Consider the following 57,671-nt stretch of genomic DNA (forward strand, 5'->3'; position numbering starts at 1 on the left):
CTTTGTAGACCGGGTCGTGCTCAGGCACAACGCGACCGACAATGGCGTGACCGGCTTCGTGATAAGCAGTGTTCTGCTTCTCTTTTTCCGACATGACCATGGATTTGCGCTCGGCACCCATCATGATCTTGTCTTTCGCCAGTTCGAACTCTTTCATTTCAACGATGCGCTTGCCGGTACGGGCAGCGAACAGCGAAGCCTCGTTGACCAGGTTAGCCAAGTCAGCACCGGAGAAACCTGGAGTACCACGGGCAATCACGGCCGGAGCCACATCATCACCCATTGGCACTTTGCGCATGTGTACTTTCAGGATCTGTTCGCGGCCACGGATATCCGGCAAGCCGACCACGACTTGACGGTCGAAACGACCAGGACGCAGCAGCGCAGGGTCCAGCACGTCAGGCCGGTTGGTTGCAGCGATGACGATGATGCCGTCATTCATTTCAAAGCCGTCCATCTCAACCAGCAACTGGTTGAGGGTCTGCTCACGCTCATCATGACCACCGCCCATGCCGGCACCACGATGGCGACCAACGGCGTCGATTTCATCGATGAAGATGATGCAAGGCGCGTGCTTCTTGGCTTGTTCGAACATGTCGCGAACACGGCTTGCACCGACACCAACAAACATCTCTACGAAGTCAGAACCGGAAATAGTGAAGAACGGCACCTTGGCTTCGCCGGCAATCGCCTTGGCCAGCAAGGTTTTACCAGTACCCGGAGGACCGACCATCAGCACGCCGCGAGGAATACGACCACCCAGGCGTTGGAACTTGCCCGGATCGCGCAGGAACTCGACCAGTTCACCCACTTCTTCCTTGGCCTCGTCGCAACCGGCAACGTCAGCCAGGGTGGTTTTCACCTGGTCTTCGGAGAGCAGGCGCGCCTTGCTCTTGCCGAAGCTCATCGGCCCGCCCTTGCCTCCCGCACCGCCTTGCATCTGGCGCATGAAGAACATGAACACAGCGATGATCACCAGAATCGGGAAGCTCGCCACCAGAAGTTGGGTCCAGATGCTTTGCTGCTCAGGCTGCTTGCCCTCAACAACGACCTTGTTATCCACCAGATCGCCGATCAGACCGTTGTCCTGAATGGCCGGACGAATGGTCTTGAAGCTGTCGCCATCGACGCGCTTACCGGTAATCACGTAGCCATCAACCGCTACGCGCTCGACCTTGCCATCCTTAACTTGCTGGATGAAGTCGGAATAGTTGAGGGTCTGCGGCTCGTTAGGGCTGGAGAAGTTGTTCATCACCGTCACAAGGACAGCCGCGATGATCAACCACAGGATCAGATTCTTTGCCATATCGTTCAATTAACTACCCTCTGAAGCAAGCTCCGCTACTGGCGCGCGCTTCGCATGATATTCACCGGCCTAACTTACTACATTACCTACAACTCTTGCAGGCGCCGTCTGTAACCCTTTGTGAAACTTTGACTACACAATATTCGTAAAGCTTCGTGACGAAAGCGATATAAAAAAACCTATCGCCCTCCTCGAATTTCTCAAAAACGCTCTTCACTCGCAGCACCTTCAACACCGCGGAAGCCGCGGCACAGCAAATACTGCTCCCTCGACCTGTCGCGGGAAGAGTCAGGCTTACGCGTTTGCACCTTGTCGAACAACTTGCGGATGTTCTTGTGGTACTCGTCAAAACCTTCGCCCTGGAAGACCTTCACCAGAAAATCACCACCAGGCCGCAGAACCCGACCCGCCAAATCCAGCGCGAGCTCACAAAGGAACATCGCGCGCGGCATATCAACGGCCGGTAATCCACTCATATTGGGGGCCATGTCGGAAATCACAAGGTCTACCTGCGAATTTCCCACAGCCTCAAGGATCTGTGCGAGCACGGCGTCCTGGGTGAAGTCCCCATGAACAAAGGTCACATCCGGGATACTGTCCATTTCCAGGATATCGGAAGCGATCAAGCGACCCTGCCCACCAATCAGACGACTGGTCACCTGGGACCACCCGCCAGGGGCTGCACCCAGATCAATAACGCTCATGCCGGGACGTATCAACTTATCCTTGTCCTGGATCTCCAACAGCTTGTAGCTGGCCCGGGAACGGTAGCCGTCCTTTTGCGCCTTTTTGACGTAAGGATCGTTGAAATGTTCTTGTAGCCACTTAAGACTGGTTTTGGAACGGGCCACGGGCCACCTCGAAAATAAAACGGGTCGTGATTAACTGGGCGGTCCCGGACTCGCTCGGGTAAACTGGCCGCCGCTTTTTACAAGATCAGACGCAGGGGTCAGATTATGCCGCTCACTCAAGAGCAGAAGAAACAGTACAAATCCATTGGCCACCATCTGAAACCAGTTTTGATTGTGGCAGATAACGGTTTGACTGAGGGTGTGTTAGCCGAATTCGAACGCGCACTGAACGATCACGAACTGATCAAGATCAAGGTCAACATCCTTGATCGCGAAGCGCGCCTGGCCGCCATTGCAGAACTGTGCAAGGTGGGCAAAGCGGACCTGGTCCAGGTCATCGGCAAGATGGCGCTGCTGTATCGCAAGAACTTCAGCGCCAACAAGCAACTGTCGAACGTTCATCGCTTCAAGTAAACAACAAGGGTCACGGGCGTGCTTCGCGCGCCCCGCCACTCCATCCTGGTGCAGGCTGTATAACCAGCACCAGGCCGGAGAACCCTAGCACGAGATAGCTGAACAGCTGCCAGCGCAACGCTTCCGGCAGCCAGACATGCACAATGCAATACATTGCACACGCATACAGCGCCATCAACAGCAGTTGCCCGCGAATATCCCGCCACAAACTCCCCAAGCCTTCGGCCTTGACCAGCACCAACGCCTGGAGCGTCACGCACGCCGCCGCGAAACCCACCAGCAACGCACTGAGCAATCCATCGATTTCATCGATCAGCAACGGTGCCAGGCCAATCAGGCCCAGCGCCGGTAACACACCGATGTGCAACAACCACAGGCCGCCTACCCAAAGCATCTGGGAGAGCTGCCAAAGCATGGCGCCCGCATAGAGCGGGCGCCGTCTTTCAGACGTGACGAACTTCAACAATCTCGTACTCGATCACGCCGCTTGGCGTTTTCACAGCCACCACATCACCCTCTTCCTTGGCAATCAAGGCGCGGGCGAGCGGAGAACCAACGGAGATCTTGCCGAGTTTGAAGTCAGCTTCGTCTTCACCCACGATGTGGTAGACAACGCGCTCATCCGTCTCGACATTGGCGATTTCCACGGTGGTGCCGAAAATCACCTTGCCGGTATGTGGAATGGTCGTCACGTCGATGATTACCGCATTCTGCATACGGCCTTCGATGTCACGGATCCGTGCCTCGACCATACCTTGCTGCTCGCGAGCAGCGTGGTATTCGGCATTTTCCTTCAAGTCACCCAGCTCGCGAGCGGTGCCGATATCCTGGCTCAGCTTCGGGCGGACGACTTTGGTCAGATGGGCGTGTTCCTCTTCCAGGGCCTTGGCGCCCTGGACGGTCATTGGGTATTTGGTCATGCCTTCAATCCTGCGTGTAGATCTTGCAAGCGACGCACGGTCTTTTCCGGACCGAACTTGAGCGCTTCACAGATGGCTTCGCCAGCAGCAATGGTGGTGGTGCAGTAGATCTTGTGCTGCAAAGCGTTACGACGAATGGAATAGGAGTCCGCGATCGACTGGCGACCTTCGGTGGTGTTGATGATCAGGGTGACTTCGTCATTCTTGATCATGTCGACCACGTGCGGACGGCCTTCCGTCACCTTGTTCACGCGACGCACTTTCAGGCCGGCAGCTTCGATCAGCTTGGCGGTCCCGGCGGTGGCCACGACTTCGAAGCCCAAGTTGATCAAATCACGGGCCACGCCCGCAACCAGCGGCTTATCGTCATCGCGCACGCTGATGAACGCAGTACCGCCGGTCGGCAGCACTTCGCTGGCACCCATTTGGGCTTTAGCAAACGCCTCGCCGAAGGTATCGCCCACGCCCATCACTTCACCGGTGGACTTCATCTCTGGGCCCAGGATCGGGTCCACACCAGGGAATTTAGCGAATGGGAACACCGCCTCTTTCACGCTGTAGAAGTTCGGAATGATTTCCTTGGTGAAGCCGATTTCCTTCAGGGTCTTACCGGCCATCACGCGGGCAGCGATCATAGCCAGGGACACACCGATGCACTTGGAAACAAACGGTACGGTACGCGAAGCGCGCGGGTTGACTTCGATGACGTAGATGTCTTCGCCTTGCAGCGCCAACTGTACGTTCATCAGGCCGACCACGCCCAGTTCCAGGGCCATTTTCTTGACCTGTTCGCGCATCTCGTCCTGGATGTGCGCAGGCAGCGAGTACGGAGGCAGCGAGCAAGCGGAGTCACCGGAGTGAACGCCAGCCTGTTCGATGTGCTGCATGATCGCGCCGATCACTACGTCAGTGCCGTCGCAGACTGCGTCCACGTCCATTTCGATGGCGCAGTTGAGGAAGTGGTCGAGCAGCACCGGGCTGTCATTGGACACTTTCACCGCATCACGCAGGTAGCGCTTGAGCTCTTCTTCTTCGTAGACAATTTCCATCGCACGACCGCCCAACACGTAGGACGGACGCACCACCAGCGGGTAGCCGATCTTGCTGGCTGCGCGAATGGCTTCGTCTTCGCTGCGCACGGTGGCGTTTGGCGGCTGACGCAGGTTCAGGCGCTCAACCATTTGCTGGAAGCGCTCGCGGTCTTCGGCACGGTCGATGGCGTCCGGGCTGGTGCCGATGATTGGCACGCCGGCTTCTTCCAGGGCACGCGCCAGTTTCAGCGGGGTCTGGCCGCCGTACTGGACGATTACACCCTTAGGCTTCTCAACCCGGCAGATTTCCAGCACGTCTTCCAAGGTCACTGGTTCGAAGTACAAGCGATCGGAAGTGTCGTAGTCGGTGGAAACAGTTTCCGGGTTGCAGTTGACCATGATGGTCTCGTAACCGTCTTCGCGCAGGGCCAGTGCCGCGTGTACGCAGCAGTAGTCGAACTCGATGCCCTGACCGATACGGTTTGGACCGCCACCCAGAATCATGATCTTGTCGCGGCCCGAAGGCGCGGCTTCGCACTCTTCCTCGTAAGTCGAGTACATGTAGGCGGTGTCGGTGGCGAACTCGGCTGCGCAGGTATCAACGCGCTTATAGACCGGGAAGATCTCCAACTTGTGACGGTGACGACGCAGCGCTTTCTCGGTTACGCCCAGCAGCTTGGCCAGACGCATGTCGGAGAAGCCTTTGCGCTTGAGCTTGAACATCAAGTCGCGGTCGATGCTGGCCAGACCCAGGGTCTTGACCTTCTCTTCCTCCTTGATCAGATCTTCGATCTGCACCAGGAACCACGGGTCGATCATGTTCATGCCGAAGATGTCTTCGACCGACAGACCGGCGCGGAAGGCGTCAGCCACATACCAGATGCGCTCGGCGCCCGGCACGGTCAGTTCGCGCTTGAGGATGCTCATGCTTTCCGGATTGCTCAGGTCGAGCTTCTCGTCCAGGCCGCAAACGCCCACTTCCAGGCCGCGCAGAGCTTTCTGCAGGGATTCCTGGAAAGTCCGGCCGATGGCCATGACTTCACCCACCGACTTCATTTGAGTGGTCAGGCGCGCGTCGGCTTTCGGGAACTTCTCGAAGGCGAAGCGTGGCAGCTTGGTCACGACGTAGTCGATCGACGGCTCGAAGGAAGCCGGGGTAGCGCCACCGGTGATTTCGTTCTGCAGCTCGTCCAGGGTGTAGCCGATCGCCAGCTTGGCGGCGATACGCGCGATCGGGAAACCGGTGGCTTTCGAGGCCAGCGCCGAGGAACGGGATACCCGCGGGTTCATCTCGATGACGACCATGCGACCCGTGTCCGGGCAGATGCCGAACTGGACGTTGGAGCCACCGGTTTCCACGCCGATCTCGCGCAATACCGCCAAGGAGGCGTTACGCATGATCTGGTATTCCTTGTCCGTCAGGGTCTGTGCCGGCGCAACAGTGATCGAGTCACCGGTGTGCACGCCCATCGGGTCAAAGTTTTCAATGGAGCAGACGATGATGCAGTTGTCCTTCTTATCGCGGACAACCTCCATCTCGTACTCTTTCCAACCGATCAGGGATTCGTCGATCAGCAGCTCTTTGGTCGGCGACAGGTCCAGGCCACGGGCGCAGATTTCTTCGAATTCTTCGCGGTTGTAAGCGATACCGCCACCAGTGCCGCCCATGGTGAAGGACGGACGGATGATGCACGGAAAGCCCAGCTTCTCGAGCACTGCGTTAGCTTCTTCCATGCTGTGGGCGATGCCCGAGCGCGGGCAGTCCAAGCCGATGGATTTCATTGCCTTGTCAAAGCGCGAACGGTCTTCTGCTTTGTCGATGGTGTCGGCATTCGCGCCGATCATCTCTACGCCGAACTTTTCCAGGACGCCTTCGCGCTCCAGGTCCAGTGCGCAGTTCAGAGCAGTCTGGCCGCCCATGGTCGGCAGCAGCGCGTCCGGACGCTCCTTCTCGATGATCTTGGCAACGGTCTGCCACTTGATCGGCTCGATGTAGGTGGCGTCGGCCATGTCCGGGTCGGTCATGATGGTGGCCGGGTTGGAGTTCACCAGGATGACGCGGTAGCCCTCCTCGCGCAGGGCTTTACAGGCCTGGGCGCCGGAGTAGTCGAATTCGCAGGCCTGGCCGATCACGATCGGGCCAGCGCCGAGAATCAGGATGCTTTTTATGTCTGTACGTTTTGGCATGGGTTTGTCACTCAAATCCGCAGGTCAGTCGGCAAGCCGTCTTGAACAATCTTTAGAGAGGCTGCGGGGGCCGCCGGAGTTAGGGGCCGCCCGCAGACCGCTCAGTCAGCGTCGCTTGGCCATCTCATTGATGAAACGGTCGAACAGCGGCGCTACGTCGTTCGGGCCCGGGCTGGCTTCAGGGTGGCCCTGGAAGCTGAACGCGCTCTTGTCGGTGCGCTCGATGCCTTGCAGGGAACCGTCGAACAGCGACTTGTGAATGGCGCGGACATTAGCCGGCAAGGTCGCTTCATCCACCGCAAAGCCGTGGTTCTGGCTGGTGATCATCACGACCCCAGTGTCCAGGTCTTGAACGGGGTGGTTGGCACCGTGGTGGCCGTGGCCCATTTTCAGGGTCTTGGCGCCGGAGGCCAGTGCCAGCAGCTGGTGGCCGAGGCAGATGCCGAACACCGGAATTTCGGTCTCCAGCACTTCCTTGATGGCCTGGATGGCGTAGTCGCATGGCTCAGGGTCACCCGGGCCGTTGGACAAGAACACGCCGTCTGGCTGCAGAGCCAATACGTCGCTGGCCGGAGTTTGCGCCGGCACCACTGTCACGCGGCAACCACGCTCGACCAACATGCGCAGGATGTTGTACTTGACGCCGTAATCATAGGCGACAACGTGATATGGCAGCTCAGCGGCATCGATAGTCGCGTGACTGTCGGTCTTCAAGTCCCAGACAGTAGAGCGCCACTCGTACTTCTCTTTAACGCTGACGACTTTCGCCAGGTCCATGCCTTTCAGGCCAGGGAAACCTTGCGCTGCGGCAATCGCCGCCTCTTCGGAGATATTGTCACCGACCATGATGCAGCCGTTCTGCGAGCCTTTTTCACGCAGGATGCGTGTCAGGCGACGCGTATCGATACCAGCGATCGCCACAACGTTGTTGGCTTTCAGGTAGTCGGACAGCGACATCGTGTTACGCCAGTTGCTCGCAACCAGTGGCAGGTCACGAATCACCAGACCGGCCGACCAGACACGATCAGACTCGACATCTTCCGGTGTAGTACCGGTGTTGCCGACGTGCGGATAGGTCAGGGTAACGATCTGTTGGGCGTAGGAAGGATCGGTAAGGATTTCCTGATAGCCGGTCATGGCAGTGTTAAACACCACCTCTCCAACGGTCTGACCGTCGGCTCCAATGGCTTCGCCGCGAAAAATGCTGCCATCAGCAAGGGCGAGTATGGCTGGCTTAGTCAAGAAGACCTCCCGTAAATAAAGCCTGAAAGGGCGATCGCAGGTGTAAAAAAGCGGAGTGACGTATGGACACGTCACCCCGCTCATTCACTGAATTATTCTGCGCGCTTTTAGTGAACACACTAAAGCTGTAGCTTACAGAAAAAGGCTTTTTTGGTCCACCGCTAATGAGCCTTAAAGGCAGGGGAATGCGACAGCACGTCGCCTAGCGGGTAAAAACGGGGCCCAAGCATAAGCTTGAGGCCCTATTTTAGCGACTATTAGTGCAGATCCAGCACATCGCGCATGTCGTAGAGACCTGGCTCGCGCCCTTCCAACCACAGCGCAGCACGTACCGCGCCCTTGGCAAAGGTCATCCGACTGGATGCCTTGTGCGTGATTTCCAGGCGCTCGCCTTCAGTGGCGAACAACACAGTGTGATCACCGACCACGTCGCCCCCGCGCACAGTCGCAAAGCCGATGGTGTCACGCGCACGCGCACCGGTGTGGCCTTCACGCCCGTACACCGCCACTTTCGACAAGTCTCGGCCCAGCGCATCGGCGATCGCTTCACCCATGCGCAATGCAGTACCCGAAGGCGCGTCGATCTTGTGGCGGTGATGGGTCTCGATGATCTCGATATCCGCTTCATCACCCAGCACGCGCGCCGCCAGGTCCAGCAACTTGAGCGACAGATTCACACCGACACTGAAGTTCGCCGCGAAGACGACCGGAATATCCTTCCCCGCCTCCACCAGTAACTGCTTCTGCTCAGCCGTCAAACCGGTGGTGCCAATCACCATGGCCTTGCCCGCCTTGCGGCAGAACGCCAGGTTTTTCAGCATCACGTCCGGCAGCGTAAAGTCGATCAGTACGTCGAACTCATCAGCCACCTGCTCCAAATGGCCGGACAGCGAAACACCGATACGCCCCAGAGAAGCCAACTCACCGGCATCCGCACCGATCAACGTGCTGCCCGGGCGCACAATCGCCGCGGTCAGCCCGGAGGCCGGCGAGCGCTGTTGCACCGCTTCAACCAGCGTCTTGCCCATGCGCCCGGCAGCGCCCATTACGGCTATACGTCGCATATTCAATTCCTTACAGGTCGCCGAAGAAGCGCTTCACGCCATCGAAAAAGCCCGTGGTTTTCGGCGAGTGTGAGTCATCGCCTTCCAGCGAGCTGCGGAACTCTTCAAGCAATTCGCGCTGACGACGCCCCAGATTGACCGGCGTTTCAACCGCCACACGACACATCAGGTCGCCCGCTCCACCACCGCGCACCGGCGCAACGCCTTTGCCACGAATACGGAACTGCTTGCCGGTCTGCGTGCCCTCAGGAATCTTGAGCTTGACCCGACCGTCCAGCGTCGGGATTTCCAGCTCGCCACCCAAGGCTGCGTCGACAAAGCTGATCGGCACTTCACAGAACAGGTGCTTGCCGTCGCGCTGGAAAATCGAGTGCTCGCGCACGTTGATTACCACGTACAGGTCGCCCGTAGGTCCGCCTTGAGCACCCGCCTCGCCTTCGCCCGACAGGCGAATGCGGTCACCGGTATCCACGCCAGCCGGCACCTTTACCGACAGTGTCTTGTACTCTTCGACACGCCCTTCGCCGTGGCAGGAATCGCACGGATCAGAAATGATCTTGCCCTGGCCATGGCAGCGCGGGCAGGTCTGCTGCACCGAAAAGAAGCCCTGCTGCATACGAACCTGGCCGATACCACCACACGTCGGGCAGGTGATCGGCGAGGAGCCCTTCTTGGCACCCGAACCATCGCACGGCTTGCAGTTGACCAGCGTCGGCACGCGAATATTGACGCTGGTGCCGCGCACGGCTTCTTCCAGGTTCAATTCCAGCGTGTAGCGCAAATCGCTGCCACGCTGGGCGCCGCCACGCTGACCACCCCGACCACCGCCGAAGAAGTCGCTGAATACATCGCCGAAAATGTCGGAGAAGTTCTGACCGCCAAAACCAGCACCGCCGCCACCCATGCTCGGGTCGACACCGGCATGGCCATACTGATCGTAGGCCGCACGCTTGTTGGGGTCAGACAGGCATTCGTAGGCCTCATTGGCCTCTTTGAACATCTCTTCGGATTCTTTGCTATCCGGATTACGGTCCGGGTGATGCTTCATCGCCAGGCGACGGTAGGCCTTCTTCAGGTCCGCCTCGCTGGAGCCGCGCTCCACACCCAACACTTCGTAATAGTCACGCTTTGCCATAAGTCTTTGCACTCTTAAGGACGTTCGGCCAGACCCTCCTGAGCCCCGCCAAACTCGTTGAGCCCCAATACAGGCCCGGACCCAACTCACGTCAATTCAACGATCCTGGTCATTACTACTTTTAGCCAGGGACCCGGCCAAAAATGCGGTAGTTATTGCTCGGAAAGCAGGAGCATTCCCGATCACACCGCCAGCATCCGAACGCTGTCGCATGCTGTAAAAATTCGCCTACCCCAGACACGCCAACGCGGGAGCAAGCTCCCGCGCGGCGACATCCTACCAGTCACCGCTTAAAAGCGGTCAACCGGGCGACCAAGTTACTTCTGGTCTTTAACTTCTTCAAACTCGGCATCGACAACATCGTCGTGCTTGGCTTCAGGCTCTGCCTGTTGCGCTGCACCGTCAGCTGGCTGACCTTGTTCGGCATACATTTTCTGAGCCACTGGCGCGGAGACTTTGGACAGCTCTTCGATCTTGGCTTCGATAGCAGCCTTGTCGTCGCCTTTAACGGCGGCTTCCAGGGCAACTACGGCAGCTTCGATTGCGGCCTTCTCTTCAGCCGTCACTTTATCGCCAGCATCAGCGACCATTTTGCGTGTCGAGTGAACCAGTGCATCACCTTGGTTGCGTGCACCAGCCAGTTCAGCAAACTTGGCATCCGCATCAGCGTTGGCTTCAGCATCACGAATCATCTGTTGAATTTCTTCATCAGACAGACCGGAGTTGGCCTTGATGGTGATCTTCTGCTCTTTGCCGGTCGCCTTGTCTTTCGCGCCAACGTGCAGGATACCGTTGGCATCGATGTCGAAGGTCACTTCGATCTGTGGCACGCCACGGGGTGCTGGTGGAATCTCAGCCAGGTCGAACTTGCCCAGGGACTTGTTCTGAGCCGCTTGCTTACGCTCACCTTGCAGCACGTGAATGGTCACAGCACCTTGATTGTCGTCGGCAGTCGAGAACACTTGGGATTTCTTGGTAGGAATCGTGGTGTTTTTCTCGATCAGCGCGGTCATCACGCCGCCCATGGTTTCGATACCCAGGGTCAGCGGGCTGACGTCCAGCAGCAGCACGTCTTTCACGTCACCGGCCAATACCGCGCCTTGGATAGCAGCACCCATGGCAACTGCTTCGTCCGGGTTCACGTCTTTACGTGCTTCTTTACCGAAGAACTCAGTAACTTTCTGCTGCACCAACGGCATACGGGTCTGGCCACCGACCAGGATCACGTCGTTGATGGAGCCAACGTCGATACCAGCATCTTTCAAGGCGATGCGGCAAGGTTCGATGGTGCGCTGAACCAGGTCTTCAACCAGTGCTTCCAACTTGGCGCGAGAGATCTTCACGTTCAAGTGCTTAGGACCGGTGGCATCTGCAGTGATGTACGGCAGGTTCACGTCAGTCGACATGCTCGAGGACAGCTCGATCTTGGCCTTCTCAGCAGCTTCTTTCAGGCGCTGCATGGCCAGCGGGTCACCCTTGAGGTTCATGCCGCTTTCTTTCTTGAATTCGTCAACGAGGTAGTCGATCAGACGAATATCGAAGTCTTCACCGCCCAGGAAAGTGTCACCATTGGTGGCCAACACTTCAAACTGGTGCTCGCCGTCAACTTCAGCGATCTCGATGACCGAAACGTCAAAAGTACCGCCACCCAGGTCATAAACGATCACGGTGTGATCGCCTTTGGCCTTGTCCATACCGTAAGCGAGAGCCGCTGCGGTAGGTTCGTTGATGATGCGTTTTACGTCCAGGCCCGCGATGCGGCCGGCGTCTTTGGTCGCCTGACGCTGGCTGTCGTTGAAGTAGGCCGGAACGGTGATCACCGCCTCAGTCACTGCTTCACCGAGGTAATCTTCGGCAGTCTTTTTCATCTTTTTCAAGACTTCAGCCGAGATCTGCGGTGCAGACATCTTGTTGCCATTTACTTCAACCCAGGCGTCACCGTTGTCAGCCTTGGCGATTTTGTAAGGCACCATCTTGATGTCTTTCTGTACGACTTCTTCGTCGAACTTACGACCGATCAGACGCTTCACCGCGTACAGCGTGTTGTGCGGGTTGGTCACAGCCTGGCGCTTGGCCGACTGACCAACCAGGATCTCGCCATCATTTGCATAAGCAATGATCGACGGCGTAGTACGCGCGCCTTCGGCGTTTTCGATAACTTTAGCTTTGCCGTTTTCCATGACGGAGACACAGGAGTTGGTGGTCCCCAGGTCGATACCGATAATTTTGCCCATGATTTACTCTCCCGAAACTTGAATTTGGTTGCCGCAGCAGTGGTGGCTAACTGCGGTAGCACTTAAACGCTTGACTTATAGATGGGGGCCTTACGGCGTATTTCAAGCCTGCTCATCAATAGAAGGCGAAACCGGTGCAGGCGCCTTGCTCACCACAACCATCGCCGGGCGCAGCAAGCGACCGTTGAGCTGATATCCCTTCTGGAACACTTTCAACACGCTATTAGGCTCCAGGTCATGGCTTTCCTGCATGGCCATGGCTTGGTGATGTTCAGCGTTGAACGGTTCACCGCCCATTGGATCGATGGCTTCCAACTGATAACGCTTCAGGGTGTCCTGGAACATTTTCAGGGTCAGCTCGATCCCTTCGCGCATCGGGCGGATGTTTTCGTCGTCCGGGTTGGACAACTCAAGGCCACGCTCCAGGCTGTCAATGATCGGCAGCAAATCACTGGCGAACTTCTCCAGTGCGAATTTGTGAGCCTTTTCTACATCCTGCTCGGCACGGCGGCGGACGTTCTGCAGATCGGCGGCAACACGCAAAGACTGGTCCTGCGCAGCAGCCAATTGCTCTTCGAGCACTTGCACGCGAGTTGCCAGCTCATCGCCGACAGCCGAATTGGCGTCTGGAGTTTGCGTATCCTGCGTCTGTTCGTCAGCCATAGTTTTCTCCTTTCAAAATCATGCGCGAACTCAACTCGCGCTTCTGTTCCGGTATATGGGGTCACAATTTCCAGGTTCAAGGGCGAAGGCGTTACCAAAAGTCTTTCGACTGACCTTCATCAATTCCTGCTCACTAATTCCTGGCAGCGCTTAAAAAGACGCTGACTCAAGCAAATCGAGCTAAGCGTCAGGATTGTCAGCGCCAAACAAAACACTGTATAAATAACCAGACCTAAAGCCTGGGAGCGGCCAACATGCTCGTGCACCTGTCCGTACATAACTACGCCATCGTTGAACACCTGGATCTCGAATTGGATCGCGGGATGAGCGTAATCACAGGCGAAACCGGCGCCGGCAAGTCGATCATGCTAGACGCCCTGGGCCTTACCCTGGGTGATCGCGCCGACAGCGGCGTGGTTCGCCCCGGTGCGGACAAGGCCGACATCCTTGCCACCTTCGACCTGGCAGACATACCCGAGGCGGAAGCCTGGCTGGCCGAGCGCGACCTTAATAATGAAGGTCCGTGCATCCTGCGCCGGGTCATCACGGCGGAAGGCCGTTCACGTGGCTATATCAACGGCACACCTTGCCCGTTGGGCGACTTGAAAGCCCTGGGCGAGTTGCTGATAGATATCCACAGCCAACACGAACACCAGTCCCTGCTGAAAACCGACACCCATCGCCGCCTGCTCGACGAATACGCTGGCGCGACAGACCTTGCCCGCCAGGTGCAACTTGCCGCTCAACGCTGGCGCCAGACTCGCCAAGAGCTGGAGCGGCTCTCCAATTCCGGCGATGAACAACGCGCTCGTCATCAGTTGCTCAGTTACCAACTCGAAGAGCTGGAAAGCCTGGGCCTGGGCGAGAACGAACTAGAGCAGCTTGAGCAAGAACATAAGAACCTCACCAACGCAGAAACCCTGCTGGGTATCTGCCGGCAGGTGGTGGAACAATGTAGCGAGAGCGATTCCGGCAATGTGCTCAATGCACTGACTGCCAGCCTCAATCGCTTGTCGAGCGTGAACAACGCGTCCGGGTCGCTGAGTGAGGCCACTACCCTGCTCACCAGTGCACAGATTCAAGTAGAAGAAGCGGTAGGCGAACTGAACCGTTTCCTGGATCATTTCGATGCCGACCCGGCACGCCTGCAGGAAATAGAAGAACGCCTGGACACCATTTATACCCTGGCGCGCAAACATCGAATCCAGCCCACCGAAGTAGCGACGATGCAGCAGAAGCTACTGGATGAAATCGAGACCCTGAACGCCAACGATGAATCTATCGAGCGCCTGGGTGACGAGCTCGCTTCTTTCGCCCGTCATTACCAAGAGAAAGCGCGCGAACTGAGCGACCTGCGCCAACAAGCAGCCACTGGCCTGGCCAGCGCAGTGGAGTTGGAAATCCAGCGCCTGGGTATGCCCGGCGGACGCTTCACTATTGAATTGCGCACCAACGCCAGCAACGAACTGCAGCCCCACGGCCTGGAACAGGTGGAACTACTGGTCAGCGCCAACCCTGGACAGCCGCTCAAAGCACTGGCAAAAGTGGCATCTGGTGGCGAGCTGTCGCGGATCAGCCTGGCGATTCAGGTAATTACCGCGCAAACCTCTCGGGTGCCAACCCTGGTATTCGATGAAGTCGATGTGGGCATTGGCGGGCCGACGGCGGAAATTGTTGGCCAGTTGTTGCGGCGCCTGGGGGATCGAGGCCAAGTGCTAACGGTCACTCACTTGCCGCAAGTCGCGGCCCAAGGGCACCAGCATTTGTTTGTGCATAAGGTACGCGGCAGTGATGCAACACACACAGCAGTGTCCAAGCTGAATAAGTCGGAGCGCGTGGAAGAAGTCGCGCGCATGCTCGGTGGTATCGATTTGACCAAGGAGTCTTTGGCGCACGCGAAGAAGATGGTCGTGGCGACTAAGGCCTAAGCAGACAATTTTCTCCATTATAGAAAGCACGAAGGCGACCCTGAGGTCGCCTTCGATCGTTTTGCAGCGTCAATCTGCAGCGCTTGTTACTTTTTCTTACGGATGTACAGGACCAGATTATGGTCAACCAAATCGAATCCATGCTCCTCAGCAATCTTATGCTGCAGGGCCTCGATCTCAGGGCTGGTGAACTCGATAACCTCATTGGTATCCAGGTCAACCATGTGGTCGTGATGACCACCGTCAGCCAATTCGAACACTGCATGACCGCCGTCGAAATTATGACGAACCACCAGCCCTGCGGCTTCAAACTGGGTCAGCACACGGTAAACCGTGGCCAGGCCAACGTCCTCGTTAGACTCCATCAGTGCCTTGTAGACATCCTCGGCACTCATGTGGCGCTGCTCAGCAGAATCGAGCATTTGTAGAATCTTGACTCGTGGCAGAGTCACTTTAAGACCGGCTTTGCGTAGTTCGCTATTTTCAACCATGGTTAGCTTTCTCGCGGATGCTGCTTCGCAGCTTCTCTTAATACGGGTATGATCGGCGTTTACGTTGTCCCAGCCAAGATAGTGGAAGTCGCCCACCGATGCAAAACACCAAGCTCTTGCTAACCAGTTTCACCTTTGTGGGACTGCTCGCACTCGCCGGTTGTTCATTCCCCGGGGTTTACAAAATCGACATCCAGCAGGGCAATGTCGTCACGCAGGACATGATAGACCAGTTACGCCCCGGAATGACCCGACGGCAAGTACGGTTTATCATGGGTAACCCCCTGCTGACCGACACTTTCCACGCCGATCGCTGGGATTATCTCTACAGCCTGCAACCAGGTGGCGGTGAACGCCAGCAGGAGCGTGTCAGTGTCATCTTCAATGGCAATGACCAGCTTGTCAGCCTGTCCGGTGACTTCATGCCCGGCGTAAGCCGTGATGAAGCCCTGCTCGGCAAGGATAACGGCACTAACGTGACCGCACCTGCACAGGAAGACGAGAAGCCGAAGTCTGAAGTACCGGCTAAGCCTGGATCTTTGCTCGACAAGATCCAGAAAGACGTCGACGGCGTGGAAACTGTTCCCGTCCCGACGCCGCAGCCTCTGGACACCAGCCCGCAGTAAGTTTGCGGCGCCCAACAAAAAGCCCGGCATGCCGGGCTTTTTGCTGCCTGCCATTTGGAGGGCTTACGAGTTCTGCTGCTTGGCCAAAGCAGCCTTGGCTGCGCGCAGCCGGCGCACCTCTTTCGGGTCCGCCAGCAGCGACCGGTAAATCTCAATACGATCACCCGCCTGCACGGCACGCACTTGCGCGTCCGCGACCACCTTGCCGAATATCCCCAAAGGGCAATCAGCCAGATCCAGCTCTGGAAAGTGCACGGCAATACCTGACGCCTGCACCGCCGAGCGCACGCTGGTGCCCTCCGGCACTGTCACCAACAGCAAAACCTGGCGATCCACGGCGGCATACACCACTTCAATCTCAACCATGCAGTTGCTTGGCTCGCTGACAGAATGCATCCACCAAGGTATTGGCCGCTTGGTTGAATAGAGGCCCCAACGTCGCCCGCACGATAGGCCCGGCGTAATCAAAGGAAAGATCCAGGCTGATTTTGCAGGCCTTATCGGTCAGCGCCTTGAATACCCAGACGCCATGCAACTGGGTGAAAGGCCCTTCCTGCAAATTCATTTCGATGGATTTCCCGGGCACCAGCACATTGCGCGTTACAAAGTGCTGGCTGAGGCCGCCCTTCGCGACCCCAACGCTGGCGACCATGTGCTCATCGCTGCCCTCCAGCACTTCGGCCGTCGAGCACCAGGGCAAGAATTCCGGGTAACGCGCCACGTCGTTGACCAGGTCATAAAGCGCTTGAGCCGGATAAGGCAGCAGCGCCGAACGTTGAATATGCGTCGTCATGTGTGCGTTATTTCCACAGCTGAGCGGCAAACATCGCGAAGGAACAGCCCGATCCGCGAAAGAAAAAAACCAGAGAACTGCCCGCATTGTCCGGGATTCGTCCAACACGCTCAAGCACGCAGGTTGACCGTAGCCGACACGCTCGCAACTCCCTATAATGCCGCCCCTATGGCTAAACAAAAGAAACACCCCACAGGGACCATCGCGCAAAATAAAAAGGCGCGACACGATTACTTCATCGAACATCGGTTCGAGGCTGGTCTGGTCCTGGCCGGCTGGGAAGTAAAGAGTCTGCGTGCCAGCAAGCTGCAACTGGTCGACAGTTATGTGCTGCTCAAGGATGGCGAGGCGTGGCTGCTCGGCAGTCATATCACCCCGCTGACCACCGCGAGCACCCACGTGATTGCCGACCCGGTACGCACGCGCAAATTGTTGCTCAACGCTCGCGAACTGGAAAAGCTCGCCTCCGCCGTACAGCAGAAGGGCTACGCCTGCATCTGCCTGTCCTGGTACTGGAGCAAGCACCTGGTCAAGTGCGAGATCGCCTTGGGCAAAGGCAAGAAGGAATACGACAAGCGTGATACCGAGCGCGAGCGCGATTCCAATCGCGAATTGCATCGTGCTGTGCGTAACAAGGGCAAGGAAGACTGATCCTTGCTGCGGTGTAGCCCTGGGAACTTCCCTCGGCTACATTCCCTTGCGCCGCTCCGCACGCGCCACACGCTGAACCTCCTGACGCACCTCCTCCAACACTTCCTGCACATACAGCAGGTGACGTGTGGAAACTTCTCGCGCCTGCTCGGCCCGCCCCTCGATGATTGCCAGGTACAGATCCCGATGCTGACTGATCAACATGTCACGGGTTTCCGTACGCTGCTGGTACATGCCACCAATGTTGGTCACCACGTTACGCTTGAGCAAGTCGAACAGCCCGCGAATGGTGTGCAGTAGCACGGCGTTGTGGCTGGCCTCAGCGATAGCCAGGTGAAACCGCGCATCCGCCGCGCCCTCCTCCACTCGACTCGCTTCATCAGAGCGGGTGTAGCAATCCTGCAGCGCTTCGAAAGCTGCGGTAAGACGTTCGCGGTCGACTTCGGTGGCGCGCAGCGCTGCGTAATAGGCACAAGAGGCTTCAAGGGTCTGGCGAAACTCCAACAGATCACGCTGAGCTTCGGGATTGTTTTCCAGCAGGTGCAGCAGCGGATCACTGAAAGTCGAGCCCAATGACTCGGCCACGTAGTTACCCCCGCCCTGACGGCTGACGAGCAAACCTTTGGCAGACAATTTCTGGATCGCCTCCCGCAAGGAAGGGCGCGAGACGCCAAATTGCTCAGCCAACGCCCGTTCGGCCGGCAAGCGCTCGCCGGACTTTAGCGTGCCCTCGAGGATCATGCCCTCAAGCTGCTCGACGATATCGTCAGACAAACGGCGCTGACGCACCTGATCAAACCCCATAACTCATTCTCCACCATCCCGACCACTCGCCGGGGCCTCTATTCTGGCCTATCGAAGCGCTTGCAGCACCTATCAGAACGCCCTCGTTTCAACCGATCAGAACACCCTGTGCGCAGACCTACGACCAAAGTTTCGCGAGCGGCAAATTGACACACCCCTGCCAAGGCTTTTACTCTAGCCAACAGCGATTGTAAATTGGTATTACCAATTACCCAAGCTGACTAAACAACAACAATCAGGGGCCACCCCATATGCAAACCTGGCAACAGCTTTACAGCCCACTCGGCAGCCTCGGCCTGTCCGCACTGGCGGCCGTTATTCCGATCGTATTCTTCTTTCTGGCCCTGGCCGTGTTTCGTCTCAAAGGCCACGTAGCCGGCAGCATCACCTTGGCGCTGTCGATCCTGGTGGCGATCTTTGCCTTCCAGATGCCGGTGGACATGGCACTGGCCGCCGCCGGTTACGGTTTTGCCTATGGCCTTTGGCCTATCGCGTGGATCATTGTCGCGGCCGTGTTCCTGTACAAACTGACCGTCAAGAGCGGCCAGTTCGAAGTCATTCGCAGCTCAGTCCTATCGATCACCGACGACCAACGCCTGCAAGTGCTGCTAATCGGCTTTTGCTTCGGCGCATTTCTGGAAGGTGCCGCCGGTTTCGGCGCTCCCGTGGCAATCACCGCGGCACTGCTCGTCGGCCTGGGCTTCAATCCACTGTACGCCGCTGGCCTGTGCCTGATTGCCAACACCGCCCCCGTGGCCTTCGGCGCACTCGGCATCCCGATCATCGTTGCAGGTCAAGTGACTGGCATCGATGCGTTCAAAATCGGCGCCATGACTGGCCGTCAGCTGCCCCTGCTGTCGCTGTTCGTGCCGTTCTGGCTGGTGTTCATGATGGACGGCTTGCGCGGCGTGCGTGAAACCTGGCCGGCCGCACTGGTAGCGGGCTTGAGCTTTGCCATCACCCAGTACTTCACTTCCAACTTCATCGGCCCGGAACTGCCGGACATCACCTCCGCGCTCGCCAGCCTGATCTCCCTGACCCTGTTCCTGAAAGTCTGGCAACCCAAGCGCACAGCAGGCGCACAGATTGCCGGTGCGACTTCAAGCGCAGCGGTCACCGCCAGCGCCGGCGGTTTTGGTCTGCCACGTAACACGGTTGTCTCGCCCTACAGCCTGGGGCAAATTTTCAAGGCCTGGTCACCGTTCCTTATTCTGACCGTGCTGGTCACTATCTGGACCCTCAAGCCGTTCAAAGCCATGTTCGCCGCTGGCGGCTCGATGTATAGCTGGGTGTTCAACTTCGCGATCCCGCACCTGGACCAACTGGTGATCAAAGTTGCGCCGATTGTGACCAACCCCACTGCAATTCCGACGGTGTTCAAGCTGGACCCCATCTCGGCGACCGGCACAGCGATTTTCTTCTCTGCGCTGATCTCGATGCTGGTGCTGAAGATCAATCTAAAAACTGGTCTTACCACTTTAAAAGAGACCTTCTACGAACTGCGCTGGCCAATCCTGTCCATTGGCATGGTGCTGGCCTTCGCTTTTGTCACCAACTACTCCGGCATGTCTTCGACCATGGCGCTGGTATTGGCGGGCACAGGTGCAGCCTTCCCATTCTTCTCGCCATTCCTCGGGTGGCTGGGCGTTTTCCTGACAGGCTCCGACACGTCGTCCAATGCTTTGTTCAGCTCGCTGCAAGCCACCACCGCGCATCAGATCGGGGTCAACGACACACTGTTGGTCGCCGCGAATACCAGTGGCGGTGTGACCGGCAAAATGATCTCGCCACAATCGATTGCCGTGGCCTGCGCCGCCACAGGCTTGGTGGGTAAGGAGTCCGACTTGTTCCGCTTTACCCTCAAGCACAGCCTGTTTTTTGCGACGATCGTCGGGTTGATCACCCTGGCGCAGGCCTACTGGCTCACCGGTATGCTGGTGCATTAAGGCCGGTACGTAATAGGGTAAGAATCGACGCCGGACACCCATTCCGGCGTCTGCTATTTCTGGAGGACCGATGAGCCTGCCTGCTGCTTTTCTGAGCGACGTCGCACAACTGATCCCGAAAGATCGGCGTTTCAACGATCCACTTTCCACCCTTGCTTTCGGCACCGACGCGAGTTTTTACCGACTGATCCCACAGCTGGTGATCCGCGTGGAGTCCGAAGACGAGGTGGTGGCGCTGTTGCAATTCGCCCAACGCGACCGTGTGGCCGTCACCTTCCGCGCAGCCGGCACCAGCCTTTCGGGCCAAGCCATCAGCGACTCAGTGCTGATCGTGCTGGGGGACAATTGGAACGGCCGCGAAGTTCGTGGGCAGGGCACGCAAATTCGCCTGCAACCTGGCGTGATCGGCGCCCAGGCCAATGCGTGGCTGGCGCCTTTTGGGCGCAAGATCGGGCCGGATCCGGCGTCAATCAATGCCTGCAAGATCGGCGGCATCGTCGCCAACAACGCCAGCGGTATGTGCTGCGGCACGGCGCAGAACACCTATCACACCCTGGCAGGCATCCGCTTGGTACTGGCTGACGGCAGCCGACTAGACACCGAAGACGCGGCCAGCGTGGCGGCGTTTCGCGAACAACACGGCACGCTGCTGGAGCGCCTGGCGGCATTGGGTCACGAGACGCGGGCAAACGCTGAATTGGCGGCAAAAATCCGCCACAAATACCGTCTGAAAAATACCACCGGGCTGTCACTTAATGCCCTGGTTGATTTCGATGAGCCGTTGGATATCCTCAGCCATCTGCTCGTGGGCTCCGAGGGTACGCTTGGATTTATCAGTGCGGTCACCTATGACACGGTGGTTGATCATCCGAACAAAGCCTCGGCATTGATTGTGTTTCCGGATGTCGAGACCTGCTGCAACGCGGTGACCGCCCTCAAGACCCAACCGGTCTCGGCCGTCGAGCTGTTGGATCGACGCAGCATGCGCTCGGTACAAGACAAGCCGGGCATGCCCGCCTTCGTACAACATCTATCGGAAAATGCCTGCGCACTGTTGATCGAATCTCGCGCAGCGTCGCCGTCTTTGTTGCATGAGCAATTGGCGCTGATCATGGCCTCACTGGCCGATTTCCCTGTGGAGAAACAGGTCGATTTCACCGAAGACCCGGTAGAAAATGCGCGCCTGTGGGCCATTCGCAAAGACACCTTTCCCGCTGTCGGCGCCGTACGCAAAACCGGCACCACGGTGATCATCGAAGACGTCACCTTTCCGGTCGAGCAACTGGCAATCGGCGTCAACCGCTTGATCGAACTGTTCGACAAACATCACTACGACGAAGCGATACTTTTCGGACACGCACTGGAAGGCAATCTGCACTTCGTGTTCACTCAAGGCTTCAACAGCGCGGAAGAAATCACACGCTACCAAGCGTTCATGGACGACGTGGCGCAACTGGTAGCGGTGGAGTTTGGTGGTTCGTTGAAAGCTGAACACGGTACCGGCCGCAACATGGCGCCGTTCGTTGAGTTGGAGTGGGGCAGCGACGCCTATCAATTGATGTGGCAACTCAAGCGGCTACTCGACCCCAACGGCATCCTCAATCCGGACGTGGTGCTCAGCGAAGACCCGCAAATCCACCTCAAACACCTCAAGCCGCTACCCGCCGCCGACGAGCTTGTGGATAAGTGCATCGAATGCGGCTTCTGCGAGCCGGTGTGCCCGTCGAAAGGCCTGACCTTGAGTCCACGCCAACGCATCGTGATCTGGCGCGATATCCAGGCGAAGAAACGAGCTGGCGTTGACACCACCGAGCTGGAAGCCGCCTACCACTATCAAGGCATCGACACGTGCGCCGCCACCGGCCTTTGCGCTCAACGGTGCCCCGTGGGAATCAATACCGGCGACTTGGTGAAAAAACTGCGCAGCCATGACGCCGACCGTACGAAAACGGCCGAATGGCTCGCCACTCATTTCGCCACTGCACTACAAGGCGCGCGCTTTACCCTGCATGTGGCCAATGGCGCGCGCATGCTGCTGGGCGCACCTCGCCTGACGAAGCTGTCGGCCAGCGTGACCAAGCTGTCCAAGGGACAGATTCCGCAGTGGACAAACGCCATGCCGCAGCCGGAGAAAGCCATCCGCTTCAGCCCGGCGGTCACTGACGAGCGGCCACGGGTGGTCTACTTGGCCGCCTGCGTCTCACGCGCCATGGGCCCGGCGGCGGGAGATAAAGAACAGATGTCGTTGTACGACAAAACCCGCAGCCTCTTGGAAAAGGCCGGTTACCAAGTCGTCTTCCCCGACAATCAGGACAACCTGTGCTGCGGCCAGCCCTTTGCCTCCAAAGGCTACGTTGAACAGGCCGAACACAAGCGCCAGGAATTGATCGGCGCCCTGCTCCACGCCAGCCGCGGCGGGCTCGACCCGATTTACTGCGACACCAGTCCGTGCACCTTGCGCCTGGTGCAGGATCTGGCTGAAACACGGCTGGATCTTTACGATCCTGTGCGTTTTATCCGCACTCACTTGATGGATCGCCTCGATTTCACACCACAGGCAGCCCCCATCGCCGTGCACGTCACCTGCAGCACCCAGCATCTGGGCGAGAGCCAGGCGCTGATCGACCTGGCCCGGCGTTGCTCCAACACCGTGGTCATCCCGGAAGGCATTCATTGCTGCGGGTTTGCTGGCGATAAGGGTTTCACCACGCCGGAACTCAACGCCCACTCACTGCGCACCCTCAAGGACGCGGTGCAGCATTGCAGCGAGGGCATCTCCACCAGCCGCACCTGCGAGATCGGCCTAAGCCAGCATGGCGGCATTGATTATCACGGGCTGGTCTACCTGGTGGACCGTGTTACACAGGCCCGCGCCCACTGATCCTGCAAAAATGAGCCTGCAAAAAAACAGAACCCTGGCGCGCCAGCGTAGTCATCTGCATAGGCCTCGACAAACGAGGCTCATCACTGATGTCGCTGGCAGCCGTTCAACGCCAGCAGCGTCGAGCCCTTTTGCGCAAGGAGATACCCTATGAAGCGTTCCGCTCTTGCTGGCTTGTTCATTACCGCTGCGATGCTGGCGTCCCCTGCTTTCGCGGCAGGTGATAAAGACCTGTGCCAGATCAACCTGGACAAAATCAACAACGGTAAAGCGCTGCTCGCCACCGACACCAGTGGCAAAAGCGGCGAAATAGACATCGCCGTGTCCTCGGCCAAAGCCGCCCACGCCGCAGGTGATGACAAGAAGTGCATCGAAATCACCTCCAAGGCCCTGCAAGACCTGCAGAACAGCGAAAAAGGCGGCCAATAGGCAGCACCGTCAGGGACGACCAACCTTCGGGTTGGCCTTCCGTGACGGTTTGGCGTACACTGCACAGGCTTGTCTCTCACTAAGAAACAACGAGTTACAAGCAAGGGGCCGTTTAGGATTCGACGCCGGTCGCGAAACTTTAGGTGCATGCCGAGTTGGTAACAGAACTCGTAAATCCACTGTTGCAACTTCTTATAGTTGCCAATGACGAAAACTACGGCCAGGAATTCGCTCTCGCTGCGTAAGCAGCCTTAGCCCTGAGCTTCTGGTACCTTCGGGTCCAGCAATCACCAGGGGATGTCTGTAAACCCAAAGTGATTGTCATATAGAACAGAATCGCCGTGCAGTACGTTGTGGACGAAGCGGCTAAAACTTACACAACTCGCCCAAAGCACCCTGCCCTTCGGGTCGCTGAGGGTTAACTTAATAGAAACGGCTACGCATGTAGTACCGACAGCGGAGTACTGGCGGACGGGGGTTCAAATCCCCCCGGCTCCACCAAATAAGCTATACAAATCAGGCACTTAGCGTTTATCGCGAGTGCCTTTTTTGTGCCTGAATGGGTGGTTTTGGCTCGGTTATGCCAGCTTAATGACAGCTTCAACAGCCGGAGAATGGAATCGATGTTCAATCTATTGGTAATGGGCGGAGGATGGGGTGACCGTAGAGATGAGATCTCGGTCGGTCGTATCTACATCACTCCTGAGCAGCAAGCTGAATTCAAACCAGGGGGGATGCTTAACCTCAATCGCCTGAAATCGCTGCCTGCGATCTTTGCAGGAGAGACGGATGGAGACCCTACCCAGGTTGCGCGCGTGGGCGAAATAACGAGCGCTCGTATCAATGGAGAAAACGTAGCTATTGAGTACCGATACGATCTTGACGTCCCGCCTATTCTGCAAAGTGATTTGATTGCGCTCGCTCCGGCACTCGGCATTCACATTCCTAGGCGAGGCTTCGGGCCGTTCGAGCACAGTCACTGGGCTGTTAAAGAGCCAGACTTATTTCGAGTACTCATGACGGAATGGCGTAAGCCAACCCGCAAGCCAAATGTGTTTGATTTGGATGAACAGCCAAAGATCAACACCAACCTACTGTCTGCCATGATGCCATTTGCAGGGTTCAATCCAGTTTGGGAAGCGATACAGCGTGTCGCCGCATCGCAGGGGATGGTGCACGGTAGAGCGGATAACGTGTGGGACAACCACGAAATAATCCAAGATATTGTTTCTCTGATTGACCGGTCTGCAATCGTAGTTTGTGATTGCACTGGACGTAACGCGAACGTGTTTTACGAGATTGGTATAGCGCATACCTTGGGCAAGGAAGTCATTTTGATTACACAAAATGCGGCAGATATTCCTTTTGACCTGGCTCATCTCCGTCATATCCGGTACCTGAATAATGGCGAAGGAATTCAGGGGCTTGAGCGAGATCTATCAGCGAGAATCACTACTATAAGGCAAGGCTGAATAGGTGAATTACCCTGTGCTACACCCCCATCGCGATATGTGCTTGAGAGGGTTGCACGAGACATAGAACGGTTTGTTGCTTGAAGCACCTCAATGAAATAGTCTCGAACAAACCATTAAAGGAAGAAGAATGCCACTTACAGACGGAACACTAACAGACGACGAGTTTTCTACAGTGACTCTCAAACTCTTTGAATGCTGGATGCCTATCCATAACGGCCCCCCGCCCTGCCCCACATGCGGAAGCAAAGAGTTTTTTATTCATCCATCACTATTGGGAAATAGGTCTGACACACTAAGCCCTCTAGAAAGCCATACGCGACTTCCAACAGTCGGAAAATATTGCAAGAAATGCGGCCACCTTACAGAGTATGTGGCTAGGGTATTGGGCGTCCACGTTTTAACCGTAGAGCCCAAATAAAATGAATGACAATATCAAAAATGGTGCGGACATTAATATGATCATGGAACGAGGTCCAGCTACTTCGCCAGGGAGCCTCCTGCATACGATCAATGGACATCGTCAAGTCAAGGCGTATGTATTAACCGAAGACAACCTTGATTCACTCAGCGTATTAGACAGCATATTTAATATTTGCCTGGCGATCGGGTCAGCTCTTCTTAGTTTTTCCGGGGGAATTTACCTGTCACTGTCACTTGCGGATAGCTCTGTGGCGGCAGATATCAAAGCACCTTGGACTGCATTTTTCTCGGTGTGCCTAGCATTTGGTTTAATATGCGTTTTCGTCTGCTTTTGGTCTTTTTTTAAACGAAAAGGCAGCATACAAAGAATCAAAGAGGAAACGAAACATGCCTCAGGATAAAACACTACCTCGCTCTGTAGGTGATGGGTGGCATCTCAAAACGATCGCTGGATAATAGACTAATTGCTTCCTTGGCCTACCCTGGCGCTGACGAATGGCTAGCGTCGCCCTATTCTTTTTTTCCTTACATTCGTGGCGGTTAAACTTATTACTGCCGTGAGTGTAGCTCAGCTCACGATAGCGCTAACATAACTCTGACAAGCCGGCAGCGCGGTCAGCCCATAGTCGAGCGTCAGTGATGGCGAAGCTTGGGTTGGACCTTCAATATGTCTGTCGTGGTTGGCGGATTAGTCCAATTGATAAGTGACCTCTCTCTTCCCTTGAATTGCCTTTTCCTGTGAACCGGCTTCTTACCCGGTATATTTACTACGGGCTCGGAAAATTCAGGCCAATGTCCCTCGAGAAAAGCCTCATAGCGTTTCATGCTGTACAAAAGGGCAAGTTCGATGGAAAACGTCACAGGGGGGCTAGCGCTTACGTTATGGATAGAACCTACCTCCTTCTTAAGAATGGATACATTCCCCGAATGTGTGGCGGAGATCGGAATGAATGACAGCAAAATGGCAGCTGAATGCTGAGAGCCGCGTAATACGATGGCCGGATGCGGGTTAACCACCCCAGACCCACAAAATAATCCATATAAATCATGAATTTGGAACTTATCGCAAGTGCCTTTTTTGTGCCTGGATGGGTGGTTTTGGCTCGGTTATGCCCGCTTTATAACAGCCTGCTTACCCGTGAAGCCTATCTTTGGCTGTCGCCTTTTCCTCAACAACCGACAAAACGTTTTCCGTCGTTTTTTTGGTTTGAAAACGCGCCACAGCGCTCTGTCAGCGGTATTAAATCTGTGTCGGCTTACACACAGAGACCCACACATGCCAGCGTATACCCCAAAAAAATACTTGATCAGTCATACCTCTCTGCAGCACTGTTTTGACAAGAGCCGTTCCGGCCTCGAAAAGCTCCGAGAAAACGATCCCAGCTTTCCTCGTCCCATCAAATTTGGCCCGAGCAAACAGGCTGGCGTTTACTTCGTCGTCGCGGAGATAGAGGCCTGGCTTGAGAGCAAGATCAACGAGCGTGATGGAGTCACCCCGGATCTCTCCAAGAGAGATGACCAATGACCACACACGAGCAAATCCCGCCATTCTTGGCAGAGATGCCCGAACCGGCACTTGCCTCATATCTGAGTCCGGAAGTTGTTCCAAAGCCGCTCCCGAGCGGGCTGCCTGGGGTCATGCCCTGGCGTGACGAGCTATTGCCAGCCGATCTGCGGGAATATGTACGTGATGTCGCTGAACGCACCCAGTGCCCGCCAGATTTTATTGGGGTCGCACTCGTGGTTGCAGCCAGCGCAGTGGTGGGTCGCAAATTTACCATACACCCGAAACAGCACGACGACTGGATGGTCGTCCCCAATCAATGGGGCGTCATCATCGGTCGGCCGTCTGCGATGAAATCGCCAGCACTCAAACAGGCACTACGCCCATTGCATGCCCTGGAGTCCAGGGAGCGAAAACAGTACAGCCTGGCTGAGACCGAGCACAAGGCCAGCAGCGAGCTGCTCGAAATGGAGCGCAACGCAGCCAAGGTCAAGGCAAAAAAACTTCTCGGTAGCGGCGACAAGAACGCAGCTTTGGCGGAACTGAACAGACTTTCCAGCGAAATGCTGGCTCCAGTCCTGCGCCGGTACATCGTCAACGACTCAACTGTCGAGAAACTCGGCGAGCTTCTCAATGAAAACCCCAACGGCCTACTACTTGTGCGAGATGAGCTGGGAGGCTGGCTAGCGACGATACAGAGCGAGGACGGTTCTGTTGCGCGAGCGTTCTACCTGGAATGTTTCGATGGCAACGGCTCATTCACCTATGACCGCATTGGACGCGGCACCATTTTTATCGAGTCATGCTGTTTATCCTTGATCGGCGGCATTCAACCGTCACGAATCTCATCGCTGGTGCGCGCCGCGATCAGCGGCGAATTGGATGACGGCCTAATTCAGCGCCTGCAACTCGCCGTTTATCCCGACGATGTCCGCGAATGGCGTCTGGTGGATCGCTGGCCGAACAAAGCCGCCACTGAGCGCGTGGATTGGGTTATCGAACAACTCGACCAAATACCCGACGAGCCTCGTTCTGCGCTCAGGTTCAGCCCGGAGGCACAGGAGATATTTAACACTTGGTATACCTGTCACATGCAGGAAAGCCGGAGTGAAGAGTTACATCCGGCTTTGCAGTCCCACTTCCTAAAAATGCCGCAGACCATTGCCGGATTAGCACTGCTTTTCGAACTTATCGGCGGAGGACGGCACGTGGTGAGTGCAGAGACTGCTACCCGAGCCATTGGCTGGGCAGCCTACCTGATGAGCCATGCACAACGGTTGTACGGCGCGGCAATTAACGCCCCACTACTCGGGGCGCGGTTGCTCCTGGAACGTCAGCAGAAATTACCCGAGCCGTTTACCGCACGGGAGGTGCGCCAGAAGGACTGGGCGGGATTGGGCTCGCAGGACGCCGTGAATAATGCGCTCGCAATTCTGATTGAACACGACTTTATCGTTGGCTACGAAGTTGCCGGTGAGAAAGGTGGCCGCCCATCCACGCGATATGTCTGGCGCAATACGTAGCCTCGTCCCAGCATATTTACTCAAAAGGACGGTAGGTCGACCTACAAAACCTACGAAACTTGGTTCTGTAGGTTTCGTAGGTAGCCCCGCCATGGTTGGGAGGAATAATCTGCACTCTTATTGAGGCACCTTTACACGAATTCAGCAGGCAAAAATATAAATTTGCCTGCGGCGGCTACCGGCCAGGAGCAGTAACTCAGCGTCTACAAAACCAGGAGCCCCTCCGTATTAATGGGCTCGGCACCGAGCAAAATGGTATCGATGCGGATTATCACAACGGGTCTATAGCGCATCAGAGAATACCGATTTGAATGGAGAAGGCTTGGTGCTGTGCATCACCGAAATCGACCGCATGGCCTATTCGGACCAGATCCTTTCAGGATTTCCACGATCATTCATTATCATTCCCATGCTGAAAACCGCCAGTTGGCCACGGGCATCCTTCAGGACTAATTTACGCCCCTCCTTAATTGGTGCCTATGCAGATAGCCCTTAAGAAATCATACGACGCTTTTTGATGTAATTTTCAATAATAATCACTAATTCTTTATTTCTGGCCAACTCATGTCGTCTCCCCAGCCGCTGTAAAAAAATCTGCATAGCAACGACTGCCAGGAAAACGAATGGAAGATAAAATAGATACGTAACGTAATTTGCGAGTAAAATAAATAGAGACCCCATGAACACAAAGGTAGCGGTGAGAGTAGTAGAGTTATCGATCTGAGATGACAGCCTTTCATTGTGGATTTTCAAAAAGTGAACAACCTCCTCCCATTGCCCCACACTGACCTCCTCATTTCTCGATCGCGGTATATCATCAAGCTCCGTCTCAAAAACTCTGTAAAAATCCATCTCTTCATCAAAGTACTCTTCAGCTCTCGGCGACTCCGAGACTGAAATAATCTCACGCCATTTTGGTTTTTTCGGCCAGGTCTCAGCAATAAACTCCGCACGTTTTGTACCATAGCGAGTAATGACATCTTCAAATATAGTTTTCATTAGTACTTTTATCTAACAGCTGAAAGTGACTGTAGTGTACATATTATCGCTGATGCAGAACTGACCCGGCCGACTTGACGTCGCTCCCAACCCGAGCTGCGATGGCCGCAAGTTGTGTAGTAAACTCAAAAATTTCCGCAGTTACGTATTTCAAATGATGACTGGTATCATAAGCAATCCAGTTTGTAGAATTACCTATCAACTTACCTACACTACATTGCTTAATCATGGCATCACCCCAACTAAAATTAGGGTGTTTATAATGAACAGATTGCACAACATCGACTGCGAGCTTTTGACTTTGAGCAAAGCCGTCATCACCCTGCACCGAATGGCCGCGCACTATATAAAATCCGTTGTTTATGGTGTGCCGAATTTTGACGTTCATATGAGGTGCGATATTGTCTGAGGAACGGGGATTTCGTACCCCGTAATCACCGAAATACAATGATGCAGTAGGGTTTGCCGATAAAAAGCCTTTCCAGACAATCATCTCCTTACGGTGAATGATTCCATTTGAATCGCGCTCCTTTACCGCTTTTTCAATGGAGTCTGGGATCGAGCTTGCACTCATTATAACGATGCTAAAACCAAGGCTTTTCATGTGACTATACGCAGTTTCGACAGTCTCCATGAGCTCTTGCATCGGAATTTTTGTCACATCTCCAATGTCGATAAGTACAGGCGTCTGTTCCTCGTTAATCCCTGTTGTTAAAATCATATCCTCGACAATTTCGTCAAGGTGATCCAGATCACCTAAATCTTCAATTGCCAAGCTATCTAACCGAATGCAAAAAACTGCGGTTTCAGCGAGTACGATTGATCTTATAGTTTCTCGATACTCCGCTGATTCCCACCGGTCATAACCGATCAGCGGGCATACGATAACCCCCAGATCTTTGAGGCTTTGGCATACATAGCTAAGAACCTGCTCTCCGCCTTCAGTCGTAAAGCCGGTTGGCCATTGGGAGACATCCAGGAGAACACGCTTGCCTCTGAATATTTCAGCGATTTTATGCGCACGCGCGTCGAGATACTCTTCATACGGGGTGGAGCTATTTTTCTTAGCTACTTCTAACGATCTGCCTTCAAGCTTGGTAATCTCAAATATTGGAGTGCATCGGGACAATGAAGCCTTATCTAGTTTTTTGAAAAATGCCAGTGCTTCTAGCTCGCCGCCTTTTGCTCGAACAATAGGATAATACTGATTGTTCATTTTTCACCTCATGGATTTAGAAGTTGAGACCGGACCATGCCCTGGCCGATAAGGTCAGTAAACTGATTATAGTTACCAGCCTCTTTCCTGAGGCGCCCAGCTACAATAGCTGGGTGAATTTTCAACTCCCTAGCGAGTGCAATAATGGTCTCTCTACTTGGCTTTAGGTACGCATCGGTGCGTTTCCACATAGACCTAGGGATGAATGAGTCTCTTGCTATCCTATTAGCCTCAGATTCTCGCTTGTCGGTGCTGGGGTGCTCCAGGTCATCAAGAATAGCTTCATTGGTGTCGTCGATATGCTTCCACACATGAACCAGCTCATGCACTAAGGTAAACCAAAAGTTATCGATCCTGTCGTACCTAAGCGTCAAAGCTATGATGGGTGTTCCATCTAACTCTTTCAGCGCTGCGCCATCAAGCATGGTACCTTTTAGTTGAGGTTCGATCACAACAGCAATACCATGTTTTTTGAGCAAGTCTATTGCCATTCGAGGGCCGTCCTCAAATCGGCTAAGCTGAACAAGCTGCTTGATCAATGCATCTCCGATTTTTTGCTGATCATATTCCGGAAGTTGATCTTTAATCTCTCGGCTTTTTTGTATGACCCTCGCAAGCCACGCATATAGCGCATGTGTAGTAGTAGGCGTGGCTGAATCGCCGGAAAGCGTACGACGGAATGCGACTCCACTCTCCTGCAAACCCATATCACTAATAAAGCCTTGAACCATTTCCTCAACGGTCTTCTTTGCTTTACTCGTAATATTGTCAATCCATCCCCTGGCGACCATTTCTTTGATAGGAAATTTGGCCCAGTCTACCGTTGCTTTAGAATGGCTATTTTCAACCTCGTCTAGTCCGACCAAGGTATCAGCCGATATACCTAGGCCGACCGCTAACGACCTAATCATTGGAACCGTTAGCGGCCGCTTCCTGGCTAAGACTTCGGATACCCTGCTACGAGTTCCAAAATAAGGAACCAAATCTGCTTGCTTCAAACCTTTTTCAGCCATCCGAAAAAGAATAGCGTCAATGGGGTCCGGTGCTTCTACTGGGTATTTTTGCTTTTCGTAATCTTCAATCAGTACTGAAAGTAACTCTAGCCGATCACTTTCTTCCGAGCCGAGAGTTGGAGTTGAAACAATTAGTGAGTGCACTTCATTGAAGTACTCGAGGTATTGCTCCTCAGTTTTAATGATTTTTAGATTAAGCATGTTCATAACTTCTTCACTATCGCAGTGATGATTGCAATACCTTGAGCAAACGCGACCTTTAGTTCTAGGAGCATGCTTGATTCGCAGATAGAGAATAGAAAGGTGTCTTCGGCAGTGGCAAAGGCAGTCGGGTACTGTTCCAGTATCTCAGCTGGAACCTTCCACCCAGCATGGCTAACCTCGCTTACCCAAACGCTCAGCCACCTCCTGATTTGCTCGCTTTCCTCTTGAAGAGGCGGCAGCTTTTCTCTACCAAGCAGTCTCATAATCGTCGCTATGTTCCCAATTTGGTAACAAATTATCCCATCGCCTGCATGAGGTCAACAAAATGTTCCCAAATCGTGAACAAGCAAATGCGTGCGCGCGACGCGGTATGTTCGAACAATGCGTTTCACTTAAGAGATGACCCTGACCGAACGGCCAGGATGGGAAGTCTTGGGCGATGGCGCCAATCGCTTAAGCGTGAGCAACGGGGGCAAGCTCGTAAAAGTGCACAGTGGATGAGTCTCAGCTTCTGGCCGATATCTACCTTCGATCTATGCTGCAATCAAGGACGCAGCCCGTCGTCGTCATCTGTTGCACATTCGTTGAACACACCCTTTCCCTCAGCGAGTAGGTCGTCATCCGTCGTTGATCCGCCGCTGTCATACGAAACATTGTAACTGTGAAGCCCCTTAGTCCCGGGACTGTAGCGACGACATTTCGTCACGCCCCCCCTACGGACGCCCTCCTTACACAACCCCCCCTTAACCTGCACAAGACGCCCTGAAAAACCTGCATCCCAGCAACCATGCGGGTTGCAGCAGCAACACCTCTTCATGACACCCCATACCTGGGTGACAACACCCCTTTACGACACCCCTTCACCTGTACAAGACACCCTCAATTATCTAAAACCCAGTAACCATGCGAGCTACAGCGGCAACACCTCTTCACGACACCCCTTACCTGGGCGACACCCCCCCTTTACGACACCCCTTCACCTGTACAAGACACCCTGAAATACCTGAACCCCAGTAACCATGCCGGCTACAGCAGCAACACCTCTTCACGACACCTCTTCAGCCAAAATCTGCAGATTCTCTCTATGTGAGGTGAACCATCAGACTCCCATAAGCAATAGAGGTAGTGTGAGTATGCTTTTTTGAAACACGTGTCGCGAAGCGGATATGAGCGGCGCGCCGGTTGCCCTCGAATTCAATCGGCCAGGTACCGGCGGCAAGGGATTTGAGGAGGATGAAATCCTTGGGATTGGCACAACGGGTGAGAAGCTGAAGCCAGTGCAAATTTTCAGTCCAGAAGGAACAAGACATGAACTCTATTGAGCTACTGGTTTATGCGGTCATCGGCGTGGTCGGCACGTTGGGAGTGGCAGCGGTGATTGGCTACAAGGTCGCAGATCATCTCGACAAGAAACATCACACCGACTGATTTTGTAGCATATCGGCACATGCGCATGGTGGTGGCTTGGGATTCGCCAGTGCTCGGGTAACGTTCGGGCATGTGCCAAGTCCAGCAGGTTCACATAATGAGCAAAGTTAAGTGCCAGTGCTGCAAGAAGATGATGGTTCCAAAGGTGGTCACCAGCGCGCCGCTCTACATCAATGGAATACCAGTGGGCGGCCGTGACCCGGAGTCGTCCGTATGCCCCTTCTGCCTGTCGCAGAAGTGGATGCTCACCGAACATCAGGCTCTGGCTGCCGGTAAGGCCAATGCCGAGTTCTACGGCATCATGGTTCTCGCCATGGTGAACATCGTTGTGTTCGCCCGTTTCGGCGAACTGGCGGTCGGTATGACGCTTACGGTGTCAGTCGCAACCTTCCGCCTGCGCGCCAGAATTATCAGGGCATTGCTAGGGCACCTGGGCCGTTAGACGAGCCAGCGCATTCCAGGCGACCTGAATGCTACCCAGGCGGCGAATACAGCCTGGGTAGAATTAGTAAAGGGTGTCACTGCTGCTCGCCAGTGCGCAAAACTGCGTAGCTACTTGATCATTTCATCGCGGACTTAAGCGCTGTAGTGGTACAGAATCCTGTATCGCGAGCGGTTGCCCAAATACCCTGGGCATCGCCAAGTAGCTCACCAACGCGCTGATGCAGCTCCTTTTCAGTCGGACCTTTATAAACACCGGAAAATTTCGCCCCTCCTAAGGGGAAGGTTGGCCGTTAGAACCGGCCCTGGGACACCATATAAATGGGCACTCTTAGGCGTATCCGTCGTTTTCAGTATAAGGCTGTGACAGCAGGATGGCACCAAGAGGCTCAGAAAAGCCCTGTTTGAGGAAGCTCGGACGGGGCTTTTTTTGTTCAAACCAACACGGCCCTGAGATGATTGGTTGACTCGCTGATTCCCGGCAGCACCGTTAATTGTCTTTACCTTGCCGCGTGCCTAGCACCTGATCCGTAATATCGGCTGCGATACTTGAGCAGCATGGTTACTTTCAGAGCTTCTACAGATAAGGATTTCTCAATGGATATGTCAGCAAAAAAACGCAGAACCGCCGAAGCAGATCTGACCGCGCTCCTCAAGCCGACAGCGTTGATGCCTAAATTGCAGGCTTACAAAAGTCTCGATTTGATAGAAAGGTTGAGACGGGAAATACGAACGCCTGGCGGGCATTCGTTGTACTTTTCGGAAAAGGGCCTGGAAAGCTTCTCAAGGCTCAGTGCTACGGTGGAGGAGATTTTGCCAAGCCGGTCAGCGCTTGAGCCGCAAGACATCGGTATCGCTTGTAAGGCAGCCCTCGGGCACTTGTACGAACAAGACACCCCGTCGAGAGAAATTAGGTCTTACCTGACGGAGGTGGACAGAATCGCCAAGGAATCAATTAGCACGCACAGGTTCTATACGTCCTTAGCTGGTCTTGAATTTGACGGCGTGGATGAATTCAATATCGGTTATCTATCCATCCAAAGGCCGGACCTCGACGTCTTGAAACGCTGTGTCGCCCATGAAGACTTGGTTGCCAGCACATGGAAGCAGATGCAGCAGGGGGTGTGGGTAACGGCTGAGGTCACAGGAAGTTTTGAATACGCAGAGCGTCGTTTCTTCGACGACGTAAAGATTGCCTGCGGATTGCTAGCTCTTTCGTTCACTACTGTGTTGGAGCGCGGCGGCGCAGCGGTGAGGCTGATTCCGAGCATGGATGGCCGTTTTAAACCTGGTGCGGTCAGTTGGTTTTCTTTTTCGACCACATCAAAGGAGCTCCGCGCGACAATCAATATGGTGGGCTTTCAAAGGCTCACATTCGGTGAGGCGCATAAGAGCGGGCTGTTGAGCTGCGGTTGGTATCACGATTTAGTTCGAATCACCCAAAATGGAAAAGGCTCAGATGCGGAGCTTGCTATCCGTAGGTCGGTTTATTGGTTTTTTGATGCCCAAACAGACACTTCTCCAGAAATGCAATTGGTGAAATTTTGGAGCTGCATTGAATGTATTTTTTCGATTGGGGCGAGTGAGACCACGAAGAAAATAAAACGTGGAATCACTGCGATACTTACATGCGGACAGTACCGGTTTTCAGACGCGAGCAATTGGAAGCGGCTTGAAACGGAAATCGGCCACCTCTACGATTTGCGTTGTGGCGCGGTGCATATGGCTGAGCATAATCATGTGAAAGCTGAACACGTCACGACGCTCAGCAAATGGGCCGCTTGGGTGCTGCTAGAAGTGGTGCAACTGATCAACGATGGATTCGACACGCGGGTCAAGATCAAGGCGGAAGTAGATAGGGTACATGGATTGCAGCAGGCTGATAAAGCCAAGCTTGGCTAATGGGAGCTATCCCGAATACGCAGAACGGTGGTGGTCGAGCAATCGGCGTGCCGGGCCGTGGCCCGGATGCCAAGACCAGCCGCCAGCAGTTCCTTTACGCGCTTGTGCAGATCGGCGTCTACAGGGCGACCCTATACTTACCCTCGGCTTTGGCCTTCTCGATGCCCTGCGCCTGGCGCTCACGGCGCTGCTCGTAATCCTTGCGGGCGATAGCGGCCATCATTTCCACCAGCATTGAGTTGGGGTCATTCGAGGCGGCTAAAGCATCGGCCTTTTGCGCCTCAGTACTGGACACGTTTCGAGAAATTGATATATTCAATTTGATTGAATTTTCTAGATTCAACCAAATCAGTTGTTTTTTTAGCCGCTTTTTTTTTCGCCAAGTCAAGGGTTTTCGATGAAAAATGGGATCGGTGTCATTACAGGTGACTTGTACAAGTCGTCTGTAGGGTACGAGAGGGGCTTGCCTTATCTAAAGAGCATGGAAACGGTTCTTAAGAATTTGGAAAGCTTAGATATGTTTTCAATACAAAAAATCGATATATTCAGAGGCGATTTTTTTCAAATTACATTAAGCGATCCTGCCTACTTTCTTGATTTGGCAGTATATCTTCGTTCGTGTTTAATATCGCTTAGTGACGATATTGAAACAAAATATGATGCTCGACTATCACTTTCATATAGCGAAATGGATTTATTCACAGAGCTAAGAGATCGATCTTACTTCGAGGAAGCCTATTTATTATCAGGCAGAGGACTCGATGATATGCCGAAAAATATGATGATGGCTTTCAACTCCAGTATTGAAGGTTGGCATAGGTCATTTAATGGCCCAATTAGGTTGCTTGACTTTATTATTGGCTCACTGTCCAAACCTCAGGCTCAAGTGTTATCTGAAATCATCCTGGAAAGAAAGATTAATGTCCTGGGGTTGTCAGCGACAACAGGAAAGACACAACAAAATATTTACAAGCTTATGGATCGAGGAGGCATAAGACAAATCTATGACTTCCTGGAGTACTCAAGAGATCAAATTCATTTTCTGAGGCGCTAAAATGAGTGTTTATTTACTGCTTTCACTTTTATTGCTAGGACACGTGCTGTGTGACTTTTATTTTCAGACAGACAATTGCGTGAAAAAGAAAAGATTTTTGAGCTTCAATCAACTTGATGACTTCCTAATTGCGCATTCACTCCACGCCTTGAATCATGCAGTAGTGTTAACGGCAACTGCAATGGTCTGGTTTTATACCAACTCTGCAGCTGACCGCACCTATTCATTTAGCGCATATTTTTCTTTGTTTTCTAAAATAGCCGTAATCTTATTTTTTAGCCACTTATTTATCGACATGCTGAAAGATTTTTTTTCAAGCAAAGTCAGTTCGTATAGCTCACTTGTTTTTCTGGCTGATCAATTGCTGCATGTTTCAATCATATTCTGGCTTGTTTTAAAATTATTCTATAAAGTGGAATATTTAGGCACAAAAGCCACCATTCATATCGAGCTAATTACAGTAACAATCTTCCTACTATCATTATTTTTGCTACTTAAGCCGGCATCTATATTTATTACATTATTTATGAGCAGCAAAAAAATTGGAGGAGTATCTGACAAAATACAAATAACAAAAAGTTTCTTGTCAGGGGCCTATTACTCAGAGCTGGCAAAGCATTACAGCTCAGACATTTCAGGGACTGCGCTTCACAATGCGCTGGAGAAAAGCAAAGACAAAGCCGATCAGTTAGTTGTTTTTTTAGGCAATGGAAAACTTGAAGTAAGCTCCAACAGAGCTTTTGACTCGAATGGCGCCGGCAAGTGGATAGGATATATTGAAAGAGTAATGATATTTGTTTTTTTCATCTTCAATCAGCCCGCTGCAATAGCGGGGATTATGGCAATTAAAACTGCATTCCGCTTTAATGACTTAAAAGATGATAATGACAGTGCTCGGTCGGAATATATAATGATAGGTACCTTTCTAAGCTTTTTTATTACAATGATAATTGCTGCCACTGCCAAGTTTTCAATTGAATCCATATGGGATGGTAGTAATGTAAAGATCATGGATTTTGATATTCTGCACTGGCTGAATACCAACATTTTTGGGTTCTGAATATGCAACGCGTGAGTCACTGGGTACGCGGCTCCCTGAACGCATGGGAGGGACACAAAAAATCCAAATTGATTGAAAAATAGAAAAACAACCAATTTGATTGTTCCTATCGACAAGAAAAAAAACAGCTAGTCAAGAGAATTTTTGACATTTTTGGTTCTGGAATTGGTTGCCTTTACTCATAAGAGATATGTCAGAGCTCTCAACAGCGATGGGACGAGCACCCTCTTTTGTCCGGTAACCGCTGGTCAACTTTGAAATGCGCTAAACGGCCTGAAACCCCTCTGCGCTGGGGCTTTCAGGCAAGTTGATACCTTTCCTGAAACACGTTAAAAGCTCCCCTGCTGCGAGTTGTTGAGAAATCAAAAACTCGATAAGACGCTTGTTTTCCAATAACGCTCCCTTGCAAACCGGCCTCTAGAAATCGACCACCGACCTGGTTTGCTTTAGGCGCTGCGCAAAGCCGCTGCACTTCTTTTCAAAACTTTGTACTTCGTGAAATTGCATAATGCTTCCCAAACCCCGCAGCGGGCTTGGGCTCGACCTTGATTTGCACCACCACCCACCTTTGCACAAAAAAGGTAGCAAGGCCCGTCGGCGGGAGGGTGATAAGTGCTTTTTTCATCAATTTTTTCTTTAGCTCCGAGTTTTCGTCCATAATTCGCACAATGCATCAGATAACTTATTTTGAGACCTCGGAGAAAACCGAATGCCGATTAGAGTTGAAGATGTTGTCCGGCTTGGAACCGAATTGGTAGCCGAAATATCAAACTCCGTGGACGCTCACGTCGATAAAGTCAAATCGTTTTTAGAAGATGATGATTGGTCCCTGGTAATAAAACTGCATGCACTGATTGAGGCGTCACTTACACAGTTGATCGTGAGCAAGACCGACGATGCCCTCCAAAAAGTAGTCGAACGTCTTCCACTTTCGGATAACTCTATAGGTAAGGGGCGCATGGCTTTAGACATGGGTCTAATTTCTGACTCGCAATATCGATTCCTTCGTAAATTTTCGGAGTTAAGAAACGACCTTGTTCACAAGGTCAGTAACGTTGACTTCAATTTACAACAGTATGTGGACTGCCTTGATTCAAACCAACGTAAGGGATGGAAGACTATGCTGGCCTGGAGTCTGCCAGGAGCCCCCGATCAAACCCCGAACGACGAAGATTTACTATACCCGCGCACAGGGCTATATCTCTCAGTGTTACGTCTCGTAATGGTCATGGCAACAGATGAGCAATTGGCGCGAATCAACAAAAAAACTCAGCTTTTATCAGACGAAACAGAGCGAAAGCTTTTGCTCAAGGATGTGTAGCCATCAAACTTACGCTAGCTTCTTAATGAAGTTATCAAATGAATCGTCTCAACAGCAGTTTAAGAAAACCCGGCGTATTGAAAACGAATTGCGCGTAGACAACATTTCAGTACCCCCGGCAATAGCGGCAGATCCATCCAATAACTCACAACACTGTGAGCGCTAATTCAAGGACACTTCAAAAGTGCGAGAAATAAGACCCATAGTCCGCAAACACCATTATGTATGGTCTTACTACTTGAGTGCTTGGTCCGGCGAGAACGACAAAGACATCTGGCATGTAACTACTAAATGCAACCTCAGTCAAGACAGCATAAGGGGACTTTCAAGAGAGAATGACTTTAATAAAATCCATACGATCACGGACACGGATGCTGCTTATATCGAACTTTGGCCAAGTGGTGATACACCGTCCCTTCAAAAATTCCAGAAATCTCAACTCTCTTTCTTCAGAAAAGCATCCGCGCTCATTGATTCGCACATTGGACTTGAACACATAGAGGATTACGCCGAACTCAAAAATATTTGCGAAAGCATTCAATATGGGGTGTTTGAAAAAACACACACGATAATTGAAAATTTAGCTCGACCAATAATTGACGACTTAAAGCTTGGAAATGATCAGTGCTTAGTGCAAGGCAAGCAAATGACAAACTTTTGCAACTTCCTAGCCCAGCAGCTTTTCAGGACCAAGAAAGTCAAGGAGAAATGCTTAGAGGGATTAAACCTACTACCAGAAAACTCTTTAGGCGAAGACGCATTTAAAGTGCTTTTTGAGCGTAACTGGTGGTTCTTGAGCTACAAGCTCGCACTAAACATGGGCGCATCTCTAAGCGCCACCGCGCGAACGGACTACCATACACTAATAAAAAACACTACAGGCATAGATTTCATTACAAGCGACTGCCCTGTAATCAACATCCATGATTCCATGCAGAGTAAAGTTCCGGGAAAACCTCCAGAACACCTTGATCTGTACTTTCCAATCTCGCCAAAAATCGGATACATTATAAGCTCTACAAACACATACAACTCACTTTCATCTTCAGTTGAAGAAAAAACAATCAAGATGTTAAACAGAAAAATTTATCTAAACTCTCATCAAAGCATTTATGGAACTTCACGAGAGTCGATAAGAGCGGCTATGCGCGATTATCGATGGTAAATCCGCTTTTTAGCACTACAGAACAATTGGTTTTAGCTCTGAATTCAGTTTAAGAGCCGTTACCGCTTTTGCGGTAAATGCAGCTGCATCGCTCGGCGTTGGAGTTGGTCCGGGCTGATGAGTATGCGTTGCTAGCTGAGTATTCATTTGCTGAACTAGGCCGAGCAAATCACTGAGAACCTGCAATACGTTCACTCCCTCAGATCCCAACCGAGTTTTGGGCGCGACCAGTCTTTGGCTGACCGCCGCCACGCTCTTGCGAAGGCCCTGAATCCTTTCTTCCATATCACCACCCACCGTGGCGTTATGCTTCTGCCCCACCACCAGGTTCAAATCCCGCCCAGTTCGCCTGGTGCAGATCATCCACCGCCGCCAGACTCGCAGATCCGCCCGACAGCAGCTTGAGCGCGCCCAGCGCCTCGATCTTCTTGATCCCACCCACCGACTCAGTTGAATGATCCTCCACCGTCCTCGTGTGGCTCTGGAAGCTCTCAGTGTTCTGCATTGCCTCCACTTCACGTTCGATCGCCTTGTCCTGGATCTTGCCGTCCGTTTGGCGCAGCCAGTTGCCATCGGCGTCGACGCGCTGCTGGCAGGCTTCGCTGTGCTGCCATACCTGGTCACCCTTCGGCACCCGAGGCAAGCTAAGGCCGTGGGGCAGGATCTGCGTGATAAAGGGCTTATGTGGCAGACCGTAAGCAAAGCTGACCACCACGGTGGTGCCCTCTTCCGGGAAGCCGAACATGCCCGCATCTTGCCCGCCCATCGGTGCCGGCAGTGGCAGGCCGGTCAGGATCGGTAGGTTGGGATCTGGCTCGCCATCGGCAGCAACACTTCCACGTCGACGCCAAAGCGCGGCCGGAAGTCGTCGCACAGACCAGGTGCGGCCAGCGCATCGGGCACGGCCACCACACGGCCAAAGCGTGGCAGGTGGTATCCGCCGGTCAGTTCGGGGAATTGCCGCTCTACGCTGCGACGGATTGCGTCGTCCATTTGATCGCCATTTGGTTGCCGGCAAGGCCAAGCTGGTGACCCTTTCGCCCTGGTTGATGGTTGCACCTGGTCGTAGTCCTGGAAGGGCCGCGATCATTGCGCTTTGATTTCCCTGGTAGCCGTCGAACAGTTCAACGGGTAGCTGCAGCGGCGAGTGGATGCCAAAGAAGCTGTCCGCCCAACTGCCCACAAATACTTCGCCGTTACCCTGCTGCCAGATAAAGTCGGGGATGCTGAACACGCTGGCCAGGCTGTCCATGGCCAGGTAACCGGCAGCCAGGCTGTAGAAGAACGGCGCCTTGACCTTGGCGTAGGCCTTGTCCGGCACGCGAAAGCGCAGGCCGGTCCTGTCGCTGACTTCCGCCAGGACGCCCTGCAGGTCAACGTGACGCAGGTTCAGCGGCATAGGCTGGGACAGGACCACCGCCAGTTCGCGACAGACCAGGATCTGCTGCACGCTATTGATCGCCGTGGAGCGCTCAACAAAGCCGATGAAGTGGCGCTGCAGCGGGTTGTCGTTGTAACCGACATCGAGCGTCACCAGACCTTTGACGGGCCCGTCTGCCTGGATGGTGAAGGTCGCCCGGCCGGGGGTTTTGATATCCAGCCTTACTTCGTCTTTGATCAGCGGGTAAGGCGTGCCCGTGGCACTACCCCCTGTTGTGATCACTACAGCTTATGGCGGCTTGCAGAAAACCCAACGGCATCCTCTGCGACAGAGCCAGCTTGGGATTTCCAAGACCAGGCATAGCGTGTCATGCAACGTCATGCACACGGAGCACCACCATGGAATTTCGTAACCTTGGGAACGGAAGAGTTTTCCCACCAGTAGCACCGAATGGCCGGATTTACGCCGTACCTGTCACCCAAGAAAGCCAGGTAGAAATTTTCTGCCTGACACCTGAAGGAGTCATTGGAAGCGGAATCAAGGCCAATTGGGCTGAGATCACAGGTTTCTACTACGACCACGAGTCCTGGGAAATCATCCTGCGCAACTACATCGGCAGGGGAATGCGTTTCCGGCGGGGTGTGCCCTGTGGAATCGTCGAAGACGGTTGCGAAACCCTCAAAACAAATATCCAAGGATTCGCAATTCCAGTTTGCGTAATGAACCGCATTGCATACGAACAGAAAAGGCTTCAGCAGACCTGAGCGTTTCATAGGACAACCTGCAACCTGACTCGCGTTACGTCACTCCGCGCAGGCTCACGCACGTTTCCTGGCTGGGAAATCCTGATTTCAAATTCCGCCGCTTTTGTTGCCTGAAAGCGAAACACACTCCGGGCAGCCGCTCGTAGCCTATCCGGGTAGCTCAAAGGAACTCGGAAAATGAACCAGCACAGGGTTAACCGCTGCATTTACATGCAAGAAGTCAACGACAAGCCTGAAGACAACGCTGCTCCAGCGAACCGGAGTCAACTAACAGATACGTCATCCTGCGCGCAGTCGCTAACCCTGACGAGTCAGGATTAACGGCATATGCGCTACGTGACCGTCAGGAAATTCGCCAGCGAGTCTGGCTACTCCGAAGACGCTATCCGCTCGAAACTTCGCGACGGGATTTGGCGGCTAGGGGAAATATGGATCAAGGCCCCAGATGGCCGAGTTTTGATAGATGTTGAGGGATATGAGTCATGGGTAGAGATGGGAGGGGAGTCCGGGCAGTGTCCGAGTCGAGTATCGAAATCACGTTCATGTTCCGTGGCGTTCGGTGCCGCGAGCGCATCTCGCTCAAGCCCACCGCCACTAACCTGAAAAAAGCCGAGCAGCATAAGGCTGCGATCGAACACTCCATAGCTATCGGCACATTCGATTACGCAACCACCTTTCCAAGGTCCAAGCTGGCTGGAAAGTTTTCCAGTTCGGTCGGGCAGATGAAACTCGAGCGATACCTCACGACATGGCTGGAGAAAAAACAGCCACAACTAAAATCCAGTACTTTTGCCGGCTACAAAAAGATCATCCAGGGTCGACTCATCCCGCTTTTCGGTGAACGGACACTGGGCGAATTGTCACGCCGGATGATCCGCGAGCAGCTAGAGACACTCGAAACGGGCAACAAACGGTTGGCCAACATCCAGAGCTGTCTGCGCTCGGCTCTCAACGACGCCATTGACGACGAGCTGCTGGAAACTAACCCTCTTGCCGGCTGGACATTCAGCCGCAAGCGCGCTCTGAAAAGGGTCGACGACGTAGACCCATTCGATGCCGAAGAACAAGCTGCCATCCTCAGCATGCTCGATGGCCCGGTGCACAATATGTATAAGTTTGCTTTCTGGACAGGCCTGCGCCCCAGTGAGTGGATCGCGCTGGAGTGGGACGACATCGACTGGGTTAAACGCATAGTGCGCGTGGTACGGGCGCAGACTCAGGACGCTGATGAGCCAGAAATAACCAAGACCGACAGCTCCGAACGCCGGGTCAAGCTGCTTGGACCAGCGCTACAGGCCCTTATCGCGCAGAAGAGCTACACCTTCCATACTGGCAATCATATATTCCTCGACCCGCGCTACGAGAAGCCTTTCAGCGGGGATCAAGCCATACGCAAGAGTTTCTGGATACCGGCACTGAAAAAAGCAGGCGTGCGGTATCGCCGCCCTTACCAGACTCGGCATACCTTCGCATCGATGATGCTGTCAGCAGGGGAGCATCCGATGTGGGTCGCCAAGCAAATGGGGCACGCCGACTGGATGATGATCGCGCGTACATATGGCCGGTGGATGCCATCGGCGGACGAAAATGCCGGGGCAAAGGCTGAGCTGGTGTTTGCCCGAGACAGTCAACGGCAAGAATCAGATCAAATTCTCAATGACAGCTTTATGCCAGCTTCTGCCTTGGAAGCCCCAGAATTAGAAGAATAAACGGGGGTTCAAATCCCCCCGGCTCCACCACTTCATCATCTAAAGACGTCCACGGACGTCTTTTTTTGTGCCTGAAATCCGGTAAATACGGGGGTTTCAGGGCTACGGGAGGCTTTCCAGGCTTTTTGAGTTCCAGGCAGTTTGGTATTCCCAATGGTATTCCCGGCTGCCCGGCGCTAATCTTGGGAATACCAAAAGGTGTCATGGAGTACTTCTCATGTGCGCTCAAACCACCCGCCTCTCCGACCGCCAGCTCAAGACGGTCAAACCGAAAGACAAGGATTACGTCCTCACGGATGGCGACGGGCTCCAACTGCGAGTCAGGGTCAATCGCTCGATGCAATGGAATTTCAACTACCGGCATCCGGTCACCAAAAATCGAATCAACATGGCACTCGGCTCTTATCCCGAGGTTTCTCTTGCGCAAGCGAGGAAGAAAACCGTTGAGGCCAGAGAGCTGCTTGCACAGGGCATCGACCCAAAGGCTCAGCGCAATGAGCTGCAGGAAGCCAAACGAGCGGAAACGGAACACACCTTCGAGAACGTGGCCACCGCCTGGTTCGAGCTGAAAAAGGATTCCGTCACGCCGGCTTATGCCGAAGACATTTGGCGCTCCCTCACACTACATGTTTTTCCGAGCATGAAATCAACGCCTCTCTCGGAAGTCAGCGCCCCAATGGTCATCAAGCTCCTTCGTCCGATTGAGGCCAAAGGCAGCCTCGAGACAGTTAAGCGAGTGAGCCAGCGCCTTAACGAGATCATGACCTACGGGGTCAATTCTGGAATGATCTTTGCCAACCCTCTCAGCGGCATTCGAGCGGTATTTAAGAAACCCAAGAAAGAAAATATGGCCGCGCTGCCACCTGATGAGCTTCCGGAGCTCATGATGGAAATCGCGAACGCCAGTATCAAGCGGACGACCCGCTGCCTGATCGAATGGCAACTTCATACCATGACCCGCCCCGCCGAGGCGGCCACCACTCGATGGGCAGATATCGACTTCGACAAACGCATCTGGACCATCCCTCCGGAGCGAATGAAAAAGCGGCGTCCGCATACAATCCCGCTGACCGAACATGCACTCTCATTATTGGAGACGCTTAAACCCCATAGCGGCCACAGGGAATATGTGTTCCCGTCAGATAGAAACCCGCGCACCCATGCGAATAGCCAAACAGCCAACATGGCGTTGAAGCGGATGGGTTTCCAGGACCGCTTGGTCAGCCACGGCATGCGCTCCATGGCCAGTACAATCCTGAACGAGCATGGATGGGATCCGGAACTGATCGAAGTCGCACTGGCGCATGTCGATAAAGACGAAGTTCGAAGCGCCTACAACCGGGCGGATTACATCGAACGCCGGCGTCCGATGATGGCCTGGTGGAGTGAACATATCCAGAAGGCAGCCACCGGCAGCCTGTCGGCATCCGCCATCAATCAAACTAGGGACCGTAACGTCGTGCCGATACGCTGAGCCGCCGACAATCCGTGCCGTGCAGCAGGGCGACTGAAGTGGCGACTGTCGCTAAATCTGCCGCATGCCTGCGCTTCTTCGGCCAAGCCCCTGAGTATGGGAAGGCTCCGCATTCCCATACTCAGGGGCTCACACTTAAAAGCGTCTATCAGACAACCACGAGTTGCGCCTTTCTGCGGCGGATCAGCCCTGCTGTTAACTCATAGTAATAGACGGTCGCTGGTGCTGAGCAACGCAGATAGTGCTCAAAAAACCATCTGGTGTGCTTTTCCTTCCAGGACCAGGGGGTCGCACAACTCCAGCGCTCACGAATCGCCTCGTGCATCCTTTCTGCCTGCCTGATATGCCGCTGCCGCGTGGCATGCGCACCTTTGAGCACGGGACTCAGAAACAACGCCATATCGAACTCGGACTTCATCGACGACCTCCGATGTAGACACTCACCACGTCGATGCGGTTATGCCCCAACTCGTGGCTGATCTGCTGGCGTGCACGCTGATCGAGTGCTCGATCCTCTCGATGACCACGACCGCCATTGATGGGCGCGGAGAAGCCGGTCAGTTGCTCATAGCGCTCACAGGCGTAAGCCGCCCGCAGTTCATGAAAGCCTTTCAATCCATGCTCATGCAGGATGTCCCGTGCCGGTCGCACGATTGTCTGTAAGAAATCTTTGTAGCTTTCATCAGGTGTTAACAGATTCCGACTGCCCTTGGGTGAAGCCTCGCTGGCCCTGTCGAGGGCGCCACGAACTTGATCCGTGACCGCAATCCAACGCGGTGCCGATGCGCCTGATCGGCCGCCTTTGGTGCCGTCCTGGATATTGATCTTGCCCAGTTGCCGAGCCTCACGTTGCAGCCGGGGCAAGTCCGCCAAGATCGCTTCACGCAGGCGCATGCCGGTCTCCCGAGCAAGGAGCACAATGGCACTCACCCTCGCTTGCTGGCCTCGCTCTGACAACGCCTGTGCAATCAACTCGACCTGGACACGGTCTTGGCCTTGCGGGGCCTCACTACGCACACCTGAGCGCTGCAAGCCAAGCGCCTTGCTCGGACTGGGGATTTTGACGTACTGATCACCGCGCAGCGCGGCCATCGTTCGGTTCACGCTGGACAGGCGGTTCTGCGCGGTGGCGACGCCGACGTTGCCCTGATCAACCTGCTCGCGCAAATGGAAGGCGTACCGCATAAGGATCTCGCGGTCGATCTGTCGCGCGTCATTGAGCCTTGGCCCTTCCTCGGATCGACACCAACGCACGAATGCCTGCCAGCGATCGCTATGGGCTTTGACGGTAGCAAAATGGCCGTCGCCAAACAGATCTTTCAGCGCTTGCGGTCCGGCATAGCTGAGCTGGCGACCGAAGCCAAAATTACGTCCCGCTCGCTTACCGACCCGAGCCATTTTTCTGTTCCTGATCGACTGCAGCGAGATCATGCAAAAGGGCTTGCCAGTGCGCACTCACGATGGCGAGCTGGGCCCAATCCGTCGGACGAAAACACAGCCTGTTATCGGAGACGTAGAGATGCGCGCCCTCCTCTTTCAACCATTGGATGATGGCTGTCGGCGAGGTGATAGCTTTATGGGGGGTGGCGACACCGGCGACACCGGCGACAACCCTTGTCCTGCCTGGCTTTGAGCGTGGCGACAAAGTGGCGACAGTCACGGCGACAAACCGCGCTTTCGGCTCCTTTTGGCGCTGAGCCAGGTGGTTGCGCAGCGCTTCATCAAGATTGAACATGGCGCACCTCGAAGGTACAACCGTCAGTGCTCAGCCACTGATGATCAATCAACTCGACCAACAGCTTGGCGGCATGACGACTACTCTTACGGGCAAAGCGAGGACCGTTGCGATTCAGCTCTCGAATACTGAAGCGCTTCCAATTCTTGACCTGCAGCCAGCGCAGCAGCCGGTCTGCCTCCTCTTTTACTCGGCACACCGGCTCCTGTTCGGTCAAGCGCTGGATCTCGGTGAGGTAATAGCCAACTAAGGTTGAGGCTTGCTGGATGTGATCGACCTCCACAACACTGCTCTCCTCCACGACGGCCAAAATGCCGGCGACGCGCAACAGGTTGTCGGCGGCCTTCGAACCGCTGGGCCGCACGCTGGCCAGCTCACCAAACTCACCCAGTTGAGCTTCGATAGCATCATGCAAATCAATCCAGCGACGGCGGGCTAACGGGCTGAGTGTCAGCGGTGATAGCCGCAAGGCACCGTCAGCGGAAAGTGACCAAGGCTGATGAAACAGGGCCGAAAGACGGTGGTGATATCGCTTTAGTGCGGGGTCTTTGGACAAGTCGACAGACTGGTAACTGCGTTGTCCGGCCAGGCTGGTGGGCCAGGTGATGAGGCAGCGACCGAGAATGCCTTGCCCCTGCAGCAATGGGTCACTGAGTAACTGCATGGCTAGATACGGTTGCAGCATCAGGTGCAGGCTTAAGCGTCGATCGTAAGCTCGCAAGCTTTCACCCGCCATAGACCGCGCGCGATCTATCGGACTGCCGTCCCAGAGTGACGACAAGGTCGTAACCGCTTTCAAACGGTTATCTCGACTCATGGTGCTGCTACCGAGGAATTGCCCCCCCTCGTCACAGAACAGGCCCATGCTCGGCAAGTCATGGCAGAGTCCCTTGATCAGGGCCTCGATAGTTGGATCGGTGGTGATCAGCCTAGGTGCAGAGGGCTCTGCTTCAAGCGGTACGCCGTTTGTGGGGTCGGGATCGCGAGGATTGATAAGCTGCGCCTGTCGCTGCGCGACACGGTACCGGGCGAGTTGTTCACGGTAGCGCTGCCACTGCTCTCGCTCCCATTGCCGTGCTGGCAGTAATGCAGATCGGTCTGCCGCCGTTTTACGATCCCCCGAAGCTGCCACCGTGATCAGGTACAGCGACAGGGGATAATTTCTCCCGTCGAGCTGTAAGCCGGCATGACCTTGGGTAGCCAGGGCCGAGGCGGCCAACACCGATTGCGCTGCCAGTGCTTGGGGCACGCCGATGACCTCGGCCATGCGCTCCACCGCAATCCCGAGAATCCCACCCAGTGCCTGCACGGGATAAGGCTGGGGCACGGGGTTCGACTCAATCAACGGTCGAGGTGGTCGTGGTAGTTCAAGCTTCGGATCTAACTGCTGCATGGGCCCTCTCCTCAATCATTGCTAGTTGTCCTCACGTAGTCCCGCCACGACTGTTGAGTGTTATCAGGGATCAAGGCCCCTGCGGCCTGTGAGGTGTTCACTGACGCGGAACGAACGGCTCCTTACAACCGGGAGCGAGGGCATAACCCCATGAATCTGGCCTCCTTAGTCGCATCCGAAGATGCGGGCGGGTAGAGGCTGTGCCGACTGACGAGTTCGGCACCTGGAGATCTGGAGTAGGAGAAGGCAACGACATGGACACCTGGGGCATGCCTGACTGTCAGTCAGATGCAGCCTTTCCATTGGCTGCGGCACCGGTGCCTGTGTCGTTGCGGATGGCGACGAATCGGATTTGTCAGGTCGATTGTCACGAGGAGAGGTGCGGCAATGCCCTGTACAACGTGGCTTGCAGCAGTGGTACGAGCGCCCGTCTCTTTCCAGAAGAAAGAGACGGGCGCGGATTGGCGCAGCGAAGTGTGCCAAGAGGTGAGGTTGCTGCAATGCAGCGAGGTAGGTCCATCGTCTGCCGCAATGGGCAGATTGGTCGAGTAGGCATCCATCACTCTTGGGGAGTGACCGTGCGAGCCGCCGGACGCTAATCGCACTTGGGGAAGAACCCCCACGCGAGTGGCGTAGCCTTAAAGGTTCTGGCTACCTGGGCAGGTGCTGTCAACGACAGCGATCCGTGCGCCAATTGTTATACCCACTCGAAAAGGCGGTCAAGCGTCACGGCCAAAGCGCTCAGAAAATGGCGACTGTCGCCACTTTTGTCGCCATGCTCCAGGCCATGTTCTACGTGGGTTGTCGCCACTGTCGCCGGTGTCGCCATACCTATATCCATGCCCAACGAAAGGATCCGCTTTAACACTGAAACGGCTCTGCGCCCTATACAGATCACGAGCAATTACTGACGGGTAAAAGAAGGCTGGCGCTGATCAAATTTGAAATGAAAGGGAGGGACGCGGTGGCTGCAAGAAAAAGCGAGTGAACCCTCCGATCGGCGCGATCAAGATCGCTTGATCGGAGGGTTTGGCGGGAAAAGCAAAGTCTCAAACGTCAATTACAAACTCAGGTATCGATGCTGGTTGATTGGGAAGTGACTGCCTCACGTCGCATGATTAGCGTCTGCTGCAATCGCAGCAGAAAACCTGCTTCAAATGCTTCTTGGGGATCACCTGGACGATGATGCTTTCGGTTTTGCGCCAGTGCCCACCACAGCGGCAATGATGAGCCATCGAGCCAGGTCTCAGCGCACCGAACGCCGTCCTCAATCATCGGGCGGAATTCATTGCCCCATGGTGTTCGAAGACCAGGACGGCCTTCAGCTGAAGGGACAGAAACGTACTCACCAACCTGTTGATGAACGCGCTGAGCTGGGATACCGGACAAACATCGAAACGCCTTGTCGAACAATACAGCCGCGTCATCCAACAGCTCTACCGCCAGCTCAACATCCTGTGGAAAATGAAGCAGGACGCTCTGTGCTCCATTAAGCCGAAGTATTGCAGCCTGCCGTAGTTTAATCGCTGCATCTTCAGGGGTAAGCGATGAAGTATCGATGCTGTTGGGTTTGGGTAGGCCAATGAGAAGCGAAAGATCAAACATCGCGGAATCCTCCGAGATATTGTGCAGCTTGAATCATTTGGCCAGGGTGGCGCACGAGCTTAAAAGGGGGACAGGTCATTTTCCTTATCTCCTCGGACAGTTAAGGAGCCGTCCACCCAGCCGTTCTGACACGAAATGGGTGGCGGACCGTACGGGGGTCAGAAACCGGCGTCCGAGGGAACCGGCCAGGCCGAAGCCTGCCCCGCACGGACCGCCATAGAAAAGCAGCAGCTAAGCCTATGTAAGCACTTAATAGCTGGCTATGGCGCTATGCGCCTCGAACAATTCAGGTTCTGACACCCGGCCACGGGATTGACCGTGACGGGACAAAGCGTAAATGTGAAGCAGTGACAACACAAGCATGCAGTATCAATAAGCTATACATCGAATGAAGCTGCCAGCCAGATGATGACGCTCGACGGTGACTGGTGGCCCTCCACCGCTTCAGGTCTGACCTAGCGAAGAATAATGCAGAGTCCGACCACGCTGATAGAATCGGCATGGTTGTACATAACGCCCTTCTGAGAAATGTTATGAATACAGAATTGACGGAAGAAGAGATGCGCCGGGCGCTATTCGGTTATTCTCAGTCCCCTGCGCCAGCATTTAACACACACGTGCACGACACCGTCTCGGATGTCGTGACGGTACAACCGGTAAACGCAGCGAAGAAAAAGAAAGTCTCAAAAGGCTTCACGCCCAGGCTGAGAGTCACGCTGCGGGTGGGAAATGAATTTGAAGGCAAAATGCACGAGATGGTGCATGAGGCCGATACGCTGAGCTCAATAGTTGCGGAGCAAGAAGCTACAAAGACGGCCAGAAAAAAATTCAGGTTTGTGGAAGTTGTATCGGTCAAGTCGATGTAAGCGGCCCCTCTAATTTGGCACTAAATCGCTTTCTGTTACCACGGGTCACCCGACCGACCAGTTCGTGTCGATTGAGGCCTTAAACCTCAGTTACGCTAATCATATCGCAGGCTGGATTTAACACTGACGCTCCATCCAAAGTCTCGATACTCAACTGACCGCCAGCTCCCCGCAGCCGAGGGTAGCGACGGGCAGAAACCGGCCAGAAGCGGACGCAGATGACATGTCACTTCCCGGAGGTCATTCATGGCTCTACAATAATCAGCAACGATACAGAGCGCCCTGCATAAATTCCCAACAGATGGTTCATATCTGGATGGGTAATGGATGCTCGAGCTCACTGCCGTTGGTTGTCTACTGTAGATTACTTAGTACGTACCGAGGCAGCGAGCAGATGGACGAATGTCGCGCCAGCTTGGCTTAAACAGAGCAGTAGTTAGCGGGCGATCATTCCGGCAGCTTGTTCGGTTGCTTCTGTAGTGCGAGTCGCGAGCTTGCGAACCTCGTCGGCAACGACCGCGAAGCCACGACCCGCTTCGCCAGCGCGCGCGGCCTCGATCGCCGCGTTCAGTGCCAGGAGATTTGTCTGGTTCGCAATGCTCTGTATAGTCCCAACTATCTGAGACAATTGAGCGATGTTTTCCTCAAGCGTCTGCTGATGCGCGACCTCTGCCTGTCTTAACGCTTCCTGCTCGTGCTGCAGATGGACATCCACGAGGGCCCCTACTACCCGAAGCGGCGAGCCGGAGGCGTCGCGCCGAGTCTGACCTCGAGCTCTGAACCATCGATATTCACCGCTCTTCATCTTTAGCCGGTACTCGATATCAAAGGGCGTCATCCCAGACCGGTCGTTCAGGTGAGCTCCAAATGCGTTGAGGCTTTGCTCCTTATCATCCGGGTGAAGCCTGGATGCCCAGCTATCCAAGACATCTGGGAACTCCTCCACGGTTTCAAATCCAAGCAATCGTCTGAATTGAGGAGACCACCAGAATGGGTTCTTTGGATTTACCGGGTCACCCGCGATAACTTCCATATCCCACAAACCGTCCGAGAGCATTTCCCTGGCCAGTTCGAACCTGGTGATGATGACGTCGTGCTCTTCGTCTCGCTCAAGCTGATCATGGATGTCACGCAGAGAACCCGCTACGCGTATAGGCATACCTCGATCATCCCGCAGCGTTTCTCCTTGTGCGTAGAACCAGCGGTATGAGCCGTCCTTCATCGCAAGCCGATTTTTCACCTTATAAGGGGTGTGCCCGGATTTATCGTTCAGATGGCGGGTGAAAGCGTCAAGAGTGGCTTGCTTGTCCTGCGGATGCAGGCGATCAGCCCAACTCGCTAGAACATTTGGGAAGTCGCGCTCATCGCTGAACCCCAGGAGGTTGCGTAGTTGCTGAGACCACCAAAAACGATTTTTAGGATTCACGGGGTCGCCGGCGACTACCTCCATATCCCAAAGCCCTTCGCTGGAAGCGCGGTTGACAAGGTCAAACCTGATCTCGTGTGCAGAAGCGGACGATGCTGCGTCGCGAAGTAGCTCACGAGCTGCTTCCAATTCCTGCTCAAGCTCCTGTATACGGGACCTGGAACCGCGATCGAGTGAATCAAACGCCCTCCAGGCATCCAGGACTGCAGCAGCTTCAGCGCATCCGTCTACTTGTGGCGGTACTCCGCGAGTAATCGCGGTCACCAATTGTTGTATCGCGCGACGATCACGGCGCATTCCGAAAAGGGTAGTCATGGCAATTGGACTCATAATTGTTGCGGGCCCTATCCATGGCACCTCGCCATCTATATCGTCACTGAAGAAAAAAGCTGTACACAAATTTAAATTTGTACACGTTCTTTTTTTATGAATTGCCCCTGAATGAGCAGATTTCTCAACAGACCTCGATTAGGTCGCGTGTGGTCGGCTTCTAGCGTTAGTGATGGCAGTATTCGGCCAAAGGCGGACGCTTGCCGACCTGAAGCTCAAACTCTGCAAGCAAAAAGCCCATCCTTCGCTTACAGGGCTACCTGAAACACATCACTCCATCGCTTTCTGGCGCCAACAGGATGCATCTGCACGGTCCTACGTCGATGCGGCTGTTGGCTATTCGATCAAGGAGTAGCGCTCGGCAGAACGCAATGTGAGCAACGTGATTGGCTAGCGGTAGTTCGCCAACTTTGAAAGATGCAGTCATTGGCTTCGCGGGGCAAGGCACGAAGGTTGCGAATTGCTCGGCGTATACCTGAGGTGTCGAGCCTGCTCATCGTTGAGAGATTAAACGCTGCACAATTGCTTTAAGCTCTTTTAGGGCAAAGGGCTTTAGCAGGAGTTCGGTCTGGCCGCTTTTAAGTGCGATCGCCGGGACAGCATTTTCCAAGAAGCCGGAAATGAAAAGAACTTTGAGCGTAGGGCATTTTTTGAGCGCGATCACCGCCAATTCATCGCCACTCATACTGCCGGGCAGGCCGATGTCCGTGATCAGTAACGCTGCCTCTGCTTTTGCTGCTAGCTCCCGCAGTGCTTGTGCAGCGGTTCCAGCCTTGGTGACTTGATAGCCGACTTCTTCCAGCGTCTCGCCAATAAGGTCACGAATAGCATCTTCGTCGTCGACCACGATTACCCTTGCGTTATGTGCCTGGAAATCGTGTTCCATACTGATCGGTACGCTGACATCAACAGTTGTGACTTGACTGTGGTGCAATGGCAGGAAAAGGCTCACCGTAGTGCCTTTCCCCATAACTGATTCGATCCGGGCCTCGCCCGATGATTGCTGGGCAAAGCCATAGACCATCGAGAGGCCCAGGCCGGTTCCAGAGCCCAAGGGTTTGGTGGTGAAGAATGGGTCGAAAGCGCGCTCAAGCACGCTTTGGGGCATCCCCGTCCCGGTGTCAGATATCCGGAAAAGTGCGTATTGCCCTGCGTTCAGCGCTGTAGCGCCATCCGTGGTATCAACGCGGGCCTTGCTGATTTGGATCTGGAGCCGACCTCCATGAGGCATAGCGTCGCGCGCATTCATGCACAGGTTCAATATCGCGTTTTCCAATTGGTGGGCGTCACATATGCACAGCAAAGTTTCTTCTGGTGCCAATAGCTCCAGTTCGATTCGCGGCGTGAGGCTCCTGCTGATGAGCTCCCTCATTTCTTGAGCTAGCAACGCCAGGTCGACAACTGAGCTCGCCAGAGGCTGACGTCGGGCGTAGGCCAGCAGCCGATGTGTCAGAGAGGCTGCTCGGGCAGAAGCATTTCGTGCGAGCCCTACATATAGTGGTAGGTCCTCTTGCTTGCCCTGGGCGATACGTCGGTCAAGCATGTCCAAGCTGCCCGTGATTACGGTCAGCAGGTTATTGAAGTCATGGGCTAATCCACCTGTTAGCTGGCCCACTGCTTCCATTTTCTGGCTCTGCTGCAACTGCGAGCTCACTTGCTCCAGCGCTTCTTGACGTTCCTTGTATTGAGTAACGTCCCGCGCGACCGCAAAGTACAGCCCCTCTCGACGTGCTATTCGCCAGTTCAAGTGCAGTGGTTTGCCATTGGCGCGAGAGCCTTGGGTATCGAGCTCTGCGATATCCCCTCTGCCCAAGGTGAGTAGGGCATCCGACAGTTGGGAGGGGGAGATGAAGCAGAAAAATGCACCACCCTTGAGTTCTAGATCTGAAAGTCCGGTTTCGGTTTGCCAGGCCGGATTCATCGCCACGACGTCACCGTCCTCGGACAGCGTGCAGATTAGGTCAGGGGATACATTCCAGATACCATCTCGCTCCAGTGTACGACGCTCGACCTCATACTCCAGACGATCGTTGACATCGGAGAGGGCGCTCAAGGTTCTTCGGAATAAGGCGCAAACAACCGCCATGCCGAAGGTCACGAATGCGAAACTTGCGCTACTAACCCAGGCGGTCAAGCCATCATTAAAGCCAATCTCGCCAATGAAGAAATAGTGTGCGGTGAGCACTGCTAGCACGCAGCCTATGACCGATGGGCCAACGCCGAAACAGAAACCGATGAACATAAGCCCCGGTATGAAAAACAGGTACGGTAGTGCTGTGAAGGGAAGCTGCACGCGCACGGCGGCACAAAGCGCAATCACCACGACGGTGCCGGCGTAGCTAACCGGAGGGCTTGGCTGATTACGTGCAAATCGGCGCACCAACTCAAGACTACGAGAGAGAATACTGATCAAATGTTGCTCCGTCGGGGCCAGGTCGGAGAGCTGAGGTGCGAATTGTCGGCAGTCGATACGGCGATGGTTCGCCACCTCAGATAATTATCGGCAACCGCTACTTCAGCTTTAAGCGGTTCACAACCAGGCCTATAGTTTCTGATTATCAGCGCAATGGCTAACCATAATTGTTGGAATTTGGCGCCGTGATAAGCTGAAGGCATAGAATCAACACCTAATCTTGGTATTTCCAGCCGACTTATCACTCAATAGTAGCCGAAATGACCACATGCAACTTATGGCCCGAAGAAGAACGCGCTCGGCTGGTCGACGTAGACCGTTTGACCTCCGACTTGGAAAGCGGCTCGGACCCTGTGCTGAACAGCATTGTGGCGATGGTCTCCAGCTATTTTAAGGTGCCTACTTCGCTGGTCAGCATCATCGAGCGCGACTATCAAGTTTTCAAAGCCCGTGTGGGCATGGAGCCTGAACGGACTTCGCGCGAAATATCCTTCTGCGCCCACGGTCTCGACGAAGGGGGGATATTAGAAATATGTGACCCTGTCGCTGACCCGCGGTTCTTGAGCAACCCCTTGGTAATAGGCGCTCCGTTCATCCGGTATTACGCAGGTGCTCCGTTGACAATCAATTCAGGGCGCAACCTGGGCAGGCTCTGCGTGCTTGACTATAAAGCGCATGCGCCGATGGACGAGCAAGGGCGAACCCTTCTGCGCAACGCGGCCCAGGTTGTGGTGGCGCGGTTGGAATCCATGCACCGCTCGCATTACATCGACCCGATGACTGGCTTACCCAACCGGCAGCGCTTTGAAGCAGATATTCTGCAGGCACCTGATCAGCATGAGTGGGGCGCTGTCCTTATAGAGCCGCTCTCCGCATCGGGCATGGACAGTTTGGCGAAGTCGCTTGGCAGCGAGTTTTTCACCAACTTCATGCTGGCGGTCAAAGAGCTGGTCTTGAAGTTCCTGCCCGCAGAGACGCGTTTGTACCGCTCCGGCACTATGGGCTTTGTCGCATTGCTCAACCACCGGACACTGTCGCTGTCCAGCCTGGCCGACAGCATAGTGCATGCGTTCGAAAGGCCGCTGTACTGTGTGGATATCCCCGTTTTCTCCGATGTAGGGATCTGCGTACTGCCGCTCAAGCCCGAATCTGGCCTGCCGAAGGATATCCTGCGCCTGATGTCCAGCATCACTGATGCTGCGCGCCGAAGCGAGAGGCGTTGGCTCGATTACGATCCCGCGATCGATTCGAGCCTGCGTCGCAGCACCGTACTTCTGAATGACATCGAAGCGGCACTTGGCACCGTTGATCAGTTCAGGCTGGTCTACCAACCTCGTGTCGATCTTGCCAGCAACCGGTGCGTTGCTGTTGAGGCACTGCTGCGGTGGTCGCATCCCAAGCTAGGTGAGATTAGCCCTGCTGAATTCATCCCGCTGGCCGAAACCACAGCTTCTATTCGCCACATCACCAGCTGGGTAGTGCGGCGCGTCTGTAAGCAGCTATCAGAGTGGCGCGCTAAGGGCTTGGAAATGACTGTCTCCCTGAACGTCTCGGCGCTGGATCTGACTGACGGACGTCTGTTCGATAAGTTGGTCGAGGCCCTGCAAGCCTTCAAGGTAGCACCACGATTCATTGAGCTCGAATTTACCGAAAGCGTCCTAGTGACTGACTTCCAGGCCGTGCGGGTTCAGTTACAACGTTTTCGCGATCTCGGCGTTGCCATTGGGATTGATGACTTTGGCAGTGGTTACAGTAACTGGGCCTACCTGCGCCAGATTCCAGCAACTAGCGTCAAGCTCGATCGTTCACTGCTAGCTGATCTTCAGCCGGGTAACAACGAATGGCACATCTTCCGAAGCCTGATCAGCTTAATGCGGAATCTTCGTTTGACCGTCGTGGCGGAAGGAGTTGAAACGGAGCTGCACTACCACCTGCTGCGAGGTTGGGGCTGTCAGCAGGGTCAAGGATATTACTTCGCCAAGCCATTATCCCCGGTCGCGCTTCTCGCCTGGTTTGAGGAGGGTGCCTGGTTGTCTGGGCGGCTTAGCTGACGTATCCGCTCTGGGCCTACGAGACTGGAGGAGATTCAGATCGCGTCATTAAAAGCAGGCTTGAGGTTGATCAATTTCTGGGTATTTGGGTCCGAAGGGTTGCCTCATTCCCACTATTACTAAGGGTTGAAGCTTGCGCTCATTCAAAAAGGGGTTGTATCGATGGCGATTGAAGACTCCAAGACGTTAAAGACCGTGAGAAC

General features: G+C 54.4%; 45 protein-coding genes, 1 other RNA gene and 5 pseudogenes (1 of these 51 only partly in view). 23 read left to right on the top strand and 28 right to left on the bottom strand.

Annotated features, from left to right (window positions below; translation table 11 throughout):
• Nucleotides 1-1,306 carry the 5' portion of an ATP-dependent zinc metalloprotease FtsH gene (ftsH, locus tag BFP95_RS07835; protein ID WP_065875292.1) on the bottom strand. Its footprint begins 605 nt before the window's first position, so the window shows 1,306 of its 1,911 coding nt (coding positions 1-1,306); the start codon lies at nucleotides 1,304-1,306; its stop codon lies beyond the left edge, outside the window.
• 200 nt (nucleotides 1,307-1,506) lie between these two features.
• A complete protein-coding gene (gene rlmE / locus BFP95_RS07840; RefSeq protein ID WP_032862906.1) occupies nucleotides 1,507-2,157 on the bottom strand; it encodes a 23S rRNA (uridine(2552)-2'-O)-methyltransferase RlmE in 651 nt (216 codons plus the stop codon).
• A gap of 105 nt (nucleotides 2,158-2,262) precedes the next feature.
• Between rlmE and BFP95_RS07845 the strand changes: the two genes are divergently transcribed.
• Nucleotides 2,263-2,571 (top strand): YhbY family RNA-binding protein, encoded by a 309-nt coding sequence (locus BFP95_RS07845; RefSeq protein WP_049711487.1) that lies wholly within the window; start codon nucleotides 2,263-2,265, stop codon nucleotides 2,569-2,571.
• A 10-nt stretch (nucleotides 2,572-2,581) separates the two neighbouring features.
• Here the strand turns inward: BFP95_RS07845 and BFP95_RS07850 are convergent, their stop codons facing one another.
• The 8 genes from BFP95_RS07850 to grpE form a co-directional block, all read right to left on the bottom strand.
• A complete protein-coding gene (locus BFP95_RS07850; RefSeq protein ID WP_065875293.1) occupies nucleotides 2,582-2,986 on the bottom strand; it encodes an MFS transporter in 405 nt (134 codons plus the stop codon).
• A gap of 28 nt (nucleotides 2,987-3,014) precedes the next feature.
• Nucleotides 3,015-3,491: a transcription elongation factor GreA gene (greA, locus tag BFP95_RS07855; protein WP_065909740.1), complete on the bottom strand. Its 477-nt coding sequence runs from the start codon at nucleotides 3,489-3,491 to the stop codon at nucleotides 3,015-3,017.
• Nucleotides 3,488-6,709 (bottom strand): carbamoyl-phosphate synthase large subunit, encoded by a 3,222-nt coding sequence (carB, locus tag BFP95_RS07860; protein WP_045060049.1) that lies wholly within the window; start codon nucleotides 6,707-6,709, stop codon nucleotides 3,488-3,490. The genes greA and carB overlap by 4 nt, the downstream gene beginning before the upstream one ends.
• Nucleotides 6,710-6,814: 105 nt before the next feature.
• Nucleotides 6,815-7,951 (bottom strand): glutamine-hydrolyzing carbamoyl-phosphate synthase small subunit, encoded by a 1,137-nt coding sequence (gene carA, locus BFP95_RS07865; RefSeq protein ID WP_065881648.1) that lies wholly within the window; start codon nucleotides 7,949-7,951, stop codon nucleotides 6,815-6,817.
• 257 nt (nucleotides 7,952-8,208) lie between these two features.
• Nucleotides 8,209-9,015 carry a 4-hydroxy-tetrahydrodipicolinate reductase gene (gene dapB, locus BFP95_RS07870; RefSeq protein ID WP_065875295.1) on the bottom strand — a complete coding sequence of 269 codons (807 nt, stop codon included), beginning with the start codon at nucleotides 9,013-9,015 and terminating at the stop codon, nucleotides 8,209-8,211.
• Between the two features lie 10 nt (nucleotides 9,016-9,025).
• Nucleotides 9,026-10,150: a molecular chaperone DnaJ gene (dnaJ, locus tag BFP95_RS07875; RefSeq protein WP_049711482.1), complete on the bottom strand. Its 1,125-nt coding sequence runs from the start codon at nucleotides 10,148-10,150 to the stop codon at nucleotides 9,026-9,028.
• 317 nt (nucleotides 10,151-10,467) lie between these two features.
• Entirely contained in the window at nucleotides 10,468-12,384 is a 1,917-nt protein-coding gene (gene dnaK, locus BFP95_RS07880; protein ID WP_065881650.1) for a molecular chaperone DnaK, read from the bottom strand.
• Nucleotides 12,385-12,486: 102 nt separating this feature from the next.
• Nucleotides 12,487-13,047, bottom strand: a complete 561-nt coding sequence (gene grpE, locus BFP95_RS07885; protein WP_049711480.1) for a nucleotide exchange factor GrpE — start codon at nucleotides 13,045-13,047, stop codon at nucleotides 12,487-12,489.
• A gap of 254 nt (nucleotides 13,048-13,301) precedes the next feature.
• Here grpE and recN point away from each other — a divergent pair, with 254 nt between their 5' ends.
• Nucleotides 13,302-14,975, top strand: coding sequence for a DNA repair protein RecN (gene recN, locus BFP95_RS07890; RefSeq protein WP_065875297.1), 1,674 nt, complete (start codon nucleotides 13,302-13,304; stop codon nucleotides 14,973-14,975).
• An 86-nt stretch (nucleotides 14,976-15,061) separates the two neighbouring features.
• On the opposite strand, the gene fur is transcribed toward recN, so the two are convergent.
• A complete protein-coding gene (fur, locus tag BFP95_RS07895; protein ID WP_003194220.1) occupies nucleotides 15,062-15,466 on the bottom strand; it encodes a ferric iron uptake transcriptional regulator in 405 nt (134 codons plus the stop codon).
• Nucleotides 15,467-15,564: 98 nt separating this feature from the next.
• Here fur and BFP95_RS07900 point away from each other — a divergent pair, with 98 nt between their 5' ends.
• Entirely contained in the window at nucleotides 15,565-16,092 is a 528-nt protein-coding gene (locus tag BFP95_RS07900; RefSeq protein ID WP_065875298.1) for an outer membrane protein assembly factor BamE, read from the top strand.
• Between the two features lie 63 nt (nucleotides 16,093-16,155).
• Here the strand turns inward: BFP95_RS07900 and BFP95_RS07905 are convergent, their stop codons facing one another.
• Both BFP95_RS07905 and BFP95_RS07910 read right to left on the bottom strand, forming a co-directional pair.
• On the bottom strand, nucleotides 16,156-16,458 hold the full coding sequence (locus tag BFP95_RS07905; protein WP_065875299.1) for an RnfH family protein: 303 nt from the start codon (nucleotides 16,456-16,458) through the stop codon (nucleotides 16,156-16,158).
• Nucleotides 16,451-16,885, bottom strand: coding sequence for a type II toxin-antitoxin system RatA family toxin (locus BFP95_RS07910; protein ID WP_049711477.1), 435 nt, complete (start codon nucleotides 16,883-16,885; stop codon nucleotides 16,451-16,453). Before BFP95_RS07910 ends, BFP95_RS07905 begins: the two co-directional genes overlap by 8 nt.
• A 168-nt stretch (nucleotides 16,886-17,053) precedes the next feature.
• Between BFP95_RS07910 and smpB the strand changes: the two genes are divergently transcribed.
• Complete coding sequence (smpB, locus tag BFP95_RS07915) at nucleotides 17,054-17,536, top strand: SsrA-binding protein SmpB (protein ID WP_049711476.1); 483 nt, start codon at nucleotides 17,054-17,056, stop codon at nucleotides 17,534-17,536.
• A gap of 36 nt (nucleotides 17,537-17,572) precedes the next feature.
• On the opposite strand, the gene BFP95_RS07920 is transcribed toward smpB, so the two are convergent.
• Nucleotides 17,573-18,340, bottom strand: coding sequence for an FCD domain-containing protein (locus tag BFP95_RS07920; RefSeq protein ID WP_049711475.1), 768 nt, complete (start codon nucleotides 18,338-18,340; stop codon nucleotides 17,573-17,575).
• A gap of 251 nt (nucleotides 18,341-18,591) precedes the next feature.
• Between BFP95_RS07920 and BFP95_RS07925 the strand changes: the two genes are divergently transcribed.
• From BFP95_RS07925 to BFP95_RS07955, 8 genes are all read left to right on the top strand, one after another.
• Nucleotides 18,592-20,286 carry a lactate permease LctP family transporter gene (locus tag BFP95_RS07925; RefSeq protein ID WP_065909742.1) on the top strand — a complete coding sequence of 565 codons (1,695 nt, stop codon included), beginning with the start codon at nucleotides 18,592-18,594 and terminating at the stop codon, nucleotides 20,284-20,286.
• Nucleotides 20,287-20,356: 70 nt separating this feature from the next.
• The gene (locus BFP95_RS07930) at nucleotides 20,357-23,167 is read left to right on the top strand and encodes an FAD-binding and (Fe-S)-binding domain-containing protein (protein ID WP_065909745.1); all 2,811 of its coding nucleotides are present in this window, start codon (nucleotides 20,357-20,359) and stop codon (nucleotides 23,165-23,167) included.
• Nucleotides 23,168-23,317: 150 nt separating this feature from the next.
• Nucleotides 23,318-23,596 carry a hypothetical protein gene (locus BFP95_RS07935; protein ID WP_065909748.1) on the top strand — a complete coding sequence of 93 codons (279 nt, stop codon included), beginning with the start codon at nucleotides 23,318-23,320 and terminating at the stop codon, nucleotides 23,594-23,596.
• 104 nt (nucleotides 23,597-23,700) lie between these two features.
• Nucleotides 23,701-24,097: a transfer-messenger RNA gene (gene ssrA / locus BFP95_RS07940) on the top strand.
• Nucleotides 24,098-24,219: 122 nt separating this feature from the next.
• A complete protein-coding gene (locus BFP95_RS29765) occupies nucleotides 24,220-25,068 on the top strand; it encodes a hypothetical protein (RefSeq protein ID WP_065909750.1) in 849 nt (282 codons plus the stop codon).
• Between the two features lie 422 nt (nucleotides 25,069-25,490).
• Nucleotides 25,491-25,892 carry a hypothetical protein gene (locus tag BFP95_RS29410; protein ID WP_139115302.1) on the top strand — a complete coding sequence of 134 codons (402 nt, stop codon included), beginning with the start codon at nucleotides 25,491-25,493 and terminating at the stop codon, nucleotides 25,890-25,892.
• Between the two features lie 875 nt (nucleotides 25,893-26,767).
• A complete protein-coding gene (locus BFP95_RS07950) occupies nucleotides 26,768-27,016 on the top strand; it encodes a helix-turn-helix transcriptional regulator (protein WP_065909752.1) in 249 nt (82 codons plus the stop codon).
• Nucleotides 27,013-28,518, top strand: coding sequence for a YfjI family protein (locus BFP95_RS07955; RefSeq protein ID WP_083224211.1), 1,506 nt, complete (start codon nucleotides 27,013-27,015; stop codon nucleotides 28,516-28,518). Before BFP95_RS07950 ends, BFP95_RS07955 begins: the two co-directional genes overlap by 4 nt.
• Nucleotides 28,519-29,010: 492 nt before the next feature.
• Here the strand turns inward: BFP95_RS07955 and BFP95_RS07960 are convergent, their stop codons facing one another.
• Genes BFP95_RS07960 through BFP95_RS07970 form a run of 3 tightly spaced genes read right to left on the bottom strand, consistent with a single transcriptional unit; the run spans nucleotide 29,011 to nucleotide 31,947 of the window.
• The gene (locus BFP95_RS07960; RefSeq protein ID WP_065909754.1) at nucleotides 29,011-29,517 is read right to left on the bottom strand and encodes a hypothetical protein; all 507 of its coding nucleotides are present in this window, start codon (nucleotides 29,515-29,517) and stop codon (nucleotides 29,011-29,013) included.
• Between the two features lie 43 nt (nucleotides 29,518-29,560).
• Nucleotides 29,561-30,733: a beta family protein gene (locus BFP95_RS07965; protein WP_065909755.1), complete on the bottom strand. Its 1,173-nt coding sequence runs from the start codon at nucleotides 30,731-30,733 to the stop codon at nucleotides 29,561-29,563.
• Nucleotides 30,734-30,741: 8 nt separating this feature from the next.
• Nucleotides 30,742-31,947 (bottom strand): ImmA/IrrE family metallo-endopeptidase, encoded by a 1,206-nt coding sequence (locus BFP95_RS07970; protein WP_240998957.1) that lies wholly within the window; start codon nucleotides 31,945-31,947, stop codon nucleotides 30,742-30,744.
• 1,528 nt (nucleotides 31,948-33,475) lie between these two features.
• On the opposite strand from BFP95_RS07970, the gene BFP95_RS07980 reads away from it, so the two are divergent.
• Nucleotides 33,476-33,820, top strand: a complete 345-nt coding sequence (locus BFP95_RS07980; protein WP_065909761.1) for a hypothetical protein — start codon at nucleotides 33,476-33,478, stop codon at nucleotides 33,818-33,820.
• Between the two features lie 596 nt (nucleotides 33,821-34,416).
• Nucleotides 34,417-35,721 (top strand): HEPN domain-containing protein, encoded by a 1,305-nt coding sequence (locus BFP95_RS29995; RefSeq protein ID WP_240998958.1) that lies wholly within the window; start codon nucleotides 34,417-34,419, stop codon nucleotides 35,719-35,721.
• Here BFP95_RS29995 and BFP95_RS07990 read toward each other — a convergent pair.
• Nucleotides 35,718-35,962: pseudogene (locus tag BFP95_RS07990) on the bottom strand (helix-turn-helix domain-containing protein); the annotation flags it as partial. The gene BFP95_RS29995 and the pseudogene BFP95_RS07990 overlap by 4 nt on opposite strands.
• 156 nt (nucleotides 35,963-36,118) lie before the next feature.
• Here BFP95_RS07990 and BFP95_RS07995 point away from each other — a divergent pair.
• The 4 genes from BFP95_RS07995 to BFP95_RS08015 all read left to right on the top strand — a co-directional run bounded on the left by BFP95_RS07995 (nucleotide 36,119) and on the right by BFP95_RS08015 (nucleotide 40,321).
• A complete protein-coding gene (locus tag BFP95_RS07995; RefSeq protein WP_065909763.1) occupies nucleotides 36,119-36,775 on the top strand; it encodes a hypothetical protein in 657 nt (218 codons plus the stop codon).
• A 1-nt stretch (nucleotide 36,776) separates the two neighbouring features.
• Nucleotides 36,777-37,835 carry a DUF3307 domain-containing protein gene (locus BFP95_RS08000; protein ID WP_065909765.1) on the top strand — a complete coding sequence of 353 codons (1,059 nt, stop codon included), beginning with the start codon at nucleotides 36,777-36,779 and terminating at the stop codon, nucleotides 37,833-37,835.
• 709 nt (nucleotides 37,836-38,544) lie between these two features.
• Nucleotides 38,545-39,156, top strand: coding sequence for a hypothetical protein (locus tag BFP95_RS08010; protein WP_065909769.1), 612 nt, complete (start codon nucleotides 38,545-38,547; stop codon nucleotides 39,154-39,156).
• Between the two features lie 184 nt (nucleotides 39,157-39,340).
• On the top strand, nucleotides 39,341-40,321 hold the full coding sequence (locus BFP95_RS08015; RefSeq protein WP_065909771.1) for a DUF4238 domain-containing protein: 981 nt from the start codon (nucleotides 39,341-39,343) through the stop codon (nucleotides 40,319-40,321).
• A 15-nt stretch (nucleotides 40,322-40,336) separates the two neighbouring features.
• Here BFP95_RS08015 and BFP95_RS28845 read toward each other — a convergent pair.
• Together BFP95_RS28845 and BFP95_RS08030 are read right to left on the bottom strand one after the other, a co-directional pair.
• A pseudogene (locus BFP95_RS28845) lies at nucleotides 40,337-41,314 on the bottom strand (hypothetical protein).
• A pseudogene (locus BFP95_RS08030) lies at nucleotides 41,287-41,984 on the bottom strand (hypothetical protein). Before BFP95_RS08030 ends, BFP95_RS28845 begins: the two co-directional pseudogenes overlap by 28 nt.
• 116 nt (nucleotides 41,985-42,100) lie before the next feature.
• On the opposite strand from BFP95_RS08030, the gene BFP95_RS08035 reads away from it, so the two are divergent.
• The 3 genes from BFP95_RS08035 to BFP95_RS08045 all read left to right on the top strand — a co-directional run bounded on the left by BFP95_RS08035 (nucleotide 42,101) and on the right by BFP95_RS08045 (nucleotide 45,649).
• Nucleotides 42,101-42,466, top strand: coding sequence for a hypothetical protein (locus BFP95_RS08035; protein WP_065909776.1), 366 nt, complete (start codon nucleotides 42,101-42,103; stop codon nucleotides 42,464-42,466).
• Nucleotides 42,467-42,978: 512 nt separating this feature from the next.
• Nucleotides 42,979-44,175 (top strand): Arm DNA-binding domain-containing protein, encoded by a 1,197-nt coding sequence (locus BFP95_RS08040; protein WP_371914454.1) that lies wholly within the window; start codon nucleotides 42,979-42,981, stop codon nucleotides 44,173-44,175.
• Between the two features lie 217 nt (nucleotides 44,176-44,392).
• Entirely contained in the window at nucleotides 44,393-45,649 is a 1,257-nt protein-coding gene (locus tag BFP95_RS08045) for an integrase domain-containing protein (RefSeq protein WP_065909778.1), read from the top strand.
• Nucleotides 45,650-45,797: 148 nt separating this feature from the next.
• Here BFP95_RS08045 and BFP95_RS08050 read toward each other — a convergent pair whose 3' ends face one another.
• The 5 genes from BFP95_RS08050 to BFP95_RS28855 form a co-directional block, all read right to left on the bottom strand.
• Nucleotides 45,798-46,067 carry a hypothetical protein gene (locus tag BFP95_RS08050; RefSeq protein ID WP_065909779.1) on the bottom strand — a complete coding sequence of 90 codons (270 nt, stop codon included), beginning with the start codon at nucleotides 46,065-46,067 and terminating at the stop codon, nucleotides 45,798-45,800.
• Nucleotides 46,064-47,047: an integrase domain-containing protein gene (locus tag BFP95_RS08055; protein ID WP_065909781.1), complete on the bottom strand. Its 984-nt coding sequence runs from the start codon at nucleotides 47,045-47,047 to the stop codon at nucleotides 46,064-46,066. The genes BFP95_RS08050 and BFP95_RS08055 overlap by 4 nt, the downstream gene beginning before the upstream one ends.
• The gene (locus BFP95_RS08060) at nucleotides 47,031-47,384 is read right to left on the bottom strand and encodes a hypothetical protein (RefSeq protein WP_065909783.1); all 354 of its coding nucleotides are present in this window, start codon (nucleotides 47,382-47,384) and stop codon (nucleotides 47,031-47,033) included. The genes BFP95_RS08055 and BFP95_RS08060 overlap by 17 nt, the downstream gene beginning before the upstream one ends.
• On the bottom strand, nucleotides 47,371-48,777 hold the full coding sequence (locus BFP95_RS08065; RefSeq protein ID WP_065909785.1) for a YfjI family protein: 1,407 nt from the start codon (nucleotides 48,775-48,777) through the stop codon (nucleotides 47,371-47,373). Before BFP95_RS08065 ends, BFP95_RS08060 begins: the two co-directional genes overlap by 14 nt.
• A gap of 1,068 nt (nucleotides 48,778-49,845) precedes the next feature.
• On the bottom strand, nucleotides 49,846-50,382 hold the full coding sequence (locus BFP95_RS28855) for a LasR-specific antiactivator QslA (RefSeq protein WP_083224212.1): 537 nt from the start codon (nucleotides 50,380-50,382) through the stop codon (nucleotides 49,846-49,848).
• Between the two features lie 533 nt (nucleotides 50,383-50,915).
• Between BFP95_RS28855 and BFP95_RS08070 the strand changes: the two genes are divergently transcribed.
• Complete coding sequence (locus BFP95_RS08070) at nucleotides 50,916-51,248, top strand: hypothetical protein (RefSeq protein ID WP_065909836.1); 333 nt, start codon at nucleotides 50,916-50,918, stop codon at nucleotides 51,246-51,248.
• A gap of 445 nt (nucleotides 51,249-51,693) precedes the next feature.
• On the opposite strand, the pseudogene BFP95_RS30290 reads toward BFP95_RS08070, so the two are convergent.
• From BFP95_RS30290 to BFP95_RS08080, 3 genes and pseudogenes are all read right to left on the bottom strand, one after another.
• Nucleotides 51,694-51,921 (bottom strand): annotated as a pseudogene (locus BFP95_RS30290) (methyl-accepting chemotaxis protein); the annotation flags it as partial.
• A 45-nt stretch (nucleotides 51,922-51,966) separates the two neighbouring features.
• A pseudogene (locus tag BFP95_RS30210) lies at nucleotides 51,967-53,004 on the bottom strand (PAS domain-containing protein); the annotation flags it as partial.
• Between the two features lie 493 nt (nucleotides 53,005-53,497).
• Nucleotides 53,498-55,417, bottom strand: coding sequence for an ATP-binding protein (locus tag BFP95_RS08080; protein ID WP_065909789.1), 1,920 nt, complete (start codon nucleotides 55,415-55,417; stop codon nucleotides 53,498-53,500).
• A 260-nt stretch (nucleotides 55,418-55,677) separates the two neighbouring features.
• Between BFP95_RS08080 and BFP95_RS08085 the strand changes: the two genes are divergently transcribed.
• The gene (locus BFP95_RS08085) at nucleotides 55,678-57,468 is read left to right on the top strand and encodes a sensor domain-containing phosphodiesterase (protein WP_065909791.1); all 1,791 of its coding nucleotides are present in this window, start codon (nucleotides 55,678-55,680) and stop codon (nucleotides 57,466-57,468) included.
• Nucleotides 57,469-57,671: the final 203 nt, after the last annotated feature.

The sequence above is a fragment of the Pseudomonas sp. 58 R 12 genome, assembly GCF_900005865.1.
GTDB lineage: Bacteria > Pseudomonadota > Gammaproteobacteria > Pseudomonadales > Pseudomonadaceae > Aquipseudomonas > Aquipseudomonas tritici.

Coding starts and splice junctions, on each gene's coding strand:
- BFP95_RS07970 (WP_240998957.1), bottom strand. CDS start 31,947: ATGCTTAATCTAAAAATCATTAAAACTGAGGAGCAATACCTCGAGTAC.
- BFP95_RS08060 (WP_065909783.1), bottom strand. CDS start 47,384: ATGTTCAATCTTGATGAAGCGCTGCGCAACCACCTGGCTCAGCGCCAA.
- BFP95_RS07960 (WP_065909754.1), bottom strand. CDS start 29,517: ATGAAAACTATATTTGAAGATGTCATTACTCGCTATGGTACAAAACGT.
- grpE (WP_049711480.1), bottom strand. CDS start 13,047: ATGGCTGACGAACAGACGCAGGATACGCAAACTCCAGACGCCAATTCG.
- greA (WP_065909740.1), bottom strand. CDS start 3,491: ATGACCAAATACCCAATGACCGTCCAGGGCGCCAAGGCCCTGGAAGAG.
- carB (WP_045060049.1), bottom strand. CDS start 6,709: ATGCCAAAACGTACAGACATAAAAAGCATCCTGATTCTCGGCGCTGGC.
- BFP95_RS08065 (WP_065909785.1), bottom strand. CDS start 48,777: ATGCAGCAGTTAGATCCGAAGCTTGAACTACCACGACCACCTCGACCG.
- BFP95_RS07965 (WP_065909755.1), bottom strand. CDS start 30,733: ATGAACAATCAGTATTATCCTATTGTTCGAGCAAAAGGCGGCGAGCTA.
- BFP95_RS08055 (WP_065909781.1), bottom strand. CDS start 47,047: ATGGCTCGGGTCGGTAAGCGAGCGGGACGTAATTTTGGCTTCGGTCGC.
- BFP95_RS08050 (WP_065909779.1), bottom strand. CDS start 46,067: ATGAAGTCCGAGTTCGATATGGCGTTGTTTCTGAGTCCCGTGCTCAAA.
- BFP95_RS08035 (WP_065909776.1), top strand. CDS start 42,101: ATGGAATTTCGTAACCTTGGGAACGGAAGAGTTTTCCCACCAGTAGCA.
- BFP95_RS07955 (WP_083224211.1), top strand. CDS start 27,013: ATGACCACACACGAGCAAATCCCGCCATTCTTGGCAGAGATGCCCGAA.
- dnaK (WP_065881650.1), bottom strand. CDS start 12,384: ATGGGCAAAATTATCGGTATCGACCTGGGGACCACCAACTCCTGTGTC.
- BFP95_RS07935 (WP_065909748.1), top strand. CDS start 23,318: ATGAAGCGTTCCGCTCTTGCTGGCTTGTTCATTACCGCTGCGATGCTG.
- smpB (WP_049711476.1), top strand. CDS start 17,054: ATGGCTAAACAAAAGAAACACCCCACAGGGACCATCGCGCAAAATAAA.
- BFP95_RS07910 (WP_049711477.1), bottom strand. CDS start 16,885: ATGACGACGCATATTCAACGTTCGGCGCTGCTGCCTTATCCGGCTCAA.
- BFP95_RS07905 (WP_065875299.1), bottom strand. CDS start 16,458: ATGGTTGAGATTGAAGTGGTGTATGCCGCCGTGGATCGCCAGGTTTTG.
- BFP95_RS07845 (WP_049711487.1), top strand. CDS start 2,263: ATGCCGCTCACTCAAGAGCAGAAGAAACAGTACAAATCCATTGGCCAC.
- BFP95_RS29995 (WP_240998958.1), top strand. CDS start 34,417: ATGGATATGTCAGCAAAAAAACGCAGAACCGCCGAAGCAGATCTGACC.
- BFP95_RS08010 (WP_065909769.1), top strand. CDS start 38,545: ATGCCGATTAGAGTTGAAGATGTTGTCCGGCTTGGAACCGAATTGGTA.
- BFP95_RS07950 (WP_065909752.1), top strand. CDS start 26,768: ATGCCAGCGTATACCCCAAAAAAATACTTGATCAGTCATACCTCTCTG.
- fur (WP_003194220.1), bottom strand. CDS start 15,466: ATGGTTGAAAATAGCGAACTACGCAAAGCCGGTCTTAAAGTGACTCTG.
- BFP95_RS08085 (WP_065909791.1), top strand. CDS start 55,678: ATGACCACATGCAACTTATGGCCCGAAGAAGAACGCGCTCGGCTGGTC.
- BFP95_RS07930 (WP_065909745.1), top strand. CDS start 20,357: ATGAGCCTGCCTGCTGCTTTTCTGAGCGACGTCGCACAACTGATCCCG.
- BFP95_RS29410 (WP_139115302.1), top strand. CDS start 25,491: ATGAATGACAATATCAAAAATGGTGCGGACATTAATATGATCATGGAA.
- BFP95_RS29765 (WP_065909750.1), top strand. CDS start 24,220: ATGTTCAATCTATTGGTAATGGGCGGAGGATGGGGTGACCGTAGAGAT.
- BFP95_RS07995 (WP_065909763.1), top strand. CDS start 36,119: ATGAAAAATGGGATCGGTGTCATTACAGGTGACTTGTACAAGTCGTCT.
- BFP95_RS08000 (WP_065909765.1), top strand. CDS start 36,777: ATGAGTGTTTATTTACTGCTTTCACTTTTATTGCTAGGACACGTGCTG.
- dapB (WP_065875295.1), bottom strand. CDS start 9,015: ATGCGACGTATAGCCGTAATGGGCGCTGCCGGGCGCATGGGCAAGACG.
- recN (WP_065875297.1), top strand. CDS start 13,302: ATGCTCGTGCACCTGTCCGTACATAACTACGCCATCGTTGAACACCTG.
- BFP95_RS07980 (WP_065909761.1), top strand. CDS start 33,476: ATGAGCAAAGTTAAGTGCCAGTGCTGCAAGAAGATGATGGTTCCAAAG.
- BFP95_RS07850 (WP_065875293.1), bottom strand. CDS start 2,986: ATGCTTTGGCAGCTCTCCCAGATGCTTTGGGTAGGCGGCCTGTGGTTG.
- BFP95_RS07900 (WP_065875298.1), top strand. CDS start 15,565: ATGCAAAACACCAAGCTCTTGCTAACCAGTTTCACCTTTGTGGGACTG.
- BFP95_RS07925 (WP_065909742.1), top strand. CDS start 18,592: ATGCAAACCTGGCAACAGCTTTACAGCCCACTCGGCAGCCTCGGCCTG.
- dnaJ (WP_049711482.1), bottom strand. CDS start 10,150: ATGGCAAAGCGTGACTATTACGAAGTGTTGGGTGTGGAGCGCGGCTCC.
- BFP95_RS28855 (WP_083224212.1), bottom strand. CDS start 50,382: ATGTTTGATCTTTCGCTTCTCATTGGCCTACCCAAACCCAACAGCATC.
- BFP95_RS08070 (WP_065909836.1), top strand. CDS start 50,916: ATGAATACAGAATTGACGGAAGAAGAGATGCGCCGGGCGCTATTCGGT.
- BFP95_RS08045 (WP_065909778.1), top strand. CDS start 44,393: ATGTGCGCTCAAACCACCCGCCTCTCCGACCGCCAGCTCAAGACGGTC.
- BFP95_RS07920 (WP_049711475.1), bottom strand. CDS start 18,340: ATGGGGTTTGATCAGGTGCGTCAGCGCCGTTTGTCTGACGATATCGTC.